This is a genomic window from Stenotrophomonas sp. YJH_SMC_81 (assembly GCF_059370875.1).
Genome location: NZ_JCAFUB010000003.1, coordinates 226227 through 283897, shown reverse-complemented (window position 1 = coordinate 283897; position 57671 = coordinate 226227). Strand labels below are relative to the sequence as shown.

General features: G+C 67.1%; 46 protein-coding genes (1 of these 46 only partly in view). 15 read left to right on the top strand and 31 right to left on the bottom strand.

Annotation, left to right across the window (positions count from 1 at the left end):
* From rpfG to recJ, 9 genes are all read right to left on the bottom strand, one after another.
* A protein-coding gene (rpfG, locus tag AC5P8U_RS07780; RefSeq protein WP_049435901.1) for a cyclic di-GMP phosphodiesterase response regulator RpfG crosses the window boundary here: on the bottom strand, positions 1 to 715 show its 5' portion. The gene continues 431 nt to the left of window position 1, outside the view; the window shows 715 of its 1146 coding nt (coding positions 1-715); it begins with the start codon at positions 713 to 715; its stop codon lies off the left edge, out of view.
* A 204-nt stretch (positions 716 to 919) separates the two neighbouring features.
* Entirely contained in the window at positions 920 to 2431 is a 1512-nt protein-coding gene (gene lysS, locus AC5P8U_RS07775; protein WP_072168989.1) for a lysine--tRNA ligase, read from the bottom strand.
* A gap of 146 nt (positions 2432 to 2577) precedes the next feature.
* Positions 2578 to 4218, bottom strand: coding sequence for an acetolactate synthase large subunit (locus AC5P8U_RS07770; RefSeq protein ID WP_151354996.1), 1641 nt, complete (start codon positions 4216 to 4218; stop codon positions 2578 to 2580).
* Between the two features lie 63 nt (positions 4219 to 4281).
* Complete coding sequence (locus tag AC5P8U_RS07765; protein ID WP_180870789.1) at positions 4282 to 5667, bottom strand: NAD-dependent succinate-semialdehyde dehydrogenase; 1386 nt, start codon at positions 5665 to 5667, stop codon at positions 4282 to 4284.
* A 706-nt stretch (positions 5668 to 6373) separates the two neighbouring features.
* The gene (locus AC5P8U_RS07760; protein WP_072168992.1) at positions 6374 to 7156 is read right to left on the bottom strand and encodes a helix-turn-helix transcriptional regulator; all 783 of its coding nucleotides are present in this window, start codon (positions 7154 to 7156) and stop codon (positions 6374 to 6376) included.
* A gap of 159 nt (positions 7157 to 7315) precedes the next feature.
* Positions 7316 to 8441, bottom strand: a protein-coding gene (gene prfB, locus AC5P8U_RS07755) for a peptide chain release factor 2 (RefSeq protein WP_111008336.1) whose coding sequence is annotated in 2 segments (ribosomal slippage) — positions 7316 to 8365 and positions 8367 to 8441 — 1125 coding nt in all. Because the reading frame shifts where the segments join, the coding sequence is not laid out codon by codon here.
* The gene (locus AC5P8U_RS07750; protein ID WP_172412160.1) at positions 8364 to 8612 is read right to left on the bottom strand and encodes a hypothetical protein; all 249 of its coding nucleotides are present in this window, start codon (positions 8610 to 8612) and stop codon (positions 8364 to 8366) included. Before AC5P8U_RS07750 ends, prfB begins: the two co-directional genes overlap by 78 nt.
* Positions 8613 to 8690: 78 nt before the next feature.
* Positions 8691 to 11603 (bottom strand): DUF2135 domain-containing protein, encoded by a 2913-nt coding sequence (locus AC5P8U_RS07745; RefSeq protein WP_495214038.1) that lies wholly within the window; start codon positions 11601 to 11603, stop codon positions 8691 to 8693.
* A 143-nt stretch (positions 11604 to 11746) separates the two neighbouring features.
* Positions 11747 to 13504, bottom strand: a complete 1758-nt coding sequence (recJ, locus tag AC5P8U_RS07740) for a single-stranded-DNA-specific exonuclease RecJ (protein ID WP_227837233.1) — start codon at positions 13502 to 13504, stop codon at positions 11747 to 11749.
* A 158-nt stretch (positions 13505 to 13662) separates the two neighbouring features.
* Here recJ and AC5P8U_RS07735 point away from each other — a divergent pair, with 158 nt between their 5' ends.
* The gene (locus AC5P8U_RS07735; protein WP_495214037.1) at positions 13663 to 14703 is read left to right on the top strand and encodes a DUF1176 domain-containing protein; all 1041 of its coding nucleotides are present in this window, start codon (positions 13663 to 13665) and stop codon (positions 14701 to 14703) included.
* Between the two features lie 99 nt (positions 14704 to 14802).
* On the opposite strand, the gene AC5P8U_RS07730 is transcribed toward AC5P8U_RS07735, so the two are convergent.
* From AC5P8U_RS07730 to dapB, 5 genes are all read right to left on the bottom strand, one after another.
* Positions 14803 to 15720, bottom strand: coding sequence for a phosphoglycerate mutase (locus AC5P8U_RS07730; RefSeq protein WP_088497767.1), 918 nt, complete (start codon positions 15718 to 15720; stop codon positions 14803 to 14805).
* Positions 15721 to 15724: 4 nt separating this feature from the next.
* Complete coding sequence (gene greA / locus AC5P8U_RS07725; RefSeq protein ID WP_181453298.1) at positions 15725 to 16189, bottom strand: transcription elongation factor GreA; 465 nt, start codon at positions 16187 to 16189, stop codon at positions 15725 to 15727.
* 8 nt (positions 16190 to 16197) lie between these two features.
* The gene (gene carB / locus AC5P8U_RS07720) at positions 16198 to 19440 is read right to left on the bottom strand and encodes a carbamoyl-phosphate synthase large subunit (protein ID WP_188241349.1); all 3243 of its coding nucleotides are present in this window, start codon (positions 19438 to 19440) and stop codon (positions 16198 to 16200) included.
* Between the two features lie 149 nt (positions 19441 to 19589).
* A complete protein-coding gene (carA, locus tag AC5P8U_RS07715; RefSeq protein ID WP_111008333.1) occupies positions 19590 to 20717 on the bottom strand; it encodes a glutamine-hydrolyzing carbamoyl-phosphate synthase small subunit in 1128 nt (375 codons plus the stop codon).
* A 308-nt stretch (positions 20718 to 21025) separates the two neighbouring features.
* Complete coding sequence (dapB, locus tag AC5P8U_RS07710; RefSeq protein WP_495214036.1) at positions 21026 to 21745, bottom strand: 4-hydroxy-tetrahydrodipicolinate reductase; 720 nt, start codon at positions 21743 to 21745, stop codon at positions 21026 to 21028.
* A 143-nt stretch (positions 21746 to 21888) separates the two neighbouring features.
* Between dapB and AC5P8U_RS07705 the strand changes: the two genes are divergently transcribed.
* Positions 21889 to 22350, top strand: coding sequence for a DUF4304 domain-containing protein (locus tag AC5P8U_RS07705; RefSeq protein ID WP_072168998.1), 462 nt, complete (start codon positions 21889 to 21891; stop codon positions 22348 to 22350).
* A gap of 67 nt (positions 22351 to 22417) precedes the next feature.
* On the opposite strand, the gene AC5P8U_RS07700 is transcribed toward AC5P8U_RS07705, so the two are convergent.
* Genes AC5P8U_RS07700 through AC5P8U_RS07690 form a run of 3 tightly spaced genes read right to left on the bottom strand, consistent with a single transcriptional unit; the run spans position 22418 to position 24779 of the window.
* Positions 22418 to 22663, bottom strand: coding sequence for a DUF6587 family protein (locus tag AC5P8U_RS07700; protein WP_065177612.1), 246 nt, complete (start codon positions 22661 to 22663; stop codon positions 22418 to 22420).
* Positions 22663 to 24528, bottom strand: a complete 1866-nt coding sequence (gene feoB / locus AC5P8U_RS07695; protein ID WP_447897459.1) for a ferrous iron transporter B — start codon at positions 24526 to 24528, stop codon at positions 22663 to 22665. The genes AC5P8U_RS07700 and feoB overlap by 1 nt, the downstream gene beginning before the upstream one ends.
* Positions 24525 to 24779, bottom strand: a complete 255-nt coding sequence (locus AC5P8U_RS07690; RefSeq protein WP_049464336.1) for a FeoA family protein — start codon at positions 24777 to 24779, stop codon at positions 24525 to 24527. The genes feoB and AC5P8U_RS07690 overlap by 4 nt, the downstream gene beginning before the upstream one ends.
* A 119-nt stretch (positions 24780 to 24898) precedes the next feature.
* Here AC5P8U_RS07690 and AC5P8U_RS07685 point away from each other — a divergent pair, with 119 nt between their 5' ends.
* The 5 genes from AC5P8U_RS07685 (at position 24899) to yeiP (ending at position 28470) form a co-directional block, all read left to right on the top strand.
* On the top strand, positions 24899 to 25687 hold the full coding sequence (locus AC5P8U_RS07685; protein WP_061479265.1) for an enoyl-CoA hydratase/isomerase family protein: 789 nt from the start codon (positions 24899 to 24901) through the stop codon (positions 25685 to 25687).
* A gap of 2 nt (positions 25688 to 25689) precedes the next feature.
* Entirely contained in the window at positions 25690 to 26091 is a 402-nt protein-coding gene (locus tag AC5P8U_RS07680) for a VOC family protein (protein ID WP_072169000.1), read from the top strand.
* Positions 26088 to 26984, top strand: a complete 897-nt coding sequence (locus AC5P8U_RS07675; protein WP_065177609.1) for a hydroxymethylglutaryl-CoA lyase — start codon at positions 26088 to 26090, stop codon at positions 26982 to 26984. Before AC5P8U_RS07680 ends, AC5P8U_RS07675 begins: the two co-directional genes overlap by 4 nt.
* 100 nt (positions 26985 to 27084) lie before the next feature.
* Positions 27085 to 27855, top strand: coding sequence for an SDR family oxidoreductase (locus AC5P8U_RS07670; protein ID WP_065196763.1), 771 nt, complete (start codon positions 27085 to 27087; stop codon positions 27853 to 27855).
* A gap of 48 nt (positions 27856 to 27903) precedes the next feature.
* Positions 27904 to 28470, top strand: coding sequence for an elongation factor P-like protein YeiP (yeiP, locus tag AC5P8U_RS07665; RefSeq protein ID WP_005409468.1), 567 nt, complete (start codon positions 27904 to 27906; stop codon positions 28468 to 28470).
* A 162-nt stretch (positions 28471 to 28632) separates the two neighbouring features.
* Here yeiP and AC5P8U_RS07660 read toward each other — a convergent pair whose 3' ends face one another.
* The 4 genes from AC5P8U_RS07660 to AC5P8U_RS07645 form a co-directional block, all read right to left on the bottom strand.
* Positions 28633 to 29325, bottom strand: a complete 693-nt coding sequence (locus AC5P8U_RS07660; RefSeq protein WP_072169001.1) for a COG3650 family protein — start codon at positions 29323 to 29325, stop codon at positions 28633 to 28635.
* Between the two features lie 83 nt (positions 29326 to 29408).
* Positions 29409 to 29801: a nuclear transport factor 2 family protein gene (locus AC5P8U_RS07655; RefSeq protein ID WP_069138645.1), complete on the bottom strand. Its 393-nt coding sequence runs from the start codon at positions 29799 to 29801 to the stop codon at positions 29409 to 29411.
* A complete protein-coding gene (locus AC5P8U_RS07650; protein ID WP_227837226.1) occupies positions 29782 to 32931 on the bottom strand; it encodes a multidrug efflux RND transporter permease subunit in 3150 nt (1049 codons plus the stop codon). The genes AC5P8U_RS07655 and AC5P8U_RS07650 overlap by 20 nt, the downstream gene beginning before the upstream one ends.
* Before the next feature lie 36 nt (positions 32932 to 32967).
* Positions 32968 to 34116: an efflux RND transporter periplasmic adaptor subunit gene (locus AC5P8U_RS07645; RefSeq protein WP_445391097.1), complete on the bottom strand. Its 1149-nt coding sequence runs from the start codon at positions 34114 to 34116 to the stop codon at positions 32968 to 32970.
* 129 nt (positions 34117 to 34245) lie between these two features.
* On the opposite strand from AC5P8U_RS07645, the gene AC5P8U_RS07640 reads away from it, so the two are divergent.
* Both AC5P8U_RS07640 and AC5P8U_RS07635 read left to right on the top strand, forming a co-directional pair.
* Entirely contained in the window at positions 34246 to 34962 is a 717-nt protein-coding gene (locus AC5P8U_RS07640; RefSeq protein WP_005416361.1) for a response regulator, read from the top strand.
* Positions 34962 to 36038 carry an ATP-binding protein gene (locus AC5P8U_RS07635; protein WP_072169005.1) on the top strand — a complete coding sequence of 359 codons (1077 nt, stop codon included), beginning with the start codon at positions 34962 to 34964 and terminating at the stop codon, positions 36036 to 36038. The genes AC5P8U_RS07640 and AC5P8U_RS07635 overlap by 1 nt, the downstream gene beginning before the upstream one ends.
* Here AC5P8U_RS07635 and AC5P8U_RS07630 read toward each other — a convergent pair.
* From AC5P8U_RS07630 to AC5P8U_RS07620, 3 genes are all read right to left on the bottom strand, one after another.
* A complete protein-coding gene (locus AC5P8U_RS07630) occupies positions 36016 to 37812 on the bottom strand; it encodes a DUF7844 domain-containing protein (protein ID WP_072169006.1) in 1797 nt (598 codons plus the stop codon). The two genes, AC5P8U_RS07635 and AC5P8U_RS07630, sit on opposite strands and share 23 nt — an antisense overlap.
* A gap of 40 nt (positions 37813 to 37852) precedes the next feature.
* Positions 37853 to 38152, bottom strand: coding sequence for a DUF2388 domain-containing protein (locus tag AC5P8U_RS07625; RefSeq protein ID WP_065196996.1), 300 nt, complete (start codon positions 38150 to 38152; stop codon positions 37853 to 37855).
* A gap of 62 nt (positions 38153 to 38214) precedes the next feature.
* Positions 38215 to 39603, bottom strand: coding sequence for an FAD-binding oxidoreductase (locus AC5P8U_RS07620; RefSeq protein ID WP_049441183.1), 1389 nt, complete (start codon positions 39601 to 39603; stop codon positions 38215 to 38217).
* A 169-nt stretch (positions 39604 to 39772) separates the two neighbouring features.
* Between AC5P8U_RS07620 and serA the strand changes: the two genes are divergently transcribed.
* Complete coding sequence (gene serA, locus AC5P8U_RS07615; protein ID WP_111008330.1) at positions 39773 to 41014, top strand: phosphoglycerate dehydrogenase; 1242 nt, start codon at positions 39773 to 39775, stop codon at positions 41012 to 41014.
* Between the two features lie 109 nt (positions 41015 to 41123).
* Here the strand turns inward: serA and AC5P8U_RS07610 are convergent, their stop codons facing one another.
* A complete protein-coding gene (locus tag AC5P8U_RS07610) occupies positions 41124 to 41738 on the bottom strand; it encodes an NUDIX hydrolase (protein ID WP_111008329.1) in 615 nt (204 codons plus the stop codon).
* A gap of 132 nt (positions 41739 to 41870) precedes the next feature.
* Here AC5P8U_RS07610 and AC5P8U_RS07605 point away from each other — a divergent pair, with 132 nt between their 5' ends.
* From AC5P8U_RS07605 to mtnC, 5 genes are all read left to right on the top strand, one after another.
* On the top strand, positions 41871 to 43346 hold the full coding sequence (locus AC5P8U_RS07605) for an amino acid permease (RefSeq protein ID WP_005416354.1): 1476 nt from the start codon (positions 41871 to 41873) through the stop codon (positions 43344 to 43346).
* An 82-nt stretch (positions 43347 to 43428) separates the two neighbouring features.
* Positions 43429 to 44856, top strand: coding sequence for an amino acid permease (locus AC5P8U_RS07600; RefSeq protein WP_053500013.1), 1428 nt, complete (start codon positions 43429 to 43431; stop codon positions 44854 to 44856).
* A gap of 551 nt (positions 44857 to 45407) precedes the next feature.
* A complete protein-coding gene (locus AC5P8U_RS07595) occupies positions 45408 to 46049 on the top strand; it encodes a methylthioribulose 1-phosphate dehydratase (RefSeq protein ID WP_111007973.1) in 642 nt (213 codons plus the stop codon).
* Between the two features lie 92 nt (positions 46050 to 46141).
* On the top strand, positions 46142 to 46699 hold the full coding sequence (locus AC5P8U_RS07590; RefSeq protein ID WP_065177596.1) for a 1,2-dihydroxy-3-keto-5-methylthiopentene dioxygenase: 558 nt from the start codon (positions 46142 to 46144) through the stop codon (positions 46697 to 46699).
* Between the two features lie 3 nt (positions 46700 to 46702).
* Positions 46703 to 47398: an acireductone synthase gene (gene mtnC / locus AC5P8U_RS07585; protein ID WP_061479251.1), complete on the top strand. Its 696-nt coding sequence runs from the start codon at positions 46703 to 46705 to the stop codon at positions 47396 to 47398.
* Positions 47399 to 47484: 86 nt separating this feature from the next.
* On the opposite strand, the gene AC5P8U_RS07580 is transcribed toward mtnC, so the two are convergent.
* From AC5P8U_RS07580 to AC5P8U_RS07555, 6 genes are all read right to left on the bottom strand, one after another.
* Positions 47485 to 50103 (bottom strand): beta-mannosidase, encoded by a 2619-nt coding sequence (locus AC5P8U_RS07580; protein WP_072169085.1) that lies wholly within the window; start codon positions 50101 to 50103, stop codon positions 47485 to 47487.
* Positions 50104 to 50193: 90 nt separating this feature from the next.
* Positions 50194 to 51420: an AGE family epimerase/isomerase gene (locus AC5P8U_RS07575; protein WP_495214035.1), complete on the bottom strand. Its 1227-nt coding sequence runs from the start codon at positions 51418 to 51420 to the stop codon at positions 50194 to 50196.
* Positions 51417 to 52412, bottom strand: coding sequence for a carbohydrate kinase family protein (locus AC5P8U_RS07570; protein WP_072169084.1), 996 nt, complete (start codon positions 52410 to 52412; stop codon positions 51417 to 51419). Before AC5P8U_RS07570 ends, AC5P8U_RS07575 begins: the two co-directional genes overlap by 4 nt.
* Before the next feature lie 7 nt (positions 52413 to 52419).
* On the bottom strand, positions 52420 to 53736 hold the full coding sequence (fucP, locus tag AC5P8U_RS07565) for an L-fucose:H+ symporter permease (protein WP_072169083.1): 1317 nt from the start codon (positions 53734 to 53736) through the stop codon (positions 52420 to 52422).
* Between the two features lie 61 nt (positions 53737 to 53797).
* Positions 53798 to 54847 (bottom strand): LacI family DNA-binding transcriptional regulator, encoded by a 1050-nt coding sequence (locus AC5P8U_RS07560; protein ID WP_061479246.1) that lies wholly within the window; start codon positions 54845 to 54847, stop codon positions 53798 to 53800.
* A gap of 96 nt (positions 54848 to 54943) precedes the next feature.
* A complete protein-coding gene (locus AC5P8U_RS07555) occupies positions 54944 to 57409 on the bottom strand; it encodes a GH92 family glycosyl hydrolase (RefSeq protein WP_088497327.1) in 2466 nt (821 codons plus the stop codon).
* Positions 57410 to 57671: the final 262 nt, after the last annotated feature.

Here is a 57671-nt window from a genome sequence, read left to right as displayed (position 1 = left end):
TGGCGATCTTGCCCATGTCATGCAGCGGCGCAGCCATTTCGATCAGGCGCACCTCCTCCTCGGGCAGCCCGAGCTGTTCGGCAATCAGGCCGGCCACACGTGCCATGCGCTCCAGGTAGGCGCTGGTGCCGGCATCACGGAACTCGATCGCGCGCGCCAGCCGCGACAGCGTTTCGCGCTCCCGCTCTTCGACCTCATGCATGCTGGCCAGCAGGCGCTGCTCCAGCGACAGCGCCCGTTGCTTCACGTTCTCGGTCTGCTGGCGCAGCTGCAGCAGGTTGTAGCAGCGCGCACGCAGTTCGCGCGGGCGGATCGGCTTGACCAGGAAGTCGATGACGCCGGCTTCCAGTGCCGCCTGGCGGATCGGCTCGTCACCGACCACGGTGATCAGGATCACCGGAATGTCGCGGTGCTTGGGCAGGCGACGGAAACGACGGGCGAACTCCAGCCCATCCATCTCCGGCATACGGTAATCGAGCAGCAGCAGGTCGACCGGATGGGCTTCGCACCAGGCCAATGCGGTCAGCGGATCGCCGAAGTCATACACGCTCAGTTCCGGCGCGATGTCTTCGATGACGTGACGCAGCATCGTCCGGGCGGAAGTCTGGTCATCAACGATGACGATATTCAACGCGTACTCTGCCTGGTTTTTCGACCACGCTGGATCATCAGCAGGCGAGGATACTCTGCCGCTGCGAACGCTCGCACCCTGCATCGGCCTGACTCCCGTGTCATGCGTCCCGATTCATGATCGTCATCACAATGTGAAGCGGACTCCCCACACCGTGCCCTCCCCTGACGCCGATCAAGCCATAACAGGCGTCAAGGTAGTGCAATTACGATACGCCGAGTGCGGGACGCGTCAATCGCGCCGTCTCGTTTCGGGACGGCGCGCACAATCGGGAGTCAAAAACGCGACTTACTGCTCCGGACGCATGTACGGGAACAGCAGCACATCGCGGATCGAGCTGCTGCCGGTCAGCAGCATCACCAGACGATCGACGCCGATGCCGAGGCCGCCGGTCGGGGCCATGCCGTACTCCAGCGCACGGATGTAGTCGGCGTCGTAGTGCATGGCCTCATCGTCGCCACCTTCCTTCGCGGCCACCTGGGCCTGGAAGCGCTGGGCCTGGTCTTCCGGGTCGTTCAACTCGGAGAAGCCATTGGCCAGCTCCTTGCCGTTGACGAACAGCTCGAAGCGGTCGGTGTAGCCCGGATCATTGTCGTTGGCACGGGCCAGCGGCGAGACTTCCACCGGATGGTCGGTGATGAAGGTCGGCTGGATCAGGGTGTGCTCGACGGTGGCCTCGAAGATCTCAAGCAGCAGCTTGCCCCAGCCGTAGGACGGCTTGACGCGGATGTTCAAGCGCTCGCAATGGCGCAGCAGCGCGTCACGGTCGGTGCAGTCGGCAACCGAGATTTCCGGGTTGTGGTGGCGCACGGCTTCGTCCATGCGCCAGCGGCGGAACGCCGGGCCCAGGTCGATCTTCGCCCCGTCCCACTCGACCTCGGTGCTGCCGTTGACCGTCCTGGCCACGTCACGGATCACGCCTTCGGTCAGGTCCATGATCTCGTTGTACGTGGCATAGGCCTCGTACAGCTCCATCATGGTGAATTCCGGATTGTGGCGGGTGCTGACGCCTTCGTTGCGGAAGTTGCGGTTGATCTCGTACACGCGCTCCAGGCCGCCCACGGTCAGGCGCTTGAGATACAGCTCCGGCGCCACGCGCAGGTACAGGTCCAGGTCCAGCGCGTTGTGGTGGGTGGTGAACGGCTTGGCCGCCGCGCCGCCGGGGATGTAGTGCATCATCGGCGTTTCGACTTCCAGGAAGTCGCGGTTGTCCAGCCACGCACGCATGGCGCGGATGATCTTCGAGCGCTTGATGAAGACCGCGCGCGACTCCGGGGTGACGATCAGGTCGACGTAACGCTGGCGGTAACGCTGCTCGACGTCGGCCAGGCCATGCCACTTGTCCGGCAACGGACGCAGCGACTTGGTCAGCAGGCGGATCGACTCGGCCTTGACCGACAGCTCGCCGGTCTTGGTCCGGGTCAGGCCGCCTTCGACGGCGATGATGTCGCCCACGTCCCAGCCCTTGAACGCGGTGTAGGCATCGCCCAGCACGGCCCCCTGCAGGAACAGCTGGATGCGGCCGGACTCGTCCTGGATCTGCGCGAAGCTCGCCTTGCCCATGATGCGCTTGGCCATCAGGCGGCCGGCCATCTTCACCTGGCGGCCGTTGCCTTCCAGCGCCTCGGCGGTCCACTGCTCGGCATCGGCGAATTCTTCCTGCAGGCGGCCGGCGAAGTCCTCACGACGGAAATCGTTCGGGTACGCGATGCCCTGCCCACGCAGCGCTTTGAGTTTCTCACGGCGCTCGGCGATCAACTTGTTCTCGTCGACGGGGGGGGTATCGGTAGCTTCGCTCATGGATCTGCGGGAATCGTGTAGTGAGGGGGATCTTGCGCCCGGCGCGGCCGGCTCCACAGCATACCAAAACCGCCCTGCCCCGGCCTGGAGAGGGGTCAGATCCCTTTGCGCTGCAAAGGGATCTGACCCCATCAGCGGATCGGCGCCTACGCGTTCCCGGGGAACGCCTGCCGCAGCTCGTCCACCAGCACCCGCTGGTTCTCCGAGTAGTCGACCGGTACGGACACCAGGTGCACCCCGCCCTCGTTGAATGCCGCCTGCAGGGTCGGGATGAACTGCTCGATGGCGGTCACCTCATGCCCCTTGCAGCCATAGGCCTCGGCGTACTTCACGAAATCCGGGTTGCTGAAAGTCATGCCGTAGTCGGTGAAGCCATCCACCGCCTGCTTCCAGCGGATCATGCCGTAGGCGCCGTCGTTGAGGATCAGCACCACCAGGTTGAGCCCCAGCCGGCGCGCCGTCTCCAGCTCCTGGCTGTTCATCATGAAACCACCATCGCCACACACCGCCAGCACCCGGCGCTGTGGAAACAGGATCGAGGCCATGATCGCCGATGGCAGGCCCGCGCCCATGGTCGCCAGCGCGTTATCCAGCAGCAATGTGTTGGCCACCTGGGTACGGTAGTTGCGAGCGAACCAGATCTTGTACATGCCGTTGTCCAGCGCCACGATGCCGTCCGGCGGCATCACCTGGCGCACGTCGTGCACCAGCCGCTGCGGGGTAAAACGGGCCTCCTCGGCACGGTCGGCCAGATGCTCGAGGATGGTCGCGCGCAGCGGCAGCAGCGCGGCGGCATTCGGCACCGCGCCTTCGATGCGGTCGGCCAGCTGGGTCAGCGAACGGCCGATGTCGCCGATCACCTCCACCTGCGGGAAGTACACCTGTTCCACCGCCGCCTGCGAGTAGCCGATATGGATCACGGTCGGCCCGCCCGGGCGCATCACGAACGGCGGCTTCTCGGTGACCTCGTGGCCGATGGTCACGATCACGTCGGCCTGGTCGATCGCCATGTGCACGTAATCGCGCTCGGTGAGCGCTGCGGTGCCCATGTACAGGCCCGAGCCGCCGGCCACCGCGCCCTTGCCCATCTGCGTGGTGAAGAACGGAATGCCGGCGCGCAGCACGAACGCCGACAGCGCCTCGCTGGACTGCGGCCGCGACGCCGCCGAAGCGATCATCAGCAGCGGTCGCTTTGCACTGCGGATGGTCTCTGCCGCCCGATCCAACGCTTCCGGACTGGCGATGGAACGATCCACCGCGTGCGGCGGAACCAGCGCCACGCCTTCGACCTCATCGGCGGCGATGTCTTCGGGCAGCTCCAGCAGCACTGGGCCCGGCCGCTCTTCCTGGGCGACACGGAACGCCTCGCGGACGATGGTCGGGATCGTGCGCGCCGAGACGATCTGCCGTGCCTGCTTGGTCAACGGCTTCATCGTGCCGACGATGTCGACGATCTGGAAGCGCGCCTGCTTGCTGGCGACGATGCCCTTCTGGCCAGTGATCATGATCACCGGCCACGCACCGAGCAGCGCATAGGCGGCGCCGGTGGTGAAGTTGAGCGCGCCCGGACCGAGCGTGGCCAGGCACACGCCGGGCTTGCCGGTCAGGCGGCCATAGGTGGCGGCCATGAACACCGCTGCCTGCTCGTGGCGGGTGATGACCAGCTCGATGCTGGAATGACGAAGCGACTCGACCACGTCGAGGTTTTCCTCGCCGGGGATACCGAAGATGCGCTCGACGCCTTCGTTCTCAAGCGCGGCGACAAGCAGATCTGAACCCTTGGACATTGGAATGCCGTCCTTTTCGCTGGACTGATGGTGGATCGTTGCAGGAAGGAGGGAAGCTGCGCGTCAACGCTTGTCGAACCACACCGTCTGCGCGTTGACGAATTCGCGGATGCCGAAGTGCGAGAGCTCACGACCGAAGCCGCTCTTTTTTACGCCGCCGATCGGCACGCGCGGGTCTGAAGCGGAGAAGCCGTTGACGAACACGCCGCCGGTCTGCAGCCGGCGCGCCAGCTGCATGGCCCGCGCGCGGTCGCCGGTCCACAGGTTGCCGCTCAGGCCGAATTCGCTCTGGTTGGCCAGTTCCACCGCATGGTCGGCGTCGCGGGCGCGACTGATCGAGGCCACCGGCCCGAAGGTCTCGGTATCGAAGGCCTGCATGCCTGGCTCCACGTCGGCCAGCACGGTGGGTGCATAGAAGGCTCCCGGGCGATCCAGCGGGTGGCCGCCAACCAGCAGCCGCGCACCGGCCTCCACCGAAGCCCGTACCTGCGCATCGAGCTGCTCCAGCAGGTCCTGGCGCGCCATCGGGCCGATACGGTTGGCCGGGTCGCGGCCATCGCCGATGGTCAGTGCCTGTACCTTCTGGCAGAACTGCGCCACGAAACGATCATAGACCGCGTCCTCGACGATGATGCGCTTTCCGGCGATGCAGACCTGCCCGGTGTTCTGGAAGCGCGAGGCTACCGCCGCATCAACGGCGGCGTCCAGATCGGCGTCGGCCAGCACGATGAACGGATCCGAGCCCCCCAGCTCCAGCACCACCTTCTTCAGCGCCTGCCCGGCCTGGGCGGCGATGCTGCGGCCTGCGGCCACGCTGCCGGTCAGGGTCACTGCGGCGATGCGATCATCGGCGATCGCGCGGCTGGTGCCCTCGCGGCTGATGTTGGCGGCGATGAAGGTGCCTTCCGGCAGGCCGGCATCGCGCCAGGCCGCGTCGAGCAGCTGCGCGGTACCGACGATGTTCTCGGCCGGCTTCAGCAGGAAGCCGTTGCCGCCCATCAGGATCGGCACCGCCGCACGCATCACCTGCCAGTACGGGAAGTTCCACGGCATGATGCCCAGCACCACGCCCAGCGGCAGGTAGGACACGTAGGCCTTGTCGTCGGGCACCTGGGTCGGTTCGTCGCGCAGGAACTGCGCGCCGTGGTCAGCGTACCAGTCGCACAGCACGGCACACTTCTCGATCTCGGCCAGCGATTCGGCCTGTACCTTGCCCATCTCGGCGGTAGCCAGCGCGGCCAGCTTTTCGCGGTCACGCCGCAGTACGGCGGCCATCGCACGCAGTACGTCTGCGCGCTGTTCGAGGCTCTTGACGCTCCAGGCCGCAAAGCCGACCTGGCCGCGATCGAGGATTGTTTCCAGCTCGGCATCGGTGGCGAAGGGATGGCTGGCGATCTGCTGGCCGGTGGCCGGATCGCGGGAAATGGCGGTGGTGGGGGCAGCGGACATGCAGGGCTCCTGTTGTCTCGGCAACGGGCAGCGGCCCGTCTTCTGCACAGGAATGTGGACCCGATTGGCGGAGGCAACAAGGCGTCTGCTTATCCTGTGACCTGCACTTACCTGTGTGAATGGGGTTATCGGCAGGGCTGCGCCCTGCACCCGCAGAGGCTTCAAGCCAAGCCGAGGCAACGGCAACGGCAACGGCAACGGCAGAAGCTGGCATTCCGTGGGTTGGCGGGGTGGGTCCGGTTGAGGGGGACGCTGCAAGTACATCCATGTAAGCTCGGTCGCCGCATCCATGCGGCTCACGCCCCCGCAACCGGACCCACCCCACCTTCGACAGAGTTCTGCGATCTGTCGGGACGGCGCTCTGCGTTGCTGTTGGTGGGTGTCGACCTTGGTCGACACAGTAGATCCACGCCATGCGTGGATGACTCATTCGATATCTGAGAGAAAAATCGTGTCGACCAAGGTCGGCACCTACCAACAGCCGCGCGGAACAAAGCCGCAGTTGCCAACAGCCGCGTGAACCTGTCGAAGGCGGGGCGGTGTCGGAGTGCGGGGTGTCAGCCGCATGGATGCGGCTGCCAAGCCTACACGGACGTACTTGCGGCGTCCCCGCACCCCGACACCGCCCCGCCAAACCACGGAATCCAGCTCTGGCTCTGGCCGTTGCGTTGAGCAGGTGCAGGGCTGCAAGCCCTGCCGTAAACCCCTACCCTCGCGGCAGGTAGGTCACCAGGGACAGGTCGTGCCGGCTCTCCGGCACCAGCGCCACGTACTGCAGGTCCAGCAACCCCCGCGTGGGATGGTTGAGCTTCTTCGCACCTTCATCGAACCGACGCACGTCGTGCTCCGGCCACCATTGGCGAAACTCTTCGCTGTGCGCGGCGATGTCTTCCACCAGCGCCAGGAACGGGGCCTTGTCCGGGGCCTGCGCCATCGCCGCGCGGAAGCCCGCCAGCAGCCCGCGGGTCATTTCTTCCCAGTTGAGGATCAGCGTGCGGTACGGCGGGTACAGGAACATCAGCCGCAGCGTGTTGCGCTCATGCGGCGCCAGCTGGCTGTAGTCCACGAAAAGATCGGCGATGGCCGGGTTCCAGGCCAGGATGTCGAAGCGGGTATTGCGTACGTAGGCCGGGATCGGCTGCATCGCCTCCACCAGCTGGCGCAGGCCATCGGTCACGCTCTCGTCCGGCGATTCCAGCGGCACGCCGTAGCCGGACAGCGCGAACGCGTAGGCGCGTTCGTCGTCACTCATGCGCAGCACCTGTGCCAGGCGCTCAAGCACTTCGGGCGAGGCGCGCACTTCACGGCCCTGTTCGATCCAGGTATACCAGCTGACGCTGACCCCGATCGCCAGCGCCACTTCCTCGCGCTTCAGGCCCGGGGTGCGCCGGCGCCCGGCCGGGAGGCCGAGCGTGGCAGGGTCGACACGGGCGCGGCAGGCCTTGAGGAAGCCGCCGAGTTCCTTGCGTTCACTTTCGCTGCGCATCATCGGCCCGTCCTACCCTTTGTAGTTGTAGCGTTGAGCCATGCTCGACGCGTCTGCTACTGCGCCAACAGCAGCCGAGCATGGGCTCGGCTCTACCGGAAGCGTGATCAGCCACCCTCGGCGTTGCGCACGAGGGTGACGAAATACGCGCAGGCGCGTCGATCAGGCATCGGCGCGCTTGGAGCCCACGGCCAAACCGGCCTTCAGGCTGGCCTCGACGAACTCGTCCAGGTCGCCGTCCAGCACCTTCTGCGTATCTGAACGCTCGATGCCGGTACGCAGGTCCTTGATACGGCTCTGGTCCAGCACGTAGTTGCGGATCTGGCTGCCCCAGCCAATGTCGGACTTGGTGGCTTCCACCGCGTCCTTCTCGGCGTTGCGCTTCTGGATCTCCAGTTCATACAGCTTGGCGGCCAGCATCTTCATCGCGTTGTCGCGGTTCTGGTGCTGGCTGCGGCCGGTCTGGCAGGCCACAACGATGTTGGTCGGGATGTGGGTGATACGCACCGCCGACTCGGTCTTGTTCACGTGCTGACCACCGGCACCGGACGAACGGTACACGTCGGTACGCAGGTCGGCCGGGTTGATGGTGATGTCGATGTTGTCATCGATTTCCGGCGACACGAACACCGAGGTGAAGCTGGTGTGGCGGCGGTTGTCCGAGTCGAACGGCGACTTGCGCACCAGGCGGTGGACGCCGGTCTCGGTCTTCAGCCAGCCGTAGGCATAGTCGCCTTCCACGCGCAGCGTGGCCGACTTGATGCCGGCGACGTCGCCACCGGAGACTTCCATCAGTTCGGTCTTCCAGCCGCGCGACTCGCACCAGCGCAGGTACATGCGCAGCAGGATCTCGGCCCAGTCCTGGGCTTCGGTGCCACCGGCACCGGCCTGGATGTCGACGAACGCGGCCGCATTGTCCATCTCGCCGGAGAACATGCGCTGGAACTCCAGCTTCTCCACGTGCGCCTGGTGCTTGTCGAGGTCGGCGACCACCGCCAGTGCGGTCTCCTCGTCCTGCTCGGACTCGGCCAGCTCCAGCAGTTCAGTGGCGTCGTTCAGGCCATCGAGCACCGAGGCGATGCCGCCCACGGTCTTTTCCAGGCTGGAACGCTCGCGGCCCAGGTTCTGGGCGTACTCGGCGTTGTTCCAGACGTCGGGGCTTTCCAGCTCCCGCGTTACTTCTTCAAGACGCTCTTTCTTGGCGTCGTAGTCAAAGATACCCCCGAAGCGACAGCACGCGATCGGTCAGATCGGTGATGCGCTGGCGGACAGGATTCAGTTCGATCATGTCGGCGGTTATGCATTCAAAAGATGACTGGTAATGATACCGCAGGCCGGGGATGCCCGGAATGAGGGCCTGGGCCTGCGCCGGGGCTCCAGCATGATGCACTGGCGCTGCATTCAGGCAGGCGATGCCCGCCTTGGCGCGGGGAGCCGGCCGGGCCGCGGCCGACCCCACACAGGACCTCCTTGCCCAGAGCGGCGTCGACGAGGGTCTTCCTTGGCCCACCCTCGGACGGCCACTTGGGGCAGTTGACTACTTCACCTCGAACTCACCCACCAGCACGGTCTCAGCACGGTCCTTCAGCCGCATCGTCACCATCTGATCCTTCTGCTTCGGCGTGCCCCAGTGGGTGGTCAGCCGCAGCATCAGGGTTGTCGCACCGGTCACCAGCTGTTGGCGGCTGCCAAAGTAGTTCGCCTCCACCTTGTACTTGCCCGGCTTGGCGTTGCGCAGCGAGAACTGCTCGGGGCCATAGCCGCCGGTGAAGTCCTGCGACATCTGCCCGCCCTGGTAGGTCATCCGGTTGCCGTAGTAGGCGCGCTCGCCGTTCGGGTCGGTCACCCACAGGTCCATGTCGCTGTTGTCGGCGTCCCACGACAGCACCACGCGCAGGTCCAGCGGCATCGCCTGCAACAGGCGCGGGTCGATGCCGGTGGTATCCAGCCGGGGCGTGCTGCCGGCCACCAGGTTGGTCAGCTCATCCAGCGCGATCAGGGCGATGCCATCGAAGCGGCTGTCCCACGGCCGCACCACCACCTGGTACAGCGGCGCCAGTGCCTGCTGTGGCTTGCCGGCCGCTGCCAGCGCCAAGCCCAGGTCGCGGAAGCTCTGCGGTTCTTCCTGGCCCATCGCCAGCACCTGCTCGAACACCGGCACCGCCAGTGCGGGAGCATCGGCCTGCATCAGTCGGTAACCGAGCACGCGCAGCAGGTGGCGGTTGTCCAGATCCATTTCGGCCAGGTTCGACAGCACCCGCAGTGCCAGCTCGCGCTGGCCCTGCTCCAGCAGCAGGTCGGCCACATCGAGGAAGAAGGCGCTGCTGTCGGCGTGGGCATCGCGCTCGGCCAGATAGCGGTCATAAAGCTGCGATGGCGGCCCCTGGCGCAGGCGCCGGGCGACGGCCGAGTCCGGCTGCCAGGCCGCCAGCTGGATGCCGAGCTGGCCATCGTTGGCGGCTGCAGCGGCATCGACCGAGCCGCCGGTGACCACAATCGAATCCAGTGCATTCTCCGACGCGGGCGCCGGACGACGCGCGCGTGCGCTGCTGGCCTGCATGCGCTGTTCTGCCGCCGCGGCCATCGGTGCAGGCGCGGGCGGTGCCGCGGGCGCCGGTGCGACGAGCATCGCCATCGGCGCTGACTCGGCAGGATAGTCGGCCGAAGCAACGTCCAGCGCTGCTTCCCTGGCCCGCGGCGGCGCACCCTTCGGCCAGCTGCGGTTCCACCACTGCTGGCGCTCCTTCCAGCGGGCGGCCACCTGGTCCAGACGCTCGCGATCAGCAGCGGCGCGGTCTGTCACCTGCCGTGCGAACCGCGCATCGTAGTCCGCGCGCAGCGTGCCCGAAGGGCGGATCGCATAGCGCAGGTAGTCCTCCAGCGTCTCCAGCACGATCAGCGAGGTGTCCGGGCCGATTAGGCCAAACTGCTGCGACAGCCGCTGCATCGCCTCGCGGTTGCCACGGCGGTCGACGGCCAGTTGCTGCATGCGCGCCTGCGCCCACAAACCGGCCAGCAGTTCACCGTCCTTGCTCTTCTGCGTCGCTGGCAGCGCTTCCCACTCGCCGTCGCCCACGCGCACCCGCATCGGCACACCGTCGGCTGCCAGTCGTGCGTGCAGCCACAGCCAGCCGTCGGTTTCACTGCGGCGATCGATCACTACATCCTGCACGCCGCGTCCCGCATCGACCTGCACATCCATCGGCGATGCCAGCAACGCGTGCGCCGCCGCATCGACATCCTTGCCCAGCGCGACGAAGCGACCGCCATGCGCCTCACTCCAACCACGCAGTCGCACGGCATCGGTGCGCGCACCGGCACTGCTGACCGCAAACAGGCGCTGATCGGGTGCCATCGCCGGCAGCTGTTCCGGCCCATAGGTCAGCAGGCCATCGCTGACCAGCAGGTATTCCTTCACGCCCGGCTGCGGCTGCCACTGTGCCAGCGCGCTGGCACCGTCCGGGCGCACGGCCTGCAGGGCTGCGCGCAGTTCACTCCAGTTGCCGGCGCGGATGCGGAAGCGACGCACCGGCTCGGCGCGATCGCGCAGCACGGTCAAGGCCACGGTGCCGTCACCCAGCGCGGCGAAATAGCGATCCAGCAGGGCGAACTCGCGCGTGCGTTCGCGCTGTCCCGCCGAACCGGAGCCGTCCCACAGCAGGCCGATTTCGCTCGGCAGTCTGCGCGGCGTGCTGCTGGCCGCCACCGGCAGCTGCGCCAGTAGATAGTGGCCATCCTGCCAGGGCGCCACCTGCACCTGTGCCTGGCGGGTCGCCGGCAGATCCCACTGCAGCTGCTTCGGCAGCTGCGCCCCCTCGCCCTGCCACTGCAGCTGGCCCGCGCTGATGCGGAATGGCGCCGTACCTGCGGTGGTCGTGCCAGGTGCCTGCAGTTTCAGTTCAACCGAGGCTGCACCGGCGGCAAACTGCAGCGGCAGCGTCCACTGCCAGCCTTGGCCGGCGAAGGCCAATGGCTCGCGGATCACCAGCTGCACGCGCCGGCTACCACCGGCCGGCAGCGGGTAGATGCGCAGCCGGAACTGATTGCCGGCGGTCTGTTCCAGCAGGCCCGGGTCAACGCCGCGGCGGGCAATCTCCTCGAACACCTGGCGGCCGCGGTCCTTCGGCACCGGCACCGCGTCACGCATCTCGCCGTTGATATCCAGCGCGAAGCCGCTGATCTGCTGGCCCTCGGCCAGCGGGAACTGCAGCTCGCCCTCCAGCACGCGCCGGTTCGGGTTGTGGAATTCCAGGGTGATCCGGGTCTGGGCGATGCCGGCCTGGATCTCGCCCTCGATGCGGGCGTGTTGCAGTTGGACCGCCTGCTCAGCCGCCGGCGCGATCAGCAGCGGGGTGGCGGCCTGCGGCCGGGAGATCGGCGGCGACTGTGCGCCAGCGGGCCAGGCCGCAAGGGCCAGCAACAACACGGTGCAGCAACGGGCGAAGACCATGACCGGACTCCAGTGGGATCGTGGATCGTTGAACGCACCAGCAGCCGTAACGGGGTTGGGAGACCAAAAAAGGGGACGGAGGGGATTAAGTCGCAACTGGCAAACAAGGCACAAGCGACTTAATCCCCTCCGTCCCCTTTTTCTCAGGCGGGCAGGCAGTGCTCGACGATCAGCTGGATGGCGCTGCCGCCGCGATAGTCGTCGCAGGCGAGCCGATAGGCGAGATGCACGTGGCGACTCGGCGCGTTGCCGTGCCAGCCGCCGAAATGGATGGCGTTGATGGTGCCGGGTACGCCGGGCAGGCGCAGTTCCAGCTTCAGGTGACGCTCCTTCAAAACGCGCCAGTTGGCTACTTCAAAGTGGCCGTCGAACAGGGGCTCGGGGAAACCCTGGCCCCACGGGCCGGCCAGGCGCAACGCATCGGCGTGGCGATGGTCCAGCTCGTCCGCCGCCAGCTCGCCGTCACTTAGCACCTGCTGCTGCAGTGCCGCCGGATCGAGCATCTCCAGCACCACCGCGACGAAGGCGGCCTTGAAGTCATCAACGTGGTCACGCCGCAGGCTGAGCCCAGCCGCCATGGCGTGGCCGCCGAAGCGTTCGATCAGGCCCGGATGGCGCGCATCGACCAGCGCCAGGGCGTCACGGATGTGCAGCCCGGGAATCGAGCGCGCAGACCCGCGCAGGGTATCGGCGCCGGGTTCGGCCGGGGCGAAGGCGATCACCGGGCGATGCAGGCGATCCTTCATCTTCGAAGCGACCAGGCCGACCACACCGGGATGCCAGTCGGCATCAAACAGGCAGGCGGCCACCGGTCGCTGACCGGCCATGTCCAGCACTACCCGGGTCAATGCCTGCTCGGCGTCATCGGTCATCGACTGCTGCACCGCGCGGCGGTCTGAGTTGATCTGCTCCAGCGTCTGCGCGATCTCGCGCGCCTGGCGCGGGTCTTCGGTCAACAGCAGCGCGATGCCCAGCGCCATGTCTTCCAGCCGGCCTGCGGCATTCAGGCGCGGGCCGAGTGCGAAGCCGATGTCGGTGGCAGTGAGCCGCGCGGCATCACGGCCGCTGGCTTCGATCAGGGCACGCAGGCCGACACAGCCCTGCCCTGCGCGCAGACGGCGCAAGCCTGCGCTGACCAGCGCACGGTTGTTCGGGTCCAGCGCTACTAGGTCCGCAACGGTGCCCACCGCCACCAGATCCAGCAGCGTGGTGAGGTCTGGCCCCTTGCCATCGGCAAAGACACCGGCCTCGCGCATCTGCCGGCGCAGCGCCATCAGCACGTAGAAGATCACGCCGACGCCGGCCAGTGACTTGCTGGGGAAGGCATCACCGTCGAGATTGGGATCGACGATGACATCGGCCGGCGGCAACTGCGGCCCGGGCAGGTGATGGTCGGTGACCAGCACCTGCCAGCCGCGCGCCTTGGCCGCGGTCACGCCCGCATGGCAGGCGATGCCGTGGTCGACGGTCACCAGCAGGTCCGGCTGCAGCGCGGCCAGCTCCTCCACCAGCGACGGCGACAGGCCATAGCCATGCACCATGCGGTTCGGTACCGCGTGGAAGACGTGTTGCGCGCCGAGCATGCGCAGGCCACGCACGCCGACCGCACAGGCGGTGGCGCCATCGCAGTCGAAATCGCCAACCACCAGGATGCGCTTGTCGTTGGCGATGGCTCCGATCAGCAGGCCCACTGCATCATCGATACCGGTCAGCAGCTCGGGCGCGTGGAGGCTGCCCAGTTTCGGCAGCGCCAGCTCTGGTGTACCCGCACCGCGGCTGGCATAGAGTCGCGCCAGCAATGGCAGCGTGCCCTCTGGCCAGCTGCCGGGCACGACCGCATCGCGGCGGCGGATCAGCGGTATATCAGAGGGCGGCTGCGCAGCATCGGCGGCAAGGGACATCGGCATCGCCGGTTACAAAAGACCCGCACATCATAACGTGCACCGCTCCCCCGGTCGGCTGCCGCCGCTGACGAGGCCCCTTGGCTCTTCGGCCAGCAGCATTTGGATTTCACGACCGCATCTTCCATGCTTGCCTGCCCTGGAACGGACTTCCATCCATGACCCGCATCCTGCTGACCGCGCTGATGGCACTCGCCGTGGCCCCCGCCGCTCACTCCGCGACGCCTGAACCCAGGCCCGGGGTCGAATTCGAACACAACGACTGGTCGCTGGCCTGTGACAACACCCGCACCTGCCGCGCGGCTGGCTACAGCCCGCAAGCTGCGGGCAACCTGCTCAGCCTGATGCTGGAGCGCGCCGGCGGCCCGGGTACGAAGGTGCTCGCGCGGCTGCGCAATGGCGAGGATGGCGAAAGCCCGACGCCGACCGGGGCGCTGCGCCTGCACCTGAACGGCAAGGACCTGGGCCCGGTGCGCGACACCGGCGACGGGGACACAGTGTTGTTGCAGCAGGCACAGACCGATGCACTGGTCGCCGCACTGCCGCGCCAGGCACGCATCGAGATTATCGACGGCAAGGCCAAGGCGTGGCCGATCTCCGACAGCGGTGCAGCGGCCGTACTGCTGAAGATGGACGAGGCCCAAGGCCGGCTGGGCACGCCCGGTGCGCTGGTGCGGCGTGGCGACAAGGCTGAAGCGAGCGTGCCTGCGGCGTTGCCGGTGCCAGTGATCATGCGCGGCACGCTGGTGGCACCGCGCGCCTCCGACGCGGCACTGGCGATCGCACCGGGCCTGCGCAAGGCACTGATCGCCAGCCTACCGAAGCCGGATGAGTGCGGCCGCCTGAGCGATGGCGGGACAGATGAGATCGAGATCCAGCGACTGGACGCCCAGCATGTGCTGGCAAGCACCAGCTGCTTCGTGGGGCCCTACAACATGAGCAACGGCTACTGGGTGGTGCGAGACAAATCACCATACCAGGCGACCTTTGTCACCGACCTCGCAGAAGATTTTGAGCGCGACGATGCTACATTGCGAGGCCGTTTCCGAGGCCGCGGCGTTGGCGATTGCATCTCTGCCAATGACTGGGTGTGGGACGGCGAGCGCTTCGTCAAGAGCAGCGATTTCACCACCGGGCAGTGCCGGGGCGTCGCGGGCGGGCACTGGACGCTGCCAACGGTGGTGAGCGAGGTCCGTTGAGGCGCCGCTATCTGCGGTAGTGCCGGCCGCTGGCCGGCAACCCCGACAAACCCTGGGGGGTCAGAGCCGTTTTCCGATGGAGAACGGATCCGACCCCGGTCAGTCGTGAAGCTGGCGCGGCTTCTTCCAGAACTGCCAGCGCTGGCCACGGTCCAGCTGGAACTGCAGGCCATCCTCGAAGTCCAGTACCAGCCGCTGCAGTTCGCCACGCTTGAGCGCGGCCAGCAGCGGCCGGATCGCATCGTTGCCGAGCTGCTGCAGCGAACGCAGCTGGCGCAGATCAACGAGTGCATCCACCGCTTGTTCGCCATCCACGGCCACACCGGCCGCCAGGGCCAGGCCCTGCAGCAGGGCATCGCGGCTGCGCACCTGTGCGTGCGGCGTGCTGACCGATACCGGCATCACGCCACCGCCCCAGAACCACAGCGAATTGATCGGCTGTTGTCCTTGCGCGGCGCGCTGCTGGTTCCAGGAATGGTTGTGCAGCAGTACCTGCGCCTCGGTCATCAGCGCCCGCCAGCGGCGGCCGCCCTCGCCTTCCGGCAGGTGCGAGAACAGGTCATCCCCGAGCACCTCTTCCGGACTGTCGAAGTCCGGCAGGGCCAGGTCGATCGGCAGGCGCAGGTACCAGCGCGAGGGATCGGGTGCGTCGAGCACGAAGCCGGCATCGGCAAACAGCGGCTGCAGCACTGGCAGCAGGGCGAGGCTGTCGGCCAGCGTCGGCCGCAGTGTTTCGCCGTAGGCCATCATCCGCGCGCCGTGCATGTCCGGCACCATGCAGGCCGGATCGGCACGCAGCCAGCTGGCGCCGGCGGCATCGCCGACGTCGCGCTGGCGGGTCAACGCGGCCACCGGCCAGTGCGGCGCGGCAACCGAGAAATGGCGTGTCAGCTGCGCGCGCTCGCCCGGGACGACCTGCACCGTCGTGGCACGACCGAGCGCGCGTGCCACATCGTCCGGCAGCGCAGCCGCGGCAAAGCGGCTGCGTGCCGGCAACAGCAGGGTCGCCGTTGCCACCGGGTCAGTCCACGTAGCTGACGCTGACGATCTCGTACTCGCGTTGGCCGGCCGGGGCGTCGATCACGATCGAATCACCTTCCAGCTTGCCGATCATCGCGCGCGCCACCGGCGAGGAAATCGCGATCAGGCCCTGCTTGATGTCCGCCTCCAGGTCACCAACGATCTGGTACTTCTTCTCTTCGTCGGTTTCCACGTCGGCCAGGGTCACGCTGGCACCGAACACCACCTTGGAGCCGGCATTGAGCTTGCTCACGTCGATGATCTCGGCGTGCGACAGCTCGCCTTCGAGCTGCTTGATGCGGCCTTCGATGAAGCCCTGTTCCTCGCGCGCGGCGTGGTACTCGGCGTTCTCCTTCAGGTCGCCATGCTCACGTGCTTCGGCGATGGCCGCGATCACCTTCGGGCGCTTGACCGACTTCAGGTGATCCAGTTCGTCGCGCAGCTTCTGCGCGCCCTTCATCGTGATGGGGGCTCTCATGCATTCAACTCCTTGTGCAGCTCCTGCAGCGACCAGACGGGGCCGGTGCCGCGGAATTCCAGTGAATCCACCAGCGCCTTGGCGCCGGCAATGGTGGTCGAGTAGGTGACGCGATGCTGCAGCGCCTCGCGACGGATCGAGAACGAGTCGTTGATCGCCGAACGACCTTCGGTCGTGTTGACGATGTAGACGATCTCGCCGTTCTTGATCGAGTCGACGATGTGCGGACGGCCTTCGACCACCTTGTTGATGATCTCGCAGTCCATGCCGTGCTGCTGCAGCCACGCGGCGGTGCCACGCGTCGCGACCAGACTGTAGCCACGCGCCAGCAGCGCCTTGGCCACCGGCAGCACGCGCTTCTTGTCCGGATCGCGGACCGAAACGAAGGCCTTGCCGACCGGCGGTGCCTTGATGCCGCCGGCTTCCTGCGCACGCGCGAAGGCGGCGTTGAAGCTGCGGCCCACGCCCATCACCTCACCGGTGGAGCGCATCTCCGGCCCGAGGATCGGGTCGACGCCCTGGAACTTGGCGAACGGGAAGATCGCTTCCTTCACCGAGTAGTAGTCCGGCACGATTTCCTTGGTCGCGCCCTGCTCGGCCAGCGTCTTGCCAGCCATGCAGCGGGCGGCGATCTTGGCCAGCGGCATGCCGGTGGCCTTGGACACGAACGGCACGGTGCGCGAGGCACGCGGGTTCACTTCCAGCAGGTAGATGGTGTCGGCACCTTCGTCGCTGGTCTGGATCGCGAACTGGGTGTTCATCAGGCCGACCACGTTCAGGGCCTTGGCCAGCTCCACCACCTGGCGGCGCAGTTCGGCCTGGGTTTCAGCCGACAGCGAGTACGGCGGCAGCGAGCAGGAGGAATCGCCCGAGTGCACGCCGGCTTCTTCGATGTGCTCCATCACGCCACCGATCAGGACGTTGCCATCCTTGTCGGCGATGATGTCGACGTCGCACTCCACGGCGTTGTCGAGGAAGCGGTCCAGCAGCACCGGCGAATCGTTGGACACCTTCACCGCGTCGCGCACGTAGCGGGCCAGGTCGGCTTCGCCGTAGACGATTTCCATGGCACGGCCGCCCAGCACGTAGCTCGGGCGCACCACCAGCGGGTAGCCGATCTCGCGGGCCAGCAGCAGGGCTTCCTGATCATTGCGGGCGATGCGGTTCGGCGGCTGCTTCAGCCCCAGCGTGTCGACCAGCTGCTGGAAGCGCTCGCGGTCTTCGGCCAGGTCGATCGAGTCCGGGCTGGTGCCGATCACCGGCACGCCGTTGGCTTCCAGCGCGCGCGCCAGCTTCAGCGGGGTCTGGCCGCCGTACTGCACGATCACGCCCTTCGGCTGTTCCAGTTCGACGATCTCCAGCACGTCTTCCAGGGTCAGCGGCTCGAAGTACAGGCGGTCGGAGGTGTCGTAGTCGGTCGACACGGTTTCCGGGTTGCAGTTGACCATGATGGTTTCATAGCCATCCTCGCGCAGCGCCAGCGCCGCGTGCACGCAGCAGTAGTCGAACTCGATGCCCTGGCCGATGCGGTTCGGGCCACCGCCCAGGATCATGATCTTGTCGCGGTTGCTCGGCGCGGCCTCGCACTCGTCCTCGTAGGTCGAGTACAGGTAGGCGGTACCGGTGGAGAATTCACCGGCACAGGAGTCCACGCGCTTGTAGACCGGGCGCACCTTGTGCGCACGACGCAGCGCGCGGATGGCGGCTTCGTTGGTGCCGGTCAGCTGCGCCAGGCGCGCGTCGGAGAAGCCAGCGCGCTTCAGCTTGCGCAGGCGTGCAGCGTCCAGTGCGTCGATGCCACCGGCGGCGACTTCGCCTTCCGCCGCGATGATTTCCTCGATCTGGTCCAGGAACCAGTGATCGATGAATGACAGTGCATAGATCTCTTCCACGCTCATGCCGGCGCGGAACGCATCGGCCACATAGAACAGGCGCTCCGGGCCCGGCGCCTTCAGCTCGCGACGCAGGGTCTGCAGGTCGTCTTCGTTGCCCAGGTCCAGACCGGTCGGGTCGAAGCCGACCTTGCCGGTTTCCAGGCCACGCAGGGCCTTCTGCACCGACTCCTGGAAGGTGCGGCCCATCGCCATCACCTCGCCCACCGACTTCATCTGGGTGGTCAAGCGGGCATCGGCGGCCGGGAACTTCTCGAAGGCGAAGCGCGGGATCTTGGTGACGACGTAGTCGATCGACGGCTCGAACGAGGCCGGGGTCAGGCCACCGGTGATTTCGTTCTTCAGTTCGTCCAGGGTGTAACCCACGGCCAGCTTGGCGGCGACCTTGGCGATCGGGAAGCCGGTGGCCTTGGAGGCCAGCGCCGAGGAACGCGACACACGCGGGTTCATCTCGATGACGACCACGCGGCCGGTCTTCGGGTTGATGCCGAACTGCACGTTCGAGCCGCCGGTGTCGACGCCGATCTTGCGCAGCACGGCGATGGAGGCATCGCGCAGGCGCTGATACTCCTTGTCGGTCAGGGTCTGCGCCGGCGCCACGGTGATCGAGTCACCGGTGTGCACGCCCATCGGATCCAGGTTCTCGATCGAGCAGACGATGATGCAGTTGTCCGCGGTATCGCGGACCACTTCCATCTCGAATTCCTTCCAGCCCAGCACCGACTCTTCCACCAGCACTTCGGTGGTCGGCGACAGCTCCAGGCCGCGGCTGACGATCTCGACCAGCTCTTCGCGGTTGTAGGCGATGCCGCCACCGCTGCCGCCCAGGGTGAAGCTGGGGCGGATGATGGTCGGATAGCCGACGCGGGTCTGGATTTCCAGCGCTTCGTCCAGGGTGTGGGCGACGGCGGCGGTCGGGCACTCCAGGCCGATCTCACCCATGGCCACGCGGAACAGCTCGCGGTCTTCGGCCATGCGGATCGCTTCGCGCTTGGCGCCGATCAGCTCGACGTTGTACTTCTCCAGCACGCCGTTGTCGGCCAGGTCCAGCGCGCAGTTCAGCGCGGTCTGGCCACCCATGGTCGGCAGCAGCGCATCGGGCTTTTCCTTGGCGATGATCTTCTCGACCGTCTGCCAGTTGATCGGCTCGATGTAGACGGCGTCGGCCATCTCCGGGTCGGTCATGATCGTGGCCGGGTTGCTGTTGACCAGCACCACGCGGTAACCCTCGTCACGCAGGGCCTTGCAGGCCTGGGCACCGGAGTAGTCGAACTCGCAGGCCTGGCCGATGACGATCGGGCCAGCACCGATGATGAGGATGGTCTTGAGGTCAGTGCGCTTGGGCATTTTCTTCTCTAAGTCAGTACAGCGTGACAAGGGGGAGTGATCGCACGCTGTCGATCAGGAATCTTGATCCGCAGCGCCGCGCCAGTGGCGGCAGCGATGCGGGGTTTACGGTCCATCGCGACGCCACCGGGGGGCCGGCGGCGTACTGATCACGCCTTGGCCTGCTCCATCAGCGCCACGAAACGGTCGAACAGCGGACCGACGTCGTGCGGGCCCGGCGATGCTTCCGGGTGGCCCTGGAACGAGAACGCCGGCACGTCGGTGCGGGCGACGCCCTGGTTGGTGCCGTCGAACAGCGAACGGTGGGTCACGCGCAGGGTCGGCGGCAGGGTTGCTTCGTCGATCGCGAAACCGTGGTTCTGCGAGGTGATCATCACCCGGCCGCTGTCCAGGTCCTGCACCGGGTGGTTGGCACCGTGGTGGCCGTGGCCCATCTTCATGGTCTGCGCGCCCGAGGCCAGGCCGAGCAGCTGGTGGCCCAGGCAGATGCCGAAGGTCGGGACCTTCACGTCGATGAAGGTCTTGATCGCTTCGATGGCGTAGTCGCACGGCTCCGGGTCACCTGGGCCGTTGGACAGGAACACGCCGTCCGGCTTCAGTGCCAGCACCTCGGCGGCCGGGGTCTGCGCCGGCACCACGGTCACTTCGCAGCCGCGCTCGGCCAGCATGCGCAGGATGTTGGTCTTCACGCCGAAGTCGTAGGCCACGACCTTGAACCGGGCCGGCACGCTGACGAAGGCGTTGGCATCCAGGTCCAGCTGGCCCTCGGTCCAGGTGTAGGTCTTCTCGGTAGTGACGACCTTGGCCAGATCCATGCCCTTCAGCCCCGGGAACTTGCGGGCGGCTTCCAGTGCCTTTTCCACGTCGATGTCGCCGGCCATCAGCGCACCGTTCTGCGCGCCCTTCTCGCGCAGGATGCGGGTCAGCTTGCGGGTGTCGATGCCGGCGATGGCGACCACGCCACGCTGGATCAGCCAGTCCTGCAGCGACACCTGGCTGCGCCAGTTGCTGGGGCGGCGCGGAACGTCGCGCACGATCAGGCCGGCCGACCACACCTTGGACGCTTCGTCGTCCTGGTCGGTCATGCCGGTGTTGCCGATATGCGGATAGGTCAGCGTGACCATCTGCCGGGCGTAGGACGGGTCGGTCAACACTTCCTGATAGCCGGTCATGGCGGTGTTGAACACCACCTCACCGATGGACAGGCCGGGCGCGCCTACGGATTCGCCCTCGAATACGGTGCCGTCTTCGAGGACGAGGATTGCGGCTTGGGTCACGGGAATCTCACTTTGGCTACCGAGGGGGCTGCCGAAGTCACGCCTGCGCTTCACGGAAATCCGGTTGCAAAAAAGCGCGGACGTACGGTCTGGGACCGGTCCGGCTTTCGTGATTCGGCGAGTGCGAATTGTAGCGCTGCCGGGGCGCTCGCGCCAGCGGTTATCGCGCTTCATGAACAGGCGATTGCGCATTCATTTCGATCCGGCCGGGTATGCGGCACCCGCCACCCGGTAGTGCCGGCCGCTGGCCGGCAACCCCATTGGCTCCCGTCACCCAAGGTTGCCGGCCAGCGGCCGGCACTACCGCCTTACGCCAGCAGGTCCCGCACCCGGTAGCTGCCCGGGGCCCGGCCCTGCAGCTGGCGGGCGGCGAACAGGGCGCCGCGGGCGAAGATGTCGCGGTTGGTGGCCCGGTGTACCAGCTCGATGCGCTCGCCCAGCCCGGTGAACTGCACCAGGTGCTCGCCGACGATGTCGCCGGCGCGCAGGCTGGCGTAATGCGGTTCCGCCCCACCCCGCTGGGCGGCCGCGCCCAGGGTCAGTGCAGTGCCCGATGGCGCGTCCTTCTTCTGGGTGTGGTGCGATTCGACGATGTCGCAGTCCCAGCCGGCCAGCGCCTGCGCCGCGCGCTCCACCAGTTCGTCCAGTACGGCCACGCCCAGGCTGAAGTTCGAGGCCCATACCAGCGGGATCTTCGCCGCTGCCGCATCCAACGCCTGGCGCTGCGTGCTGGAAATGCCGGTGGTACCCGACACCAGTCCTGCCCCGCGATCCACGCACAGCGCCAGCAGCGGGTCGAAGCCCTCCGGCAGGCTGAAGTCAATGGCCACGTCGAACACCGGCGCACCGGGCAGTTCGCTGGCCGCGAAGAACGGCACGCCGTCGACTACGCGCTGGGCCGGCGCGCGACCGGTCACGGCGGCCACGATCTGCAGGGTTTCGGAATGTTCGGCGACCAGCCGCAGCAGGGCTTGGCCCATGCGCCCGGAGGCACCGTGAATGAGCAATCGCAGGGGAGTCTGGTTCATGCCTGCAGGCTAGCGGCAGCACGCCCGCTCCGGCAAGCGCCATCGCTGCGATGCTGCTTGCCCCTGCGGTGACGGGTTTGCCACTGGACGCGGCAATGCTCCCCTTCAAGTCTGTGGCCCTTCCCTCAGCCCGGGCAAAACCCATGAAATCCTCGACCGTCTTCAGCAAATGCGCCAGGAAGACCGGTTATGCCGGGACGTCGACCACGCGCTACCGCTTGCTGGATGCCGCCCTGCTTGTCGTTAATCACCAGCGCGCCAGCGAAAGCCGGGGCTTCTATGTGAATGCTGGACTCTACTTTCCAGAGCTGCTCGCGTATCCCCTCGCGCCTGACGATCTTGAAACGGCTTTCCGGTACCGCTCCAGCATTCCCACGCCCCATGTCGACTGGCGGATCGAAGAAACGCCAGGCCTGCGCCGGACCTTCATCCAGCAGGACCTTGAAGATCTGCTGGAGGCCGGCAACCGCGACGCGTTGAAGGCCCTGCTGCTCGATGCCCTGGCCGACGTGGCGGGTTTCGCCGCAGCCCATGGAAACCGCGAATCGGTGCGGCGATTGAATCAGGACGGGAACTTCCGCGCGATCATCCGCAGAGAGGTCTGAACCCTGGAAAGCGTGCGGGTCGAAAGTTCGCACCCTCCGGACAGCCGCGGTCCAGCATGGCTGGACGCTACTTCTTGGTCGGCCCGCAGCTGTCGCACCCCCCACAGGCACCGCCACCACCGCTGGCCGGCGGCGCGATCTTCCGCCCCAGCGCCTGCAGCCAGGCCGCGCGACCCGGCTTCAGCAGGGCCAGCGCCAAGGCCCCGCGCAGCGTGCGCACGGTACCCGGGAACTGCTTCTTCAGTACCACCCAGGCACTGACCAGCACGGCCACCGCGATGATCAGGTACTGGATCAGCAGCCCGGTATCCATCAGCCGCCTCCCAGCGCCTTGGTCACCTGATAGGTGATCAGCGCGGCCACGTAAGCCGCGGCAAACAGGTAGAACGCGGCAAAGCCCATCTGCTTCCACGAGTTGGTCTCGCGTTTGATGGTCGCCAGCGTCGAGATGCACATCGGGGCGTAGATGTACCAGACCAGCAGCGACAGGGCCGTGGCCAGCGACCAGCCATCGCTGATCAACGGGGTCAGCGCCTGGCTGGCGGCATCGTCATCGGCGGCCGACAGCGCATACACGGTGGCCAGCGAAGATACCGCCACCTCACGCGCGGCCAGGCCCGGGATCAGCGCGATGCAGATCTGCCAGTTGAAGCCCAGCGGTGCGAAGAACACCGCCATCGCATGGCCGATCCGGCCGGCGTAGCTGTAGTCGATGGCCGGCATCGTGGCATCGGCCGGGGCCGCCGGGAACGACAGCAGCACCCACAGCAGGATGGTCAGCGCCAGGATGATGCCGCCGACACGCTTGAGGAAGATCATGCCGCGCTCATACAGGCCCACCGCCAGGTCACGCACATGTGGCAGGCGGTACGACGGCAGCTCCAGCATCAGCGGATGCTCGCTCTTGTCGCGGCGCCATTTCTTCATGATCCACGACATCGCCAGCGCACTGAGGATGCCGGCGGCGTACAGGCCGAACAGGACCAGGCCCTGCTGGTTGAATACCCCCCACACCGTCTTCTGCGGAATGAATGCACCGATCAGCAGGGCGTACACCGGCAGGCGCGCCGAGCAGGTCATCAGCGGTGCGACCAGGATGGTGGCCAGGCGGTCACGCGGGTCCTGGATGCTGCGCGTGGACATGATGCCCGGCACCGCGCAGGCGAAGCTGGACAGCAGCGGGATGAATGAGCGGCCGGACAGGCCGGCGGCGGCCATCATGCGGTCGAGCAGGAACGCCGCACGTGGCAGGTAGCCGGATTCCTCCAGCACCAGGATGAAGAAGAACAGGATCAGGATCTGCGGCAGGAACACCACCACGCCACCGACGCCGGCGATGATGCCGTCGGTCAGCAGGCTGGCCAGGGGGCCCTCCGGCAACACGCTGCCAACGAGAGCACCGAGCCAGGCGAAGCCAGCCTCGATGCCATCCATCAACGGCGTCGCCCAGGCGTACACCGCCTGGAAGATCAGGAACATCACCACTGCAAGGCTGATCAGCCCGAACACCGGGTGCAGCAGCCAGCGGTCCAGCGCGTCGTCGATCTTCGCGGTCCGCGCCGGCATCCGCACGGCGACCGACAGGATCTCGCGCACCTTGCCGTGGTAATCGATGCCACCTTCCGGGCCCGGCACCGGCGCATTCAGGTGCGGCACCATCGCATCGAGGCGCTCGACCAGGGCCTTGGCACCCTGCTTGCGCACCGCCACGGTCTCCACCACCGGTACGCCCAGCTCGCGCTCCAGCGCGGCCACGTCCACCTGGATGCCACGGCGCTGGGCCGCATCGACCATGTTCAGCGCCACCACCATCGGCTTGCCCAGCTCACGCAGCTCCAGCGCGAAGCGCAGGTGCAGGCGCAGGTTGGTGGCGTCGATCACGCACAGCAGCACGTCCGGCGCAGCTTCGCCCGGGTAGAAGCCCCGGCACAGGTCACGGGTAATCGCCTCGTCCAGGCTGGCCGGATGCAGGCTGTAGGCGCCCGGCAGGTCGAGCACGGCGAATTCGCGGCCGGACGGCGCACGCAGGCGGCCTTCCTTGCGCTCGACGGTGACGCCGGTGTAGTTGGCGACCTTCTGCCGGCTGCCGGTCAGCTGGTTGAACAGCGCGGTCTTGCCGCTGTTGGGGTTGCCGACCAGCGCGATGCGCAGCGGTGAGGCGGAGACAATGGCGGTCATGCGCGTCGTTCCTGACTGACGGCGTCGACCACGACGCGCTTGGCTTCACTGATCCGCAGCGCGAACCGGGTGAACCCGACCTGCACCAGCAGCGGCTCGCCCCCCACCGGGCCCTTGGCCACCAGGCGTACTTCCTCGCCATTCACGAAACCCAGCTCGCGCAGGCGGCGGGCAATGGCATCGTTGGCATGCAGGTCCTGCACGGACTCGACCACGGCCGAGGTGTGCAGCGGCAGTTCGGACAGCGTCATCTAGCGTGTTCTCTGCTGGATGTAAATGGTTCTCGATTCTAACATTCCCGCGTCGCGTCATGGCCCATGACCAATGGCCCGCTATGATCCATACAGGTATGGAGTGACCCTGGAATCCCATGAACGATGCTTTGCAGATCGAGCGCCGTGGCGCTGTCCTCACCCTCTGGCTGAACCGGCCGGAGCTGCACAACGCCTTTGACGCCAGCCTGATCGCCCGGCTGACTGCCGCACTGGAAGCCGCCGGCGGCGATGATTCGGTCCGGGCCGTGGTGGTCGCCGGTCACGGCGCTTCCTTCTCGGCCGGTGCCGACATGCAGTGGATGCGTGGCATGGCCGCGGCCAGCGAGGCCGACAACCGCGAGGACTCGCTTGCCCTGGCGCGGCTGATGCGCACCCTGGACGAGCTGCCCAAGCCGACCCTGGCCCGGGTCCACGGCGCGGCCTTCGGTGGCGGCGTCGGCCTGGTTGCCTGCTGCGACATTGCCATCGCCAGCACCGCGGCCCGCTTCGGCCTGACCGAAAGCCGCCTGGGCCTGCTGCCCGCCGTCATCTCGCCCTACGTGATCGAGGCCATCGGCCCGCGCCAGGCCCGTCGCTGGTTCGCCACCGGCGAGCACTTCGATGCCGACACCGCGCTGCGCATCGGCCTGGTCCATCAACTGGTCGAACCCGAGCGCCTGGACGAGGCGCTGGAACGCCAGCTGGCCCTGCTCGACAAGGCCGGCCCGATCGCCTCGTCCACCGCCAAGCAGCTGGTGCGGCAGGTCCGCGACAGCCATGACCGCGACGCACTGGATCGCGATAATGCGGCCCTGATCGCGCGCCTGCGGGTCTCCGCCGAGGGCCAGGAAGGCCTGGGCGCCTTCCTCGACAAGCGCGCCCCCCACTGGGTCACGGAAGCCTGAACATGCTCGATCATCTTGGTTTGACCAGCGCCGACCTGGCGCGCAGCAGGACCTTCTTCCTGCAGGCACTGGCGCCGCTGCAGATCGGCGTGGTGATGGAAGTGACCGCCGAACAGACCGGCGACCACGACCACGTCGGCTTCGGCAGCGACGGCAAGCCGTTCTTCTGGCTCGGCAATGGCGGCACCGCCAGTCACGGCGTACACGTGGCCTTCGCCTGCGCCAGCCGTGCGCAGGTGGATGCCTTCCATGCCGCCGCGCTCGCCGCCGGCGGCCGCGACAACGGCGCGCCGGGCCTGCGCCCGTGGTATCACCCGGATTACTACGCGGCCTTCGTGCTCGACCCGGACGGCAACAACATCGAAGCGGTCTGCCACCGCCCCGCCGATGGGGCAGCCGCATGAGCGATTACGTCCGCATCGTCGAGGTCGGCCCGCGTGACGGCCTGCAGAACGAAAAGCAGTCGGTGTCCACCGCCGACAAGATCGAACTGATCAACCGCCTGTCGGCCACCGGCCTGCGCAGCATCGAGGCGACCAGCTTCGTCAGCCCGAAGTGGATCCCGCAACTGGCCGACGCCGCCGAGGTCTATGCCGGCATCCAGCGCAGGCCGGGTGTCCACTACCCGGTGCTGGTACCGAACGAACAGGGCTACGACCGCGCCCGTGCGGTCGGCGTCGAGGAGGTGGCGGTGTTCACTGCCGCGTCCGAGGCGTTCAACCGCACCAATACCAATGCCGGCATCGACGAGTCGCTCGCCCGGTTCGAGCCCATCCTGCGCCGCGCCGCCGCCGATGGCGTGCGCGTGCGCGGCTACGTCTCCACCGTGCTCGGCTGCCCCTACCAGGGCGAGGTGCCGCTGGCCGACGTGGTGCGCGTGGCGCGCGCGCTGCACCAGATGGGCTGTTACGAAATCTCGCTGGGCGACACCATCGGCGTCGGCACCCCGCGCAAGGCACGGGCGATGCTGCAGGCGGTGGCGGCCGAGATTCCGATGACGGCACTGGCCGTGCACTTCCACGACACCTACGGCCAGGCCATCGCCAACATCGCCACCTGCCTGGAAGAAGGCGTGCGCGTGGTCGACAGTGCCGTCTCCGGCGCCGGTGGCTGCCCGTATGCGAAGGGCGCCAGCGGCAATGTGGCCAGCGAAGACGTGGTCTACCTGCTGCAGGGCCTGGGCCTGGACAGCGGCGTGGACCTGCCGGCACTGGCCGAGACCGGCCGCTGGCTGGCCGGCCTGCTCGGTCGCGCCACCGCCAGCCGCACCGGGCAGGCGCTGGCCGCCGCAGGTTGACCGCCGCACTGCGCCGCCCTGCTGCGGCGGCGCAGTGCACAACAGCGACGGTCGCGGCTTCCGTTAGAATCGGCGGTTCTCGAACCTGCAGGACCGTTCAATGCAGCTGTCTTCCGTACGTGCCGTGATCACTGGTGGCGTCTCCGGCCTCGGCCTGGCCGTGGCCCAGCACCTCGTCGCCCAGGGCGGCAAGGTGGCCCTGTTCGATCTCAACGACGACAAGGGTGCGACCGCCGTTGCCGGGCTGGGTGCCGACAACGCCCGCTATTTCAACGTCAACGTCAGCGATGAGGCCGCCGTGGCTGCGGCCATCGACCAGGCCCACGATTTCCTCGGCGGCCTGAACGTGGCAATGAACTGCGCCGGCATCCTCGGCGCCGGCCGCGTGCTGGGCAAGGACGGCCCGATGCCGCTGGCCGGCTTCCAGGGCACGGTGATGGTCAATCTGGTCGGCAGCTTCAATGTCGCCAAGGCCGCGGCCAACCGCATGCAGCACAACGAGGCCGGCATCGATGGCGAGCGCGGGGTGATCATCAACACCGCCAGCATCGCCGCCTATGAAGGCCAGATCGGCCAGGCCGCCTATGCCGCCAGCAAGGGCGGCGTGGTGTCGATGACGCTGCCGATGGCACGCGAACTGTCGCGCTTCGGGATCCGCGTCAATACCATCGCCCCGGGCGTGTTCTGGACGCCGATGGTCGATGGCATGCCCGAAGCCGTGCAGCAGTCGCTGGCCGCCTCGATCCCGTTCCCGTCGCGCCTGGGCAAGCCGGAAGACTTCGCCAGCCTGGTCGGCTTCATCCTTGGCAACACCTACCTCAACGGCGAGACCATCCGCCTGGACGGCGCTACCCGCCTCGCTCCGAAGTGATTCCCCCGGGCGCCGGGACGGCGCCCTCCCCCAACGACCTAGATCACCATGAAAGCCAACGACATCAAGAAGGGCAACGTCGTCGAGTACAACAACGGCGTGTACCAGATCCGCGACATCGAGCGCAGCTCGCCGCAGGGTCGCGGCGGCAACGTCCGCTTCCGCTTCATCATGTACAGCGTGCCGGGCGGCAACAAGCTCGACGCCAGCTTCGATGCCGACGACAACCTGGTCGAGGTCGAACTGCTGCGCCGCCAGTCCACCTATTCGTACAAGGACGGCGATGCCTTCGTGTTCCTCGATGACGAGGACTACACCCCGTACACCCTGGACGCGGACGTGATCGGCGACGACGCCGGTTACATCACCGACGGCCTGACCGGCATCTACGTGCAGGTGATCGACGAGCAGCCGGTGGCGATCCAGCTGCCGGCCTCCGTGGTGCTGGAAGTGATCGAGACGCCGCCGGAACTGAAGGGTGGCACCGCCACCAAGCGCCCGAAGCCGGCCAAGCTCAACACCGGCATCGAGATCATGGTGCCGGAGTACATCGTCAACGGCGAGCGCGTGCTGGTGAACACCGCCACCGGCGAATTCGCCGGCCGTGCCGACTAAGCACCCTGCGCCGATCGTCTGCCGATCGCTGCCTGCGGCAAGTTCGCCGCAGGCAGCAAGCGGCGCATCGCTGACAGCAGTTGTGTAGAGCCGAGCCCGCGCTCGGCTGCGGTGGGTTGGACAGGTGCTGCAGCCGAGCGTGGGCTCGGCTCTACAGGAAACTTACGGCTGTTTCGCACCGAAGTTGCCGCAGCCATGGTACTGGCGGGTACCGACAGTCAGCATCGCCTTGGCCTCGAATGCCTCGCCGCTCATGTCATCCTGGCAGGTGGTGCGCTGGAAGCTGAGCTTGACGTCGGTGCCGTCGGACGCCTTGCCGCTCCATCCATCAGCGCCCTGGGTGGGCCTGGCCACGTCAAAGCGGCGCTCGCCGTAGTCAACTTCCACCTGCAGGCCCGGCATATCGCCATCGACGACTGCTAGCCATCCAGGTTCATTGCCGGTGGCACGGAACGCGGCATTGCCGGCGCTGCCATCGCCTTCGGTGGCTTCCACCGCATGGCACTCGCGATCCGGCTCGCCCTTCAGGCTCAGCAGGCCATCATCGCTGCCCTTGGTCCAGAAGCTGTTGCCAAGGCCATCGCTGTACTTGGCGCCGGATGCCGCGCGCTCGGAGGTCATGGCGAAGCGACGCTCGCCGATCACCAGCGTGGCAGCATCCTCGCCATTGAAGGTCGCGCCCACACTCAGATCACCACACTGGTAGGCGGTCTCGCTGCCACCTTCCGTGTTGGCGCTCGGCTGCAGCGTGGCAGGCGAGGCGTCATTGCTGCCCGCCGCGGGTGCCTGGGCCGGCTGGCACGCGGCCAGGACCAACCCCAGGGACGCTGCCAACAGACTGGGAACTACACGCATGGCTCGACTCCTTGTCGACACTACAGGAATGCTCGACCCTACCACCTCGCGGTGAGCGGGGCCTGAAAACGGCCTGACCGCACTCATGCGGCCAGCACCGCCATCGACAGCAGCTGCGCGCCACTGCCGCCGGAACTGCAGGTCCAGACCCGCAACAGGCGCAGCTTCAGTTCGCGCTCGCGGCCCTGCTGCCAGACCGACATCCGCACGTTGCTGGACAGCAGTGCCAGCCGACCACACAGCAGCGTTTCAACGGCGTGCAGCTGCAGGCCTCGCACCTGCAGGCTACCCGCCAACCAATCACCCAGCCACGGCAGATCGAGCATGCGGCCACCGTGGCCGTCCATCATGAACAAGGCTGGCGATACCAGCGCGTTCAACGCATCGTGATTGTTCTCCAGCAGCGCTGCGCACAGGCGCTGCTCCAGCGCCAACAACTGCTGCTCATGCAGATCTTCAACGATGTTCCGTTCCATCCACGGTTCCTCCCGGCATCGGCCGGCGCCTGCGCAGGCGCTGCGCGATCCACTGCCGCGCGCCCTGCACCACTACATAGAAGACCGGCACGAAGAACACCGCCAGCACGGTCGCACTGACCATGCCGCCGAACACACCGGTTCCAATCGCCTGCTGGGTTTCCTTCGACGCGCCCTGCGCCAGCATCAGCGGCACCACGCCCAGCGCGAACGCCAGCGAGGTCATCACGATCGGGCGCAGGCGCAGCCGCGCCGCCTCCAGCGCTGCTTCAACCAGACCGCGCCCCTGCTGCTGCAGCTGGCGCGCGAATTCGACGATGAGGATCGCGTTCTTCGCCGACAGCCCGATCACGGTGATCATGCCGACCTTGAAGAACACGTCGTTGGGCATGCCGCGCAACAGCACCGCGGCGACCGCGCCAAGCAGGCCCAGTGGCACCACCAGCAGCACCGCCAACGGAATCGACCAGCTCTCGTACAGCGCGGCAAGCACCAGGAACACCACCAGCATCGACAACAACAGCAGCCACGGCGCCTGCGCCCCCGACTCACGCTCCTGCAGCGACTGGCTGGTCCACTGCAGGGCAAAACCGGACGGCAGCTTTTCGGCCAACCGCTCCATCTCCGCCATGGCCTGGCCGGTCGACACGCCAGAGGCCGGGGCGCCGGACAGGTTCAGCGCCGGGAAGCCAAGATAGCGCTGAAGCTGCAACGGCGCTTCGGTCCAGTGCGGGGTGACCAGCTCGGACAACGCCACCATGCCGCCCTCGCTGTTGCGCACGTACAGCTTCAGCACGTCTTCCAGCTCCATCCGGTGCGGCGCATCGGCCTGCAGGATCACCTGCTGCAGCCGTCCCTTGTTGGGGAAGTCGTTGACGTACTGCGAGCCCATGGCTGCCGACAGCGTGCTGCTGATCTGCTCGAAGCCCACGCCCATTGCCTCGGCCTTGGCCCGGTCGATGTCCAGCCGCACGCTGGTGCCGGCCGGCAGGCCATCGGCATGCACCTCCGACAGCAGCGGGCTGGCTTCGGCCAGCTTCAGCAGCTGCTGCAGGGCCGCGCGCAGTTCGGCCTGGCCCTGCCCGGTGCGCGCCTGCAGCGCCAGCGAGAAGCCGGACGAACGTCCCAGGCTGTCGATGGCCGGCGGCATCACGCTCATCACCTCGCCCTCGGCAATCGTGGCCATCGCCTGCTGCGCGGCCTCCACCTCACCGGCCGCGGTTGCGCCTGCGCGCTCACCCCAGTCCTTCAGCATGGTGTAGGTCAGCGCCGCACTCGGGCCGGAACCGGAAAAGCTGTAGCCGAGGATCGACTGGTTGGAGCCGATGCCCGGACGCGAGGCCACGTGCCGTTCGTAGGCTTCGACCACGGCCAGCGTACGCTCGGCCGTCGCCTCGGCCGGCAGCTGGATCGAGGTCATGAAATAGCCCTGGTCTTCTTCCGGCAGGAATGCGCCCGGCAGCCAGTGCAGGCCCAGCAGCAACGCCGCCACCAGTGCGGCGAACACGCCCATCACCCGCCCGCTCCGCTGCAGCACCGTCGCCACACCACGCTGGTAATGCCCGGTCATCCGCTCGAAGCCCCGGTTGAAGGCGCCGAACAGCCCGCCGCGACCGTGATGGCCGTGGTTGGCCTGGCGCAGCAGGGTCGCGCACAGCGCCGGCGTCAGGCTCAGGGCCAGCAGCGCCGAGAACAGGATCGACACCGCCATCGCCACGGTGAACTGACGGTAGATCGCGCCCACCGAACCGCTGGCGAACGCCATCGGGATGAACACCGCGGTCAGCACCAGGGTAATGCCGATCACTGCGCCGGTCAGTTCACGCATCGCCTTGATGGTGGCCTCGCGCGGCGGCAGGCCCTCCTCGGCCATGATCCGCTCCACGCCCTCGACCACCACGATCGCGTCGTCGACGATGATGCCGATGGCCAGCACCATGCCGAACATGGTCAGCACGTTGATCGAGAAGCCCAGCGCCAGCATCACCGCGAACGTACCCAGCAGCGCGATCGGTGCGACCAGCGCCGGGATCAGCGTGTAACGCCAGTTCTGCAGGAACAGGTACATCACCGCGAACACCAGCAGCATCGCCTCCAGCAGGGTCTGCACCACCTTCTGGATCGAGATCTTCACGAACGGCGCGGTGTCGAACGGGATGCTCGCTTCCACCCCGCGCGGCAGCAGCGGCGCCAGCTCAGCCATGCGCTCACGCACCGCCGCAGCGGTACGCACCGCGTTCGCGCCCGGGCGCAGCTGCACGCCGGCGGCGGTGGCTGGATGGCCGTCCTCGCGGGTGCCCCAGGCATAGCTCTGCGCGCCCAGCTCGACGCGGGCGACATCACCCAGCACCACCCGTGAACCGTCGGCGCCGGCACGCAGTACGATCGCCGCGAACTGTTCCGGCGTGGACAACTGGCCGTCGGCACTGAGCGGCACGGTGATGCGCTGGCCTGGAACACCCGGCGAATCACCAATGCGTCCTGGCGAAATCTCCAGGTTCTGCTGCTCGATGGCGGCGGCCACATCGCCCATGGTCAAGCCGTAGCCGGTCAACCGGGTCGGGTCCAGCCACACGCGCATCGCCTGCTCGGCACCGAACAACTGCACGCGGCCGACGCCATCGATACGGCGCAGCTCTTCGATGATGTTGCGCGCCATGAAATCGCCCAGCGCGGCCTCGCTGACGCTGGCATCGGGCGAACGCAGGCCGACCAGCATCAGGAAGCCGGAATCAGCGGCCTCCACGAACAGGCCATTCTGGCGCACGCTGCGCGGCAGCCGTGGTTCGATCGCCTTGATCCGGTTCTGCACGTCCACCTGCGCCAGCTCCGGATTGGTGCCGGGCTTGAAGGTGGCAGTGATCGACGCTTCGCCGGACGTGTCCACCGACGACTCGAAGTACAGCAGGTGCTTGACGCTGGACAGCTCGCGCTCGATCAGGCCAACCACGGCATCATTCAGCGTCTGCGGGCTGGCACCCGGGTAGCTGGCATAGATGCTAACGCTGGGCGGGGCGACTGCTGGATAGCGCTCCACCGCCAGCTGCGGGATCGCCAGCACGCCGGCCAGGATGATGAAAATCGCCAGCACCCAGGCGAACACCGGGCGATCGATGAAGAAACGTGCCATGTTGGATTTTCCTGGAGGGACCGGCCCGGAACAGGCTCAGCCCTTGCTGCCGGTCTGCACTGCACCGGCGCTGGCGACCGGCATCTGCCAGTCGCGCGCATCGACCACCACGCCTTCCTGCAGGCGCTCCTGGCCCTCGACCACCACCTTCTCGCCGGCCTTCAGGCCCGTGCGCACCAGCCACTGGCGATCGACACTGCCGTCCACTTCCAGCGTGCGGATCACCGCCTTGCCGTCGGCGCCGATCACCCAGGCATAGGCCTGGCCACCGGCGCTGCGCAGCACCGCCTGCTGTGGCACGGTCAATGCACTGGCCGGCGCGCCACGTGGCACCCTCGCGCGCACGTACATGCCGGGCAGCAGCTGTCGCTGCGGGTTGTCGACCAGGATGCGCAGGATGACATCACCGGTTCGCGCATCGACATTGATGCCGGAGAACAGCAGTTGGCCGCGTTCGGGCAGTGGCTTGCCGCTGGCACCGATGATCGTCACCGGCAGCTCGCCGCCACCGGCGGCACTGCGCTGCAGAGACTCCAGCTGCGCCGCCGGTTGGCGCACATCGACGTAGACCTGGTCGATCTGCTGCACCACTGCCATCGGCTCGGCATCGGCCACGCCCACCAGTGCGCCTTCGGTCACCAGCGCCTGGTCGATGCGGCCGGCAATCGGCGCGCTGACCGTGGCATAGCGCAGGTCAAGCTGGCGACGGGCCAGGATCGCGCGCGCTTCGTTCACCGCGGCACGGGCCTGTTCGTACTCGGCACTGGCATCGTCGCGATGCTGCTGGCTGACGGCCTGTGCGGCGGCCAGTGCATGCAGGCGCTGCGACTGCACGCGGCTGCGGCCCAGCGCCGCTTCGCTGCGCTGAAGGGCTGCCAGTGCCGAATCAACATCTGCACGGAACGCCGCCGGATCGATCTGGAACAGGGCCTGGCCGGCGCTCACTTCTGCGCCCTGGTCGAACAGGCGGCGCTGCACGATGCCGCCCACCTGGGCACGGATCTGTGCGGTGCGCACGGCAGCCACGCGGCCGGGCAGTTCGTCATCGCGCTGTACCACCTGCGGGCCGACGGTGACCACGCTGACACGCGGTGCGGCTTCGGGAGTGGCTTCGGGGGTTGAGCAGGCCGTCATGGCCAGGGCGAGGGCCGCGATCAACGCGACCGGAGTCCTGAAGGTTCTCATTGCTGTGCACAATGCCGCGCAGGCGGCGGATAGGTTCTGAAGCGCGCAGTGTGCGTGGCAATGATGGGGTTTCGATGGAGGAACTGTGGAGATACGATGGAGGCAAGCACCTTACGGCCCCGCCCCTGCATGCATGCCTCCCCCGCCCTCGCCGCCCTGGTCCTGATCGTCGAGGATGAGGCCGAGATCGCCGATATTCTCAGCGCCTACCTGGAACGCGAAGGACTGCGCACGCTGCGCGCGGCCGATGGCCATAGCGCACTGGACCTGCATCGCAGCGCCCGCCCCGACCTGGTCCTGCTCGATGTACAGCTGCCACGCCTGGATGGCTGGAGCGTGCTGACCCAGCTGCGCCAGCGTGGTGAGACGCCGGTGATCATGCTGACCGCGCTGGACCAGGACCTGGACAAGCTGACCGCGCTGCGCATGGGTGCCGACGACTACGTGGTCAAGCCGTTCAACCCGGCCGAGGTGGCGGCGCGCGTGCGCGCGGTGCTGCGGCGTACGCTGCGCGCCTCGCGCGTGGACGCGCCCACTGCGCTGCGCGTCGGCCCGCTGCTGATCGACTCGGCCACCCACGCCGTGCACGTGGAGGGCGAAGGCTATAGTCACGAAGTGCTGCTCACGCTCACCGAGTTCAAGCTGCTGCACTGCATGGCGCTGGCACCGACCCGCATCTTCAGCCGCAGCGAGCTGATGCACGAATGCCTGCCGGAAAGCGAAGCGCTGGAGCGCACTGTCGACAGCCATGTCAGCAAGCTGCGCCGCAAGCTGGACGAAGTGGGCATGGTCAATGTTCCGGCCAGTGTGCGCGGCGTCGGCTACCGGTTGATGGCTGACCGCTGATGGCCCGACTGCGCCGTTCCGGGCTCAGCCGCCACATCATCGTCTCGATGTCGCTGATGGTGATCGGCGTCATCGTGATGATGATCCTGTCGTCGTGGCTGCTGTACGCGGTGCTGGTCGAGTTCTTCCCCGGAAGTACCGAAGAGCCGGAAAGCTGGCTGCCGACCGGGCCGGAGCTGGCATGGATGGTGGGCGTGATCCTGACCGGCCTGGCGCTGGCCATCGCCGCCTCGTTCCGCCTCGCCCACCGCATCCTGTCGCCGTTGAATTCGCTGGTGGACAGCGTGCGTGCGCTCGCCAGCGGTGACCTTGGGGCGCGCGCCAGCGTCGAGGAGAATTCTCCGGGCGAAGTGGCAACCCTGGTTGAGGACTTCAATGCGATGGCGCGCCGCCTGCAGCACATGGAGAGCGAGCGCGCGATGTGGCATGCGGCCATCGCACATGAGCTGCGTACTCCGGTGACGATCCTGCGCGGCCGCCTGCAGGGACTGGCCGAGGGCGTGTTCCAGCCGGACGAGTCGCAGTTCCGCAGCCTGCTCGCCCAGGTCGAAGGGCTGTCGCGACTGATCGAAGATCTGCGCGTGCTGAGCCTGTCCGACAATGCGCGGCTGGACGTGCGTCGCGCACGCACCGACGTGGTGGCCGAGGTGCATTCGGTGATGACGCTGGTCGACCCGCAGTTCCGCGCTGCGGGCTTCGTGCTGGAACTGGAAACCAGCCGCGAGGAACACAACGCGCACTGTGATCCCACGCGCCTGCGCCAGGCGCTGCTGGCGCTGCTGGAAAACGCGCGTCGCTATGCCAGCCCAGGCAAGGTGCGGATCGCCGTGCATGACACGCCGGGCCATGTGCAGGTGGCCATCGAGGATGAAGGCCCGGGCATCGATCCCGGACTGCATGCCGACATCTTCACTCCGTTCATGCGCGCCGACGGCTCACGTTCGCGCCAGGGCGGTGGCAGCGGGCTCGGCCTGGCGGTGGTCAAGGCCATCGCCGATGCACATGGTGGCCATGCTTACTGCACGCCCGGCAGCTGCGGCGGCAGCCGTTTCGTCATCGAACTGCCGCGCCAGTAGCCGGACCAGCGGCCTGCGTGCGCAGGTGTGCTCCCAGCGCGGCCAGATTGGCGTCGATCGCATCCATTTCCTCACGCTGCTGCGCCGGCAACTGCTGGCGAAGCTGCACACGCAATGCCTGCCATGCCGGTACCGCGTGCGCACTGGCAGTGGCCACGGCCGCAGACAGCAGTACCTGCTCGTCGCCCAGCGGCAACCCATAGCCGCCGTCCTGCAGCAGCGTCCCCGGGCGCAACCACTGCCCACTCTGCGCCAGCAGGCCGCGCAGGCTGCGGGTTTCCGCGCTGTTGGCAGCAGCCAGCAGCTGCCGCTTGAGCACATCGCGTGCCCGCAGCTCGGCACGCCGCTGTGCGGCCTGTTCCAGCAACAGCAGGCCGGCACTGGCGCGCAGGTCGCCCTTCAGCAACCACGGTGCCCGTTGTTCTGCCGGCAGCTTCAACCAGCCGCGCACATCGCGCGCGGGCAAGCTCAGCTGGGTCGCTGCCACTGTGAACAACTGCTGATAGTGGTCGCGCGCGGAAGCGAAGTAATAGCCCTGTGCCTGCGCGGCGTTGCGGTCCGTGAGTACCCGCTCGTCGAGCATCCCCAGCCGCGCCAGCCGGCGCTTGAGGCCGCGCGGGCTCAGCTGGGCCAGCCCGGCCTCGCCCAGCCGCGGCACTCCGGCCTGCAGCAGCTTGGCGGTCTCCACCGCACAGTTGTTGCTGACGAAGTAATAGCGCCCGTCATAGCTCCAGTGCACCTGGGCGGTGCGCTCGAGCAGGCTGGCGATCTCATCGCGCTGCAGCCGCAATGGCAGCGACTGCAGGCCGCGCAGTTCGACCTTGGTGTACTCGTCCACCACCTGCTGCAGCGGCAGCACGAACAGCCGCGACGGGTAGCCGCCGGTCAAGCCGCGCCAGTTGGATATCTGCACGTCGCCCACGAACGCGCGGAAGGACAGCACGCGGTGGTGTTCGAGATCCAGCCTGCAGTCCGGCCCCGGTGCGCGCCCGGGCCTGCAGATCACCAATCGCAGCATGCTGTGGCCCCAGCGGCTCATCGGCTGCGCGCTGCCTTCGGCGAACAGGTAATCCACGGCGTAGACACGCGCGGGGTCGAGCTGCAGCAGCGATGCCGCCCCCTCTTCCGATTCGGCCTGCAGCAATGGCAACGCGGTCGCGCAGTGCGACTGCGGCAGCGATGGCGGGGTTCCGAAATGGGCCTGGTACCACCGCGCCAGTGCCGGGCGCCGGCAGGCGAACTCGCTGTCGAGCACGAAATGCTCGGCGTTCACTGCCAGGTACTCGGCCGGGTCCTTCAGTTCATACGCATCGGGGCTGCGGTCACGGAAGTCGTTGTCGCCACGGCCGAGATGCCAGGGCTTGCGCTGCCAACCCGCGAGGTCACGCCATCGCATGCTCTGCGACCAGTTCGCACCGCCACGGTCGGCGACGTGCGTCAGTTCGTGTACCAGCGCGCTGCGGCGTGCGCGCCGGGCGCCCGGCGCACTGTCGCCCAGCAGACTCCGGCGCAGCGCGATACGGCCAGCGAAGGTGCGGCCATGCACATCGGCCGGCAGGTCATCCGTCCAGCGCACCCGTACCTGCGCCGGCAACGCAGCCAGCAGGCCGTCCGGCAATAGTGACTGCACGTCGGCCAGGGTCTGGCTGGCGAGCCGCTGCTGCGCCGGATCGAGACCGGACGGATCAAGCTGCAGGCGATCAGCTGCAGACGCGACGTGGGCGGTCAGCAGTAGAGCCACGCCAAGCGTGGCGGCGTTCCGTGCAGATGTCATGGAATTGCCGGCCAGCGGCCGGCACTACCCGAAGGCCGGATCAACGCGCCAGCAGTGTGCGGGCCAGTTCCAGGTCGCTCTGCTGCTGCGCGGCGGCGCTCTGCTCACGCAGGTGGGCCAGTGCGGCCTGCAGGCGGGCGCCACGGATCTGGCCGTCGCTGGCAACGAACGCAGCGGCATCGTCGCGCGCGGCCAGCACCACCTTGTCGTCACCCGAGCTGCTGCCCGAGGAGCCGGAGGAAGCACCGGTGGCAGAACCGGCCGAGGTGCCGGCGAAGCTGGAAGCAAAGCCGGCCAGCGGCAGGGACAGCAGGGCGAGCAGCAGAAGCGGACGGGTCATCGGTTCGAAGCCGGTTGTGAGGATGGGTGGAGCGTAACGGGTGGGTGAAGGATTTGCCCGGCTCAGGCGTCAAACAGCTTGCCGGGATTCAGCCGCGCTTGGGGATCGAACGCGCGTTTGACCGCCTTCATCAGCGCGATTTCGGCCGGGCCGCGGGTGCTGTCCAGGTAGCCCTTCTTGACCAGGCCGATGCCATGCTCGGCCGAGATGCTGCCATCGAAACGCGCCAGCACCTGCGCCAGCAGCTTGGTGACGTGCTCGCACTGCGCCACGAAATCGGCGTCACTGGTGTCGTCGGGCTTGAGCACGTTGATATGCAGGTTGCCGTCGCCGATGTGGCCGAACCAGACCACGTCGAAGTGCGGGTAGGCTTGCCCGATCAGCGCCTGGGTCTCGGCCAGGAACGCCGGCATCGCCGAGATCCGTACCGAGACGTCGTTCTTGTAGGGTTTGTAGCGCGCCAGCGATTCGGTGATGCCTTCGCGCAGGCGCCACAGCTGGGCGGCCTGGGCGTCGCTGGCACTGATCACCCCGTCGCTGACCCAGCCGTTGCCCATGCAGTCCTCGAAGGCCGCCATCGCCGCCGCTTCCTGCGCTTCGTCGTTGGCGGCGAACTCGGTGACCACGTAGTACGGGTGCACCTCGTCGAACGGCGCCTGCGCGCCGTGCGCCAGCACATGTTCCAGCGCGCGGTCGGTGAAGAACTCGAAGGCCTGCAGCTGCAGGCGCGCGCGGAACGCGGCGAACACCTGCATCAGCACTTCGAAGCTGGGTACGGCCAGCAGCATCACGTTGCTGGCCGGCGGCGGATCGGTCAGCTTCACCGTCGCCTCGACGATCACCCCCAACGTACCTTCCGAACCAATCAGCAGCTGGCGGAAGTCATAGCCGCTGGAGTTCTTGATCAGGCCCTTGTTGAGCTCGAGCAGTTCGCCACTGGCGGTGACCACCTTCAGCCCGGCGATCCACTCGCGGGTGTTGCCGTAGCGGATCACGCGGATGCCGCCGGCATTGGTGGCGATGTTGCCGCCGATCGTGCACGAGCCGCGCGCGGCGAAATCCACCGGGTAGATCAGGCCGTGGTCCAGCGCGGCGTTGTGCACGGCTTCCAGCGGCATGCCGGCCTGCACCACCAGGGTGCGGTCGACCGCGTCGTAGGCCAGTGCCTTGTTCATCCTCTCCAGGCTGAGCACCAGCTCGCCGTTGGCCGCCACCGCGCCACCCGAGAGGCCGGTGCGGCCGCCCGACGGCACCACCGCCACGCCCTCGGCGGCACTCCAGCGCATCACCGCCTGTACCTCCTCGACCGTGGCCGGCAGTGCGACCGCCAACGGCGCAGGCGTCCAGCGCCGGGTCCAGTCGCGCCCGTAATGCTCCAGGTCGGCCGGGTCGGTCTTCAGCTTCAGGCCGGGACAGGCCTGCTGCAGCGAGGCAATGCGGGAATCGGTCATGACGGTCCAGCGCGGGGCGTGAAGAACGGGCAAGCGTGCCAGCGGCACGCGCCAGCGTCCAGCCCCGCAGCCGGGCCGATAGCTACGGATGCAACCAATTGCGCACTGCACCATGAGCGCCGTGATCTGGCATAGTGGTCAGCCCCTGTCCCACTGGCCGTGTTGCCCCATGTCGCCGAAGAAGACCTCGTTCCCGAAGCAGGATATCCGCGTGCTGTTGCTGGAGGGGGTCAGCCAGACCGCCGTGGAGGTGTTCAGCGCCGCCGGCTACAGCCAGATCGAAGCGCACACCAAGGCGCTGCCCGAGGACGAATTGAAGGCACGCATCGCCGAGGCGCACATCGTCGGCATCCGCTCACGCACCCAGCTCAGCGCCGAGGTGCTGGCCGAGGCCAAGCGACTGATCGCGGTGGGCTGCTTCTGCATCGGCACCAACCAGGTCGACCTGGATGCGGCCGAACTGGCCGGCATCCCGGTGTTCAATGCGCCCTATTCCAACACCCGCAGCGTGGCCGAGCTGGTGATCGCCGAGGCGATCATGCTGACCCGCGGCATCCCGCAGAAGAACGCCGAATGCCATCGCGGCGGCTGGTCGAAGTCAGCCAGCGGCAGCCATGAAGTGCGCGGCAAGACGCTGGGCATCATCGGTTATGGCCACATCGGCACCCAGGTCGGCGTGCTTGCCGAATCGCTGGGCATGCAGGTGATCTTCCACGACGTGGAAACCAAGCTGGCACTGGGTAATGCGCGTGCAGCGGCCAGCCTGGACGACCTGCTGGCACGCGCCGACATTGTCACCCTGCACGTGCCGGAGACGCCGGCCACGCAGTGGATGATCGGCAGCACCGAGCTGGCGAAGATGCGCAAGGGCGCGCACCTGATCAACGCCGCCCGCGGCACCGTGGTCGACATCGATGCGCTGGACGCTGCGCTGGCCAGCGGCCACGTCGGTGGTGCCGCGCTGGACGTGTTCCCGGTTGAACCGAAGGGCAACGGCGATATCTTCGAGTCGCCGCTGACCCGCCACGACAACGTGATCCTGACCCCGCACGTGGGCGGCAGCACGCTGGAAGCGCAGGACAACATCGGCGTGGAAGTGGCGGCCAAGCTGGTGCGCTACAGCGACAATGGCAGCACCCTGTCGGCGGTCAACTTCCCGGAAGTGACCCTGCCCGAACACGAGGACAGCCTGCGCCTGCTGCACATCCACCAGAACGTGCCGGGCGTGCTGTCCAGGGTCAACGAGATCTTCTCGCGCCACAACGTCAACATCGACGGCCAGTTCCTGCGTACCGACCCGAAGGTGGGCTACGTGGTGATCGACATCACCGCCAGCGAGGCACAGGCCGCCGCCGTGCGCGACGAGCTGGCCGGCATTCCAGGAACGTTGCGTACGCGCATCCTGTATTGACGCGCGCTGTATTGACGCGCGTCCCGCCTTGCACGTGTAGAGCCGAGCCCATGCTCGGCTGCGGTTCCGGCCTGCATCGAGCCGAGCATCGGCTCGGCTCTACAGGTTGCTAGCGCGCCAACCACCGGCGCGCCATGCGTTGCATGGATTCATCCGATTCGGGGTCGGCCGCGACTTCGGTCACCGCCCGCCAGGCCAGGTCGAGCGATTCCTCGCTGAGCACGAAGGCCTCGCCACCCAGCGCCCGGATCACGAAACGCACGTCGTAGTGCCAGTGCCCCGGCACGTCCTTGCGCTCGGGAATCCAGTGCTTGTCCAGATCGAAGATGGCCGGGTCTTCCAGTACCAGGCCGCTCAGGCCGGACTCCTCCTCGGCTTCCTTCAGCGCCACCTGCGCCAGATCACGGTCGCCGTCGGCGTGACCGCCCAGCTGCAGCCAGCGCTGCAGCTTTCGGTGATGGGTGAGCAGCAGGCGCTGGCCGTCGGCACTGACCAGCCAGCAGCTGGCGGTGAAATGCCCGGCCAGCCGTTCGCGACGGAACGGATCTTCTGGATCGTCCAGCAATGTGCCGAATTCGGCAGCCAGTGCGTCGTGGGCGGGCTCGCGGCGGGCATAGTCCCGCAACAGGCCGCGTAGGCGATCGTCAAGCACGGCAAGGGTTTCGGCGGTCTGGCGCATGAATGGGGGCGGTTCGGAAAAATACTGCTCATTATCGCCGTTCATTGTTGCGATTGCGCTTGTGCGTTGGCTTCAGCTTTGGCTAAGGTACAGCGGGCCGTTCGCACGGCCTTCACCGTTCAAGGTTGCCGGCAACGTATCGGCGGCCCACCCCATCCGATCATTAGGAAGTACTGCATGCTGAAAGCTCTGTTGAGGGTCAAGCCGGTCCAGCCGGCCGGGCACGTCGATGCCGGCGAACCCATCGAAGGCAGCCTGGACGGCGAAGCCACGCTGAAACGGACCCTCACGGCTAAACACCTCATCCTGCTTGGCGTGGGTGCGGTGATCGGCGCTGGTATCTTCGTGCTGACCGGCCAGGCCGCGGCCAACCACGCCGGCCCGGCGGTGATGCTGTCGTTCGTGCTGGCCGGCTTCGCCTGCGCCCTGGCGGGCCTGTGCTACGCCGAGTTCGCGGCGATGATGCCGGTCTCCGGCAGTGCCTACTCCTATTCGTATGCCACCCTCGGCGAAGGCATGGCCTGGTTCATCGGCTGGTGCCTGGTGCTGGAGTACCTGTTCGCCTCGGCGTCGGTCGCGGTGGGCTGGTCGGCCTACCTGATCAGCTTCATCACCACCACGCTGCACATGCCCTTCCCGGACCTGCTCAGCGCCGCGCCCATCGCCTGGACCGGCAGCGAGTTCGTCTCCTCCGGCAAGCTGTTCAACCTGCCGGCGGTGCTGATCGTGGCGGCGGTGTCCGGCCTGCTGTACGTGGGCGTGACCCAGTCGGCGTTCGTCAACGCCATCATCGTGGCGATCAAGGTCACCGTCATCTGCCTGTTCATCGGCATCGGCGCGGCCCACATCGATCCGGCCAACTGGCAGCCCTTCATTCCGGAAAACACCGGCGTGCCGGGTGAGTTCGGCTGGAGCGGCATCTTCCGCGCGGCCACCATCGTCTTCTTCGCCTACATTGGTTTCGATGCGGTCTCCACCGCCGCCGGCGAAACCAAGGATCCCCAGCGCAACATGCCGATCGGCCTGCTCGGCTCGCTGGCCGTGTGCACCATCGTCTACATCATCGTCTGCGCGGTGCTGACTGGCATGATGCCGTACCACCTGCTGGGCACCGACAAGCCGGTGGCCACCGCGCTGGAGCCCTACCCGACCCTGTCCTGGCTGAAGACCCTGGTCGAGATCGGCGCCATCGCCGGCCTGTCCTCGGTGGTGCTGGTGATGATGATGGGCCAGACCCGCATCGCCTACACCATTTCCCGCGACGGCCTGCTGCCGAAGTTCTTCGGCAAGGTCCACGCTCGTTTCCGCACGCCCTATTGGGCCACGATCGTGGTCGGCGTGATCGCCGCCGCACTGGCCGGCCTGGTGCCGCTGAACGTGCTGGGCGAACTGGTCTCGATGGGTACCCTGCTGGCTTTCGCCACGGTCTGCATCGGCGTGCTGGTGCTGCGCTATACCAAGCCGGAGATCCATCGCCCGTTCCGCGTGCCGGCGGTGTGGATCATCTGCCCGCTTGGCGCTGCGGCCTGCCTGTTCCTGTTCTGGCAGGCGTTCGTGGTGCACTGGCACCTGTTCGTCGGCTGGACCGTGCTGGGCATGCTGATCTATCTCGGCTATGGCATGCGCAACAGCAAGCTGGCCAAGTCACCCTGATCCGCCTACGGGCCGGCCCTGTGCCGGCCCGTCCGTTTTCCCCGCGCGCCAGACACGGCGCGCTTCGACAAGACCACCACACATGTTCAAGCAACTGTGGGCCACCAAGCACCCGCATGCCGCCCATGAAGACGCCAACGGCCTGAGCCTGCGCCGCCACCTCGGCCCCTGGGGCCTGACCGCCCTCGGCATCGGTGCCGTGATCGGCGGCGGCATCTTCGTCATCACCGGCCAGGCCGCCGCCAACCACGCCGGCCCCGCGATCATGCTGTCGTTCGTGCTGGCCGCCATCTGCTGCGCCTTCTGCGCGCTGGCCTACGCCGAGTTCGCCTCGATGGTGCCGGTCTCCGGCAGCGCCTATACCTATACCTACGCCACCTTCGGCGAACTGTCGGCCTGGTTCATCGGCTGGATGCTGGTGCTCGAATACGGCGTCTCTGCGTCGGCGGTGGCGGTCAGCTGGACCGGCTATTTCCTCAGCCTGCTCAGCCAGTTCGACATCCATCTACCGGCGGCGCTGGTCAGTGCCCCACTCGATGCACAGCTGCGCCCCACCGGCGCGATCGCCAACCTGCCGGCCGCTGCGCTGGTACTGCTGCTGACCTGGCTGTGCTACGTCGGCATCAGCAAGTCATCGGCAATGAACATGGCGATGGTCGTGCTCAAGACCGGCCTGATCCTGCTGGTCATCGTGGTCGGCTGGAAGTATGTGGACACCAGCAACTGGACCCCGTTCATTCCCGCCAACGAAGGCCCCGGCAAGTACGGCATGGAAGGCGTACTGCGTGGCGCGGCGATGGTGTTCTTCGCCTACATCGGCTTCGAGGCGGTGTCGGTGGCGGCGCAGGAATCGAAGAATCCGCAGCGCGACATGCCGATCGGCATGATGCTGTCGCTGGTGGTCTGCACCGTTCTGTACATCGCGATGGCGGCGGTGATGACCGGCCTGGTGCCGTTCCAGCTGCTGGGCACCGACGAACCGGTGGTGACCGCGGTGGCCGCGCATCCGCAGCTGGGTTGGCTGCGCTGGGTGGTCGAGGTCGGCGCGCTGGTCGGCCTGTCCTCGGTGGTACTGGTGATGATCATCGGCCAGCCGCGCATCTTCATGATCATGGGGCGCGACGGCCTGCTGCCGCCGGTGTTCACCAGGATCCACCCCAAGTACCGCACCCCGCACATCAACACGGTGATCACCGGCATCGGCATCGCGCTGCTGGCGGCGCTGTTTCCGCTGGACATCCTTGGCGAGCTGACCTCGATGGGCACGCTGATCGCGTTCGCGGCGGTGTGTGCCGGCGTGCTGATCCTGCGCCGCACCCAGCCGGACCTGCCGCGCCCGTTCCGCATGCCGATGGCCTGGCTGATCTGCAGCCTGGGCGTGCTGAGTTGCCTTGCCCTGCTGTCGGCGATGACGATGCACAACTGGATGCTGATGGGCGTCTGGACCTTCGTCGGTTTCGTGATCTATTTCTGCTACGGCTTCAGGCACAGCCGTCTGCGGGGTAAGTGAGGTTTTCTGCATTGCAGGGCCTGCGGCCCTGCACCCGCCTTTGAAGCCGGAGCAACGGCAAGAGCGGGACTGTGGGTTTGGCGGGGAGGCATGGGTTCGCGGGGGACGCCGCAAGTACGTCCATGTAGGCTTGGCAGCCGCATCCATGCGGCTGACACCCCCGCGAACCCATGCCTCCCCGCCCCTGACAGTCTCCCGGCGCGTCCGGTAGATCCACGCCATGCGTGGATGAAGCGTTCCCGGAAACGAATGTATCGGGACGAATCTTCTGTAGAGCCGAGCCATGCTCGGCTGCGAGCAAGCGTAGCGCCGCGACCCGCTTTTCGCTCTTCCTTCTTCACTCCGTGGCCGGCCGCACGCCGGAACCTGTCCGAGGCGGGGCGGGTGGGCCGTGCAGGGGCGTGAGCCGCATGGATGCGGCGACCGAGCTTACAGGGACGTACTTGCAGCGTCCCCTGCACGACCCGCCCGCCCCGCCAACCCCATGAACCGCTCTACACGACCCGCCACGAGGGGCTCAGCCGTTGGCCGAATCCAGTAAAATCGTCGGCATGAACGCCCCCACCTTCCCCTACGACACCGCGCGCCTGAGCGAACTGGCCCAGCTGCTGATCGACAACGTCCGCGAACTGGCCCATGCCGGCTGGACCCCGGCCACCAGCAGCAACTTCTCCCACCGCCTGGACGATCGCCACGCGGCGATCACGGTGTCCGGCAAGGACAAGGGCCGCCTGATCGAGGACGACATCATGGTGGTGGACTTCGACGGCCAGGCCGTCGGCCGTCCGCTGCGCCCGTCCGCCGAGACCCTGCTGCACACCCAGTTGTACCGCCGCTTCCCGGAGGTCGGCTGCGTGCTGCATACGCACTCGCCGGTGCAGACCATCGCCTCGCGCCTGTACGCGCCGCAGGGTCATGTCCGCCTGGAAGGCTACGAGCTGTTGAAGGCCTTCGCCGGCAACAGTACCCACGAAATGGTCATCGATGTGCCGGTGTTCGCCAACACCCAGGACATGAACGTGCTGTCGAAGCAGGTCGATGACCTGCTCGACCGGCAGAACCTGTGGGGCTATCTGATCGATGGCCACGGCCTGTACGCCTGGGGCCGCGACATGGCCGAGGCACGCCGCCACCTGGAAGCGTTCGAGTTCCTGTTCCACTGCGAACTGGAGCTGCGCAGGCTGCGCGGCTGAACCGGCGCGCAGGTGCAGATGCCGATCCGGAATCTGCGCCCTACACCCACCCTGCTACCCTGTCTTCCCCCCGAGACGTTCAAGCTGCCGCCATGAGCCGACTGCGCATCTACGACGACACCCGCCCCGATTCGCCGCTGCTGGACACCCAGGACGGCGCGGTCATCACTGCCGAGCTGCAGAAGATCGGCGTCACCTTCGAGCGCTGGCAGGCCACCGCGCCCGTCGCGCCGGGCGCCAGCCAGGAGGAAGTATTCGCCGCCTACCGCGCCGACATCGACCGCCTGGTCGCCGAGCGCGGCTTCAAGAGCGTGGACGTGGCCTCGATCGCCCCGGACAACCCGAATCGCGCCGAGCTGCGCAAGAAGTTCCTCGACGAGCACTTCCACAAGGAAGACGAAGTGCGCTTCTTCGTCGCCGGCTCGGGCCTGTTCACCCTGCACGTGGGTGACAAGGTCTATGAGATCGAGTGCGTGAAGGATGACCTGATCGCCGTGCCCGATGGCACCACCCACTGGTTCGACATGGGCGAGGAACCCAGCTTCGTGGCGATCCGCTTCTTCACCGAGCCGGATGGCTGGGTCGGTCACTTCACCGGCACCGACATCGCGCAGAAGTTCCCTCGTTACGTACCCACCCAGGCGTCCTGATCCATGCAAGCCCGCGTCATCCTGACCGATATCGAAGGCACCACCAGCAGCATCTCGTTCGTCAAGAACGTGCTGTTCCCCTATGCGCGCAAGGCATTGCCCGCGTTTGTCGCCGAGCATGGCCAGCAGCCGGACGTCCGCCGCTGGCTGGATGCGGTGGCAACCGAGATCGGCGGTGCCTGCCAGGACAGCCTCGTGGCCGAGACGCTGCAGGGCTGGATCGACCAGGATCGCAAGCACACCGCACTGAAGGCGCTGCAGGGACTGATCTGGGACGAAGGCTACCGCCGTGGCGACTACACCGCGCACTTCTACCCGGAAGTAGCGCCGGTGCTGAAGGGCTGGCACGCCTCCGGGCTGCCGCTGTACGTGTACTCCTCCGGCTCGGTGCCGGCGCAGAAGCTGTTCTTCGGCTTCAGCGATGCCGGGGACCTCAGCCCGCTGGTGTCGGGCTGGTTCGACACCGAAGTCGGCGGCAAGCGCGAGGCCGACAGCTACCGCCGCATCGTGCAGGCCATCGGCGTACCGGCCGGCGAGATCCTGTTCCTGTCCGATGTGGTGGAAGAACTGGATGCCGCCCGCGAAGCCGGGCTGCAGACCCGCCTGATCGATCGCCTGGATGATTACCCGATGCCGCGTACCGGGCAGGCCGCCAACGGCCACGAACGGGTCGAGAATTTCCAGCAGATCCAGCTGTAAGCAAGAAAAAGGGGACGGAGGGGATTAAGTCGTTTGTGGCACACATGGGCCACAAACGACTTAATCCCCTCCGTCCCCTTTTTTGCTCAACGGTCGTTGAGGGTCTTCACCTTCAGCGCTTCGCGCAGGGTAACCAGATCCACCGGGCCGCGCACCGCGATATCGCGGGTTTCACCCGGCAGCAGGTCCAGCAGGTTGTCTTCGACCTGCACATCCAGCGCGCCGAAGTCGATCCACGCCGCGCGCACATACGCCGCGCTTTCCAGCCGCAGACGATAGTGGTCCCCTTCGATGGACAACGTGGCCTTGAGTTTCTGCCGCGGCAACACCTGGTCCTTGGCTTCAACGAAACCGACCACCTGCCGCGCACTCACGTTGCCGTCCTGCAGCAACTCGAACACCGCCACCGTACGCATCGGGTCGGCACCGGCCAGCAGCTCCGCATCGCTGAAATCGCCCATCGGGGTGACACCCGCCGCCGCCAACGTCACCGTTTCCTCGCGACGACGCAGCACCTTCCCCTCCACGTCCATCACCCGCAGACGCCAGCGCGCATCCAGTGCGGCACCGTCGTTGATCAGGCGCACCCGCGTGCTGCCCTCGTCGCGCAGCGCTGCCACCGTCACTGGCGCGAAGAAACGCCGCGCGGCGAAGTGCAGCGCCTTCCAGCGGCCGAAATAGTCCACGCTGGACCACGAGGCGCCGGGCCAGACATCGTTGAGCTGCCAGTACAGCGAGCCCATCGTGTACGGGCGCGAGGCGCGATGGTGCAGTGCCGCCAGAGCGATGCCATCGGCCTGCATGACCTGGCTGAGGTAGACGAAGTCCTCGAAGTCCTTCGGCGTACCGTAGCCCAGCTCGATGTAGTGCAGCAGGCGGCTGTTGCCCTCGCCCGCCATGAACTTCTGGTGCGCACGGATCACCGGGCTGTCGATGCGCTGCTCGGCGCGGGTGGCGATCTGGTCCACCGTCGCCACCGACGGCCACGCCTGCAGCCCGTACTCGGACATGAAGCGCGGCGTCTCACGCAGGTAGGCCTGCACCGGCAGCGCCGGATTGCCCCAGACCTGCCAGTAGTGCTTGTCGCCGCGGGTCGAGTCGTTGGCCTTTTCGTCAAGATCGTTGCTCGGTGAACTGGACCAGTACGGCACGCCCAGCCCTTCCTCGCCCACCACCGCGCGCAGATCGTTGCCGAACAGGTCGACATAGCCCTGCCAGACCTTCGCTGCAAACGCCGGGTCGGCCGCCTTCAGGTCGCGACCATGGCCCCAGTCCTTCCAGGCGGTTTCTTCCTCGTTGTTGCCACACCACAGCACGATGCTGGGGTGGTGGCGCAGACGGCGCACGTTGTCGCGTGCTTCGGCCACCACGTTGGCACGAAACGCCGGATCGTAGCCCGGCTGCATGCCGCCGCCGAACATGAAGTCCTGCCACACCAGCAGGCCCAGTTCGTCGGCGATGTCGAAGAACGCGTCCTCCTCGTAGTAGCCGCCGCCCCAGTTGCGCAGCATGTTCATGTTGGCGTCGCGCGCGGCCGTCAGCACCTGGCGCAGGCGTGCGGCATCGACGCGCGCGGGGAAGGCATCGAACGGAATCACGTTGGCGCCCTTGGCGAAGATCTCCACGCCGTTGATGACGAAGGCAAAGCCCTGCCCGCCCTTGCGGTCTCCCTCGCGGCGCAGTTCGACCGTGCGCAGCCCGATGCGCTGCTCGCGCGCCAGCTCCGGCGCGCCACCTTGGTCCAGGCGGGCCTGCACCGTGTAGCGGTCCTGCGCGCCGTAGCCGACTGGCCACCAGCGCCGCGGATCGGCCAGTTCAACCGGAACCTCGATGCTGTTCTGGCCGGGCTTCAGCAGCACCGTGCGCTGCACCTGGGCCACGCTGCGACCCTGCGGATCGCGCACATCGACATTGACCACCGCAGAACCGGCAGCGTCGCCCTGCTCTACTTGCAGCAGCACGGCCAGCTTCGCCTGCTCCGCGCTCAATGCATCCGTGCGCACCGCAAGATCGGTCAGGCGGTGCGCGTCCCAAGCCTGCAGATCGATTCCGCGCCAGACGCCGGCGGTGACATAGCGCGGACCCCAGTCCCAGCCGAAGTGGTAGGCCGGCTTGCGCGCGAAGTTGCCGACCATCGCGTCCTTCGGCTCATCGCCATACGGCGACGGGTAGTTGCCAGCGATCTTGTGCGGCATTGCCTGCACGCCCGGCAGCAGGGTGCGGATCGGCGAACGGAACACGATCTGCAGTTCATTGTCCCTGGCCCGCAGGCGCCCATTCACGCGCGCGCGCCAGGTCCGGTGCGCGTTGTCCGCACGCAGCAGCGGCTTGCCGTTGAGGCTGACGTCGGCGTAGGTATCCAGACCGTCGAAGCGCAGCTCGGCATTGGGCTTGGCCAGCGTCGCCGCATCCACGTCGAAGCGCGCGCGGTACTCCCAGGCGGCCAGGCCGATCCATTGCAGTTCGGCCTCTGGTGCGCCGACATACGGATCACGGATCAGTTCGTGAGCGAGCAGGTCGGTGTGCACGCTGCCCGGCACCGTCGCCGCCCGCCATTGCTGCAGACCTGGATGAGCGGCGCCCTGCGCGTCGCCGGGCAGCATGCGGAACTCCCACTGTGCCTGCAGCGGCGTGGCAGCGACCGGGAAGGCGGACGCCGCGATCAGCAGCAGGAGCAGGCGGACAACGAGGGGAAGGCGATGCACGGGATGCTCCTGTTATTCCGCCGGGCATGGTCCGGCGCTACCTGCAAGTCCAGTTCACGGCAGTGCCGGGCCATGCCCGGCGCGCCAACCTCAACGCACCACGTTCAACACTTCGTAGCACGCACCCATGGTGTGGTAATCCACCTTGCCGGCCGGGCTCTTCTCGTCGCTGTACTTGCGATTGTCGGCATCGAGGATGCGGAACCAGGCGCCGTACCGGTGATCGACGAAGTGTTCCCACGAATACGCCCAGATACGCTCGTACCACTGCCAATAGCGGTCATCGCCGGTACGCTTGGCCATCAGTGCGGCGGTCGCAAGCGTCTCCGCCTGCACCCAGAAATACTTGTCGTCGTCGCAGACGAAACTGTCGCCACCGATCGGGGCGCCATCCATGCCCGGCTGCCGGCGCGACTCCGGCGCGAAACCGTAGTACAGGCCACCCCACGCCTCGTCCCAGCTGCGCGCCACGGCCACGTCGAACAGGTGCTGCGCGGTCGGCACCAGCCAGTCGACCTGCACATGGCGGTCCAGGATCAACAACAGCTTGGCCCATTCGGTCTGGTGGCCCGGCTGGAAGCCCCATGGGCGGAACAGGTGCTTGGGGTCGTCCAGGTTGTAGTCCCAGTCGATCTCCCAGTTGGAATCGTAGTGCTCCCACACCAGGCCACCGGCCTTGGCGGCCTGGCGACGGGTCATGTTGTCGGCCAGCTGCAGCGCGCGCTCCACATAGCGCTGTTCGCCGCTGGCCTCGAAGGCGGCCAGCATCGCCTCGCACATGTGCATGTTGGCGTTCTGGCCACGGTAGCCGGTGAAATTCCACTGCCCATCGGCTTCGTCCTTGTAGAGGCCGTGCTGGGGCTCCCAGAAGCGCGCCTCCAGCAGCTGCCAGGTCTCGTCCATCCATGCGCGGGCCTGTTCGAGACCGGCCTTCAGTGCGCAGCTGTAGGCCAACAGCACGAACGCCACGCCGTAGCAGTGGTTCATGTCGTCCTCGACCTTGCCGTCGCGCAGGGTCCAGGCGTAACCGCCGGTGGCCGGGTTGCGGTGCACCTCGCGCAGGTAGCGCACGCCGTGCTCGACCGCCTCACGGTACTCGGCGTTGCCGAATTCGCGGTAGGCCATCGCGTAGTTGAAGACGAAACGCGTGCTGCTCACCAGATGGCGATGGTTGGCGTCGTAGATGCTGCCGTCGTCACGGAAGTAGTGGAAGAAGCCACCGTTCGGATCGATGCACCGCGGATGGTAGAACGCCATCGTATCGGCGATGTGCGCGCGCAGGAACGCGGGCGAACGGAAGTCGGGGGAGGTGCTCATGCGTTAATGTCCTGGGCCTGCAGCAGCTGCTGCACTTCATCGAGCGAGGGCATCGCGGCGAACGCGCCCTTGCGGGTAACAGCCAGCGCACCGACCGCAGCACCGAAGCGCAGCGTGGCGGTGATCGCCTCCGGGTCCTGGCAGAAGGCGGCAAAACCGGCACCGGCGCCGCTGCGCTCCAGCAAGCCGACCAGCACGCCACCGACGAAGGCATCACCGGCCGCGGTGGTATCGACGGGAGCCACGCGGAAGCTGGTGACCGTGCCGTGGTTGTCGCGCGTGTACCAGTGCAGCGTGGCCGCACCGTCGGTGACGATCACCCAGCGCACGCGCGCAGCGAGCAGGCGCCGCAGTACCGCAGCCTCGCCATCGGCACCCAGCGGCGCGGCCAGGTAGTCCAGCTCCTCGCGCGACAGCTTGACCAGGTCGGCGCGTTCCAGCGCCTGCCACAGGCGCGGTGTCGGGTCCTCGTTCGCCGGCCACAGCGCCGGACGCAGATTGAGGTCGAGGCTGACCACCGCACCAGCCGCACGCGCGCGATCCATGCCGGCGAAGGTCGCCTCGGCGATCGCCGCTTCGGTCAGGCTGTTGGAACAGACATGGAAGCACTGTGCGCTGTCGAAGCACGCCGCCTGGAAGTCGCTGTCACGGAACAGCAGGTCGGCTGCCGGCGGGCGATAGAAGCTGAAGCTGCGCTCGCCGCTGGCATCCAGTGCGACGAAGGCCAGTGCGGTCTTGGCCGCATCGGTACGCACGATGTAATCCGTGCCCACGCCGTGCTCGACCAGGCTGTCGGCCAGGAAGTCGCCGAACATGTCGCGGCCCAGCGTGCCGACGAACTGCGTCTTCGCACCCAACCGGGCGGCCGCAACGGCAACGTTGGCCGGTGCACCACCGGCGTACTGCAGGAAGGCGCGCGGCGTGTCGGCCGAGGCCGGCGGCTGCGCTAGTAGATCGATCAAAATTTCGCCGAAGCAAACGATGGCACCCATTCCGGACTCAGCCTCCCTGCGGAATGCGGGTCGACGGGCGCGAGCCCACCAGACCGTAGAAAATAATGTAGAGGTAGCAGGCGATAGGCAGCAAGAAACTCAAGTGCAGGCCAATGCGATCGGCCAGCATGCCCTGCAGCAGCGGGATCACCGCACCACCGACAATGGCCATGATCAGCAGGCTTGACGCCTTGTTGGTCAGCGGCCCCAAGCGTTCGATTGCCAGCGAGAAGATGGTCGGGAACATGATCGAGTTGAACAGGCCCGTGGCCACGATGCCGTACATGGCCGCCTTGCCGCTGGCGGCCAGAGTCACGCCCAGCAGAATCACATTGGCGACAGCGAAGCCAGCCAGGAGACGCCGCGGCGAATACTTGGCCAACAGCCAGGAACCGGCAAAACGGCCAACCATCGCGCATCCCCAGTAGGCCGACACATACTTCGTGGCCTGCTGCTCGCTCATGCCACCGATCTCCGGCAGGGCGAGATAATTCACCATCAGACTGCCGATGGAGACTTCGGCGCCCACGTAGAAGAAGATCGCCAGCACACCGAACAACACGTGCGGCTGCTTCAGCGCATCCAGCAACGTGTGATGATTCGTATCGGCCTTCTCGGTGGTCTCGGCCAGACTGGGCAGGCGGAACAGGTAGACGAACACTGCCAGCAGCACCAGCGCGATCGCCAGGCCCACGTATGGCCCCTGCACGGAGTGCGCTTCAGCGGCGCGATAGGCCACCTGCTCGGCCACGGGCAGGGCGTCGATCTCGTCGCCGCTCTTCACCGTGGTGCTGAGGATCAGGAAGCCTCCGAACAATGGTGCCAGCGTGGTACCCAGCGAATTCAGCGCCTGGGCCAGGGTCAGGCGGCTCGAGGCGGTCTGTTCAGGCCCCAGCAGCGCTACGTACGGATTGGCAGCAACCTGCAGCACGGTGATGCCGGTGGCCAGCACGAACAATGAAGCGAGGAACGCGTCGTACGTGCGCAACGCCGCTGACGGCCAGAAGCCGAGCGCGCCGACACCGGCGATCAGCAGGCCAGCGATGATGCCCTTCTTGTAACCAAGGTGGGCCACCAGCCGGCCTGCCGGCAACGACATCAGGAAGTACGCGCCAAAGAAAGTGAACTGCACCAGCATCGCGCGCGTGTAGTTCAGCTCGAACACCGCTTTCAAGTGCGGGATCAACACATCGTTCAGACTGGTCAGGAAGCCCCACATGAAGAAGATCGTGGTGGCCACCGCCAGTGCGGCACGTGCGTTCATCACCGGCGCGGTGCCGCTGGAAGAAGAACCCGATGGACGGGGCGTTGCGGAGATCGGCATGCGGTACGCGCCTCGATGCGCGGAAGGTCGTTGTTGCGTGGAAGGGGGTATGCAGAAGGAATCAGTTCGGTCGTGCGGCACTGCTTTCGCGGATGCGCAACTGCACCGGCGCAACCGTGCGCCGTGGCGGCGCGTCCGGTTCGTCCAGCCGCTGCAGCAGCAGCGCGGCAGCCTGGCGGCCACGCTCGCGCGGGTCGGCGGTGAGCGTGGTCAACGGCGGAACCGCGACCGACGCCTCGGAAATATCGTCGAAGCCTGTCACGGCAAAATCACCGCCCGGACGGATACCGCGCGAGTTCAAGCCCAGCATCAGGCCAAGCGCGACGGTGTCGTTGTAGCAGACCGCCGCACTTGGGCGATGGCCATCGGCGAACAGCTCATCGGTGCGCGCTGCCGCTTCCAAGCGATTCGGGGCCGATTCGATCATCCAGCCCGGCGGCAGCGACAGGCCGGCCTCGGCCAGCGCCTGCTGGAAACCCGCGCGGCGCTGGTGGCAGGAACTGGATGCGGCGTGGCCCCCGAAGAAGGCGATCTGGCGATGGCCGCGCTCGATCAGGTGGCGCGTGGCCAGATAGGCGCCGTGCTGGTTGTCCAGGGTCAGGAAGTCCCAGTCGGCCCCGGCCAGTTCGCGGTTGAACAGCAGCACGTTGGCATTGGCGCCCAGTGCCTGCCGCAGCTGTGCGGTATCGCTGCCCTCGGCCGGCGACAGGATCAGGCCGGCCGGGGTGTGCTCCATCAGCGTGGACAGCACCGCCTGCTGCCGCTCCGGCGATTCACCCGTGCTGCCGAGCAGGGTCACGTAGCCACGCCCGCCCAACGCCTCGTCCACGCCCGATGCGAACTCGGCGAAGAACGGGTTGGAGAGATCGTTGATCACCAGCGCGATGCTCGACGAGGTACGACGGCGCAGGTTGGCCGCCGCGCGGTTGTAGACGTAACGCTGGCGGCGCAGTTCGGCCTCGACCTTGGCCCGGGTATCGACGTTGACCAGCGGGCTGCCACGCAGCACCAGCGACACGGTTGCCCGTGACACGCCGATCGCGCGCGCGATGTCGGTCACCGTCACCGCCTTGCCGGCGCGCTTGCTGGGACTGTTGCCGTTGTCGTTCATCGTCTTCCCGGACTCCGCTGGAGGCTCAAGCCTAATGGATCAGGGCCGTGTCGTGCCGTGCCGTTCGCTGGGTCAGCGCGAACGGCACAGTCCGGCTCAGCGCAGCTGGCTGCCCGGTGCCGCGCACCAGGACACCGGCAGGTCCTTCACCGCCGTACCCCAGCCCTGCTCTGGCGCCTTCGCGTCGAGTGCGAACTGCAGGCGCGGGCCCTGCTGCAGGCGGTCCCAGTCCAGCCACACCGGTGCATGCGGCTGGCCGTCGACCCGCACACCCTGCACGTACTGCAGGCGGCGGCCATCGGCACCCGGCGCGTCGATGCGCAGGGTCCGGCCATTGCCCATGTCCACTTCGACCTTGCTGAAGCGCGGCGTGTGCAGCAGGAACTGGCCGCTGCCCGGCACCGCCGGGTACACGCCGATGGCGCTGAACAGGTACCAGGCCGACATCGTGCCGAGGTCATCGTTGCCGGTCACGCCATTGGGGGCATTGGTGAACAACTGCTGCGCGGCACGCACCACGGCCGCGGTCTTCCACGGCTGGCCGATCAGCGTGTACAGCCACGGCGAGTGCAGGTCCGGCTCGTTGTTCGGGTTGTAGCGGAACTGGTTGTAGTAGCTGTACGGCCCGACCACCCACGCCTTGCGGGCGGCATTGAGCGGATCGGCCTGCAGCGCGTCCATCGCGAAGAACGCATCCAGGCGGCGACCGGCCTGTTCGCGGCCGTCCATCGCTTCGACCAGGCCCGGCACGTCCTGCTGCGCCAGCCACTGGTACTGCCACGCCGTGCCCTCATGGAAACCGTGGTGCGAACGCGGACTGTAGTGGCCATCGGCCGGCGTGTACCACTGGCCATCCTCGGTGCGCGGGCGCGGGAAGCCGGTGAAACCCGTCTCGGCATCGCGCACCTGCGGGTCCCACACCTTGCGCCAGTTGCGGCCACGCTCACGGAGTGTCGCCGCATCCTGCGCATGGCCCAGGCCATCGGCCATCTGCGAGAGCGCGCAGTCGGCCAGCGCATATTCCAGCGTGGCCGAACCACCATGGTGCGGATCGACATCCATGCCCTTGGACGGGAACGCGCGGTCGTAGGCCACATAGCCCTTGTCCAGGTAGGTCGGGTTGCCGGAGCGTCCGGCCATGCGCGAGTTCAGTGGTGGCGTGCCGAAGGCATTGCGGCGCAGTGCATCCCAGGCTTGCGATTCACGGCCCTTGAGCGCGCCGAAGCGCCACAGGTCGACCATGAACGGCGTGACCGGATCGCCGGTCATGATGTTGGTCTCGAAGTTGGCATAACCCCAGCGCGGCAGCCAACCGACCTGTTCGTCGATCGCCAGCAGGGTACGGCCGATGTCGCGCGCCACGTCCGGGCGGGTCAGCGCCAGCCACTGGTTCTGCGCGCGGTAGGTATCCCACAGCGAGAAGTACTCGTAATAGGTCCAGCCATCAGCGCGGTGGATACCGTCGTCATAACCACGGTAGCGGCCGTCGGCGTCGTTGCCGGTCATCGGCTGCAGCAGCGCGTGATAGACCGCGCTGTAGAACACGGTGCGGTCATCGGCGGTGCCGCCCTGCACGCGCACCCGGCCCAACTGCTCACGCCAGGCCTGCTGGGACAGCGCGCGCATGCGGTCGAAGCCGAGCAGCGCCCCACCCTGCATGCCCTCCGCGCGCAGGTTGGTGCGCGCGCCTTCGGCATCCACGTGCGAGATCGCGCTGACCGCTGTCACCGACTGGCCCTTGGCCAGGTCGAAGCTGAGCCAGGCACCGTTCGGCTTCTGCTCGCCTTCCATGCTGTGGCGCGCGCCCGGCAGGCCACCGCCCTCGCCCCAGGTGCCATGCGCCTTGAACGGACGGTCGAACTCGATGCGGAACCAGGTGGTGTACTGATGACCGCCGCAGAAACTCTTGGTGACCAGCTTGCCCTCGACCACGCGGTCGCCGACCACATCGACCACGCTGCCGATCACCGAATGGCGCTCGTTGGCCTGGCCGACGTTGACGAGGACGTGGCCATCGCCGCTGCGCTGGCTGAAGGTGTAGCGCTCGGCCGCGGCACGGGTACGCGCGGTCGCCTCGGCATCGATGCCACCGTAGCTGGTCAGGCGCACCTTGTAGTAGCCGGCCTGGCCGACCTCGCCATCGTGGGTGTAAGCCGACGCATAGGCCTTGTGGTCGAACTGCTTGGCATTGCCGGTATCGAAATCGCCACCCGGACCGATCGAGCCGGTCACCGGCAGCACCGACACCTGCCCGCCCTGTTCCCAGCAACCCGCGCCGGACAGGAAGGAGTGGCCGAACCCGCGGATCTTCTCGTCGTCATAGCGCCAGCCCGAGTAGTGGCTGCCGATCGGACTGACCTGGATCAGGCCGAACGGTGCCGACGCACCCGGGAACGTGTTGCCGTCGTCCTTGCTGCCGATGAAGGTGTTGACCTCGCGCTCCAGCGCTGCCGGGGCAGCCTGCAGCAGCACCGGCACTGACGACAGCGCGAGCAGGCAGGCCAGGCGCACCAGCGGGCGCGAGGACAATGGGACGGCGGGAGCGGACGGCACTGGGCGCATGTCGGGTTCCTGTAGTCGATGACGCGGAGGCAGACGGCCGGGGGCGTTCGGCACCGTTCCGCTGAGCCCTGCCCTGACCTGCAGAGAGCTCCCCCTGGAATGACGCCCGACCCACCAGACCGTGAATTTAGATCGATTCAAGTAGAGCATGCAGGTTCAGCCGAATGCATTCTGCGGCGCAGCATGAGATGGGGTGTTCGGCAGGGCTGCGCCCTGCACCTGCTACGAGCTGGAGCAACAGCAACCGCAACAGCAGAAGCAA

Excerpts from the sequence above, each read along its gene's own strand:
- lysS (WP_072168989.1), bottom strand. The coding sequence starts at position 2,431 with ATGAGCGAAGCTACCGATACCCCCCCCGTCGACGAGAACAAGTTGATC.
- AC5P8U_RS07770 (WP_151354996.1), bottom strand. The coding sequence starts at position 4,218 with ATGTCCAAGGGTTCAGATCTGCTTGTCGCCGCGCTTGAGAACGAAGGC.
- AC5P8U_RS07765 (WP_180870789.1), bottom strand. The coding sequence starts at position 5,667 with ATGTCCGCTGCCCCCACCACCGCCATTTCCCGCGATCCGGCCACCGGC.
- AC5P8U_RS07760 (WP_072168992.1), bottom strand. The coding sequence starts at position 7,156 with ATGATGCGCAGCGAAAGTGAACGCAAGGAACTCGGCGGCTTCCTCAAG.
- AC5P8U_RS07745 (WP_495214038.1), bottom strand. The coding sequence starts at position 11,603 with ATGGTCTTCGCCCGTTGCTGCACCGTGTTGTTGCTGGCCCTTGCGGCC.
- recJ (WP_227837233.1), bottom strand. The coding sequence starts at position 13,504 with ATGTCCCTTGCCGCCGATGCTGCGCAGCCGCCCTCTGATATACCGCTG.
- AC5P8U_RS07735 (WP_495214037.1), top strand. The coding sequence starts at position 13,663 with ATGACCCGCATCCTGCTGACCGCGCTGATGGCACTCGCCGTGGCCCCC.
- carB (WP_188241349.1), bottom strand. The coding sequence starts at position 19,440 with ATGCCCAAGCGCACTGACCTCAAGACCATCCTCATCATCGGTGCTGGC.
- dapB (WP_495214036.1), bottom strand. The coding sequence starts at position 21,745 with ATGAACCAGACTCCCCTGCGATTGCTCATTCACGGTGCCTCCGGGCGC.
- AC5P8U_RS07705 (WP_072168998.1), top strand. The coding sequence starts at position 21,889 with ATGAAATCCTCGACCGTCTTCAGCAAATGCGCCAGGAAGACCGGTTAT.
- AC5P8U_RS07700 (WP_065177612.1), bottom strand. The coding sequence starts at position 22,663 with ATGGATACCGGGCTGCTGATCCAGTACCTGATCATCGCGGTGGCCGTG.
- feoB (WP_447897459.1), bottom strand. The coding sequence starts at position 24,528 with ATGACCGCCATTGTCTCCGCCTCACCGCTGCGCATCGCGCTGGTCGGC.
- AC5P8U_RS07690 (WP_049464336.1), bottom strand. The coding sequence starts at position 24,779 with ATGACGCTGTCCGAACTGCCGCTGCACACCTCGGCCGTGGTCGAGTCC.
- AC5P8U_RS07685 (WP_061479265.1), top strand. The coding sequence starts at position 24,899 with ATGAACGATGCTTTGCAGATCGAGCGCCGTGGCGCTGTCCTCACCCTC.
- AC5P8U_RS07680 (WP_072169000.1), top strand. The coding sequence starts at position 25,690 with ATGCTCGATCATCTTGGTTTGACCAGCGCCGACCTGGCGCGCAGCAGG.
- AC5P8U_RS07675 (WP_065177609.1), top strand. The coding sequence starts at position 26,088 with ATGAGCGATTACGTCCGCATCGTCGAGGTCGGCCCGCGTGACGGCCTG.
- AC5P8U_RS07670 (WP_065196763.1), top strand. The coding sequence starts at position 27,085 with ATGCAGCTGTCTTCCGTACGTGCCGTGATCACTGGTGGCGTCTCCGGC.
- yeiP (WP_005409468.1), top strand. The coding sequence starts at position 27,904 with ATGAAAGCCAACGACATCAAGAAGGGCAACGTCGTCGAGTACAACAAC.
- AC5P8U_RS07660 (WP_072169001.1), bottom strand. The coding sequence starts at position 29,325 with ATGCGTGTAGTTCCCAGTCTGTTGGCAGCGTCCCTGGGGTTGGTCCTG.
- AC5P8U_RS07655 (WP_069138645.1), bottom strand. The coding sequence starts at position 29,801 with ATGGAACGGAACATCGTTGAAGATCTGCATGAGCAGCAGTTGTTGGCG.
- AC5P8U_RS07650 (WP_227837226.1), bottom strand. The coding sequence starts at position 32,931 with ATGGCACGTTTCTTCATCGATCGCCCGGTGTTCGCCTGGGTGCTGGCG.
- AC5P8U_RS07645 (WP_445391097.1), bottom strand. The coding sequence starts at position 34,116 with ATGAGAACCTTCAGGACTCCGGTCGCGTTGATCGCGGCCCTCGCCCTG.
- AC5P8U_RS07640 (WP_005416361.1), top strand. The coding sequence starts at position 34,246 with ATGCATGCCTCCCCCGCCCTCGCCGCCCTGGTCCTGATCGTCGAGGAT.
- AC5P8U_RS07635 (WP_072169005.1), top strand. The coding sequence starts at position 34,962 with ATGGCCCGACTGCGCCGTTCCGGGCTCAGCCGCCACATCATCGTCTCG.
- AC5P8U_RS07630 (WP_072169006.1), bottom strand. The coding sequence starts at position 37,812 with ATGACATCTGCACGGAACGCCGCCACGCTTGGCGTGGCTCTACTGCTG.
- AC5P8U_RS07625 (WP_065196996.1), bottom strand. The coding sequence starts at position 38,152 with ATGACCCGTCCGCTTCTGCTGCTCGCCCTGCTGTCCCTGCCGCTGGCC.
- AC5P8U_RS07620 (WP_049441183.1), bottom strand. The coding sequence starts at position 39,603 with ATGACCGATTCCCGCATTGCCTCGCTGCAGCAGGCCTGTCCCGGCCTG.
- serA (WP_111008330.1), top strand. The coding sequence starts at position 39,773 with ATGTCGCCGAAGAAGACCTCGTTCCCGAAGCAGGATATCCGCGTGCTG.
- AC5P8U_RS07610 (WP_111008329.1), bottom strand. The coding sequence starts at position 41,738 with ATGAACGGCGATAATGAGCAGTATTTTTCCGAACCGCCCCCATTCATG.
- AC5P8U_RS07605 (WP_005416354.1), top strand. The coding sequence starts at position 41,871 with ATGCTGAAAGCTCTGTTGAGGGTCAAGCCGGTCCAGCCGGCCGGGCAC.
- AC5P8U_RS07600 (WP_053500013.1), top strand. The coding sequence starts at position 43,429 with ATGTTCAAGCAACTGTGGGCCACCAAGCACCCGCATGCCGCCCATGAA.
- AC5P8U_RS07595 (WP_111007973.1), top strand. The coding sequence starts at position 45,408 with ATGAACGCCCCCACCTTCCCCTACGACACCGCGCGCCTGAGCGAACTG.
- AC5P8U_RS07590 (WP_065177596.1), top strand. The coding sequence starts at position 46,142 with ATGAGCCGACTGCGCATCTACGACGACACCCGCCCCGATTCGCCGCTG.
- mtnC (WP_061479251.1), top strand. The coding sequence starts at position 46,703 with ATGCAAGCCCGCGTCATCCTGACCGATATCGAAGGCACCACCAGCAGC.
- AC5P8U_RS07575 (WP_495214035.1), bottom strand. The coding sequence starts at position 51,420 with ATGAGCACCTCCCCCGACTTCCGTTCGCCCGCGTTCCTGCGCGCGCAC.
- AC5P8U_RS07570 (WP_072169084.1), bottom strand. The coding sequence starts at position 52,412 with ATGGGTGCCATCGTTTGCTTCGGCGAAATTTTGATCGATCTACTAGCG.
- fucP (WP_072169083.1), bottom strand. The coding sequence starts at position 53,736 with ATGCCGATCTCCGCAACGCCCCGTCCATCGGGTTCTTCTTCCAGCGGC.
- AC5P8U_RS07560 (WP_061479246.1), bottom strand. The coding sequence starts at position 54,847 with ATGAACGACAACGGCAACAGTCCCAGCAAGCGCGCCGGCAAGGCGGTG.
- AC5P8U_RS07555 (WP_088497327.1), bottom strand. The coding sequence starts at position 57,409 with ATGCGCCCAGTGCCGTCCGCTCCCGCCGTCCCATTGTCCTCGCGCCCG.